This is a genomic window from Streptomyces sp. NBC_01537, from assembly GCF_045040445.1.
Lineage (GTDB): Bacteria > Actinomycetota > Actinomycetes > Streptomycetales > Streptomycetaceae > Actinacidiphila.
In genome coordinates this window covers 3,029,917-3,086,100 of record NZ_CP109392.1, presented here as the reverse complement: position 1 = coordinate 3,086,100, position 56,184 = coordinate 3,029,917, and the positions used below count along the sequence as shown (strand labels likewise).

The window sequence follows — 56,184 nt, the reverse complement described above, 5'->3', positions numbered from 1 at the left end:
AAGTACGCCGAGGGCTACCCGGGCGCCCGCCACCACGCCGGCTGCGAGCTCGTCGACCTGGCCGAGCGGCTCGCCATTGAGCGGGCCACACGCCTCTTCGGAGCCGCGCACGCGAATCTTCAGCCGTACTCCGGTTCCTCGGCCGTCCTGGCGGCCTACGCGGCCCTTCTCGTGCCCGGTGACACGGTCCTGGCGATGGCGCTGGCCCACGGCGGGCACCTCACGCACGGCTCGGAGTCGAATTTCTCCGGCCGGTGGTTCCACATCGTCGGATACGGGGTGTCGCGCGAGACCGACCTGATCGACTACGACGCCGTCCGCAGGCTCGCCCACGAGCACCGCCCGAAAGCGATCGTGTGCGGCTCGATCGCGTACCCCCGGCACATCGACTACGCCGTCTTCCGCGAGATCGCCGACGACGTCGGCGCGTACCTCATCGTCGACGCCGCCCACACCCTCGGCCTGGTGGCCGGCGGGGCGGCGCCGAACCCGGTGCCGTACGCGGACGTGGTGTGCGCGACGACGCACAAGACGCTGCGCGGGCCGCGCGGGGGGCTGATCCTGTGCGGGGCGGACCTCGCGCAGCGCATCGACCGCGCGGTGTTCCCGTTCTCGCAGGGCGGCCCGCACATGCATGCCATCGCGGCCAAGGCGGCGGCCCTCGGGGAGGCGGCGAGCCCCGATTTCGCGGCGTATGCGCACCAGGTGACCTCGAATGCCGCCACGCTGGCGGACGCGCTGGCCGCGCAGGGCATGCGGATCTCGACCGGCGGTACGGACACCCACCTGATCACCGCGGACGTGTCCCCGCTCGGCGCGACCGGCGCGCAGGCGAGGGGCCGCTGCGCGGCGTCGGGCATCGTGCTCGACAAGTACGCCCTTCCGTACGACACGCAGCCGTGCTCGGCCGGCTCCGGCATCCGCCTGGGCACGGCGGCGGTGACCACACAGGGCATGGGCGCGGGGGAGATGCCGCAGGTCGCGGAGCTGATCGCGCGGGCGGTACGGGAGGAGCGCGGCATCGCCCAGCGGGTGGCGGAGCTGGTCGAGGGATTCCCGCCGTACCCGTAGACATCCGTAAACATCCGTGGACAACGGCAGAAATCCGCAGGTCGTACAACCATGGGCACCCACCGGACGTCCAAACCTTTGCGGGCACAGCCCGCTGGGATAGGGTGCACGGTCTCGGACCGGAGGCCACTAGGGTGTGTCGCTGTGAGGATCTGCCCAACCCTGCAGCTGGAGGTACGGCGTGCGTGAGTACCTCCTGACCCTTTGCGTGGCCGCCGCCGTCACCTACCTGCTGACCGGACCGGTGCGGAAGTTCGCCATCGCGGCCGGCGCCATGCCGGAGATCCGCGAGCGCGACGTCCACCGCGAACCCACCCCCCGCCTCGGCGGTATCGCCATGTTCGGCGGCCTGTGCGCGGGACTGCTGGTGGCGTCGCATCTGGAGAACCTGCGGAGCGTCTTCGAGCTGTCCAACGAGCCGCGCGCGCTGCTGTCCGGCGCCGGGCTGATCTGGCTGCTCGGCGTACTGGACGACAAGTGGGGCGTGGACGCGCTGATCAAGCTCGGCGTGCAGATGGTCGCCGCCGGCGTGATGGTCTTTCAGGGCCTGACGATCCTCTACCTGCCGGTGCCCGGCGTCGGCACGGTCTCGCTGTCCCAGGCGCAGAGCACGCTGCTCACCGTCGCGCTGGTGGTGATCACCATCAACGCCGTCAACTTCGTTGACGGGCTGGACGGTCTGGCCTCCGGCATGGTCTGCATCGCGGCCATCGCGTTCTTCATGTACGCCTACCGCATGTGGTACGGCTACGGCATCGACCAGGCCGCCCCGGCCACCCTCTTCAGCGCCGTTCTCATCGGCATGTGCCTGGGCTTCCTGCCGCACAACATCCACCCCGCCCGGATCTTCATGGGTGACTCCGGCTCGATGCTGATCGGCCTGGTCCTGGCCTCGGCCGCGATCTCCATCACCGGCCAGGTCGACCCCGACGCCATCACCGACGTCACCGGATCGGCCCGGGCCACCACGCACTTCATGGTGCCGGTCTACATGCCGCTGCTGCTCCCGCTGAGCATCATCGCGATCCCGGCCGCCGACCTGGTGCTGGCGATCGTGCGCCGTACGTGGAACGGCCAGTCGCCCTTCTCCGCCGACCGCGGCCACCTGCACCACCGGCTGCTCGACATCGGCCACTCGCACAGCCGGGCCGTGCTCATCATGTACTTCTGGGCCGCCCTGATCTCCTTCGGCGCGGTCGCCTTCTCGGTCAACTCCTCCAGCCTGTGGATCGTCCTGGCCGTCATCGCGCTGAGCGCCGCCGGCCTGGTCGCCCTTCTCTTCCCCCGCTTCCGCCCCCGCGCCCCGCGCTGGGCCGAGTCCTTCGTGCCGCCCCGCTACCGCCGTGCCAGCCGTGAGGCGCAGGCCGCCGCGATCGCCCTGGTCGAGTCGGGCCAGGCACCGGGCGTCAACGGTGCGACCGCCGTCGGCGAGCGGGCGCTGCTGCCGGGGCGGGCGGCCGCGGATCGTCAACCGGCCGAGAGCCGGCGCTGACACTCTCATTAGCCCGCTCAGGTGAGCGGAGTACTCCTCTAGTGTGACGACTTGCACACGAACTGAGTAAAGACCTCATCAAATAGTTTGTGATACCGTTCACGAGAACCCGGAAACAAGCCGAAAGACCCAGTGCGACGGTCTTCCGGCGTGAGGCGCGCCCTCCGCCCCGGGCTACGCTCGTCCTTAAGACGACTGAACGTTTTCCCCAACACCTCGCCGGAGGAGCTGCCGCCATGCAGTCCAACGACGTCCGAATGCTCCTGCATTGCGCCGTACCCACAGCCGTAACGGGTGTGGTCGCGGCCGCTGTCAGTGCTGCCCTCGCGGGCGGCAAGGGTGTGCTCGGCGCTGCTTTCGGCGTGGTGATCGTGGTCGCGTTCATGGCGATCGGCCTGGTGGTTCTCCAGCGGACCGCCCGCCAGTTCCCGCATCTGTTCCAGGCCATGGGTCTGATGCTCTACACGACCCAGATCCTGCTGATCGCTGTCTTCCTCGCCGTCTTCAAGCACACCACGCTGTTCAACACGAAGGCCTTCGCGTTCACGCTGCTCGCCTCGACCCTCGTGTGGATCGCGGCGCAGGCCCGTGCTCATATGAAGGCGAAGATCCTGTATGTGGAGCCGGATTCGTCCAGGTCTCCGTCGTGAAGCCCGGGGCCGGTGTGAGCGGGCCTTCGCTCGTTTGCTATCGTCCCGTCTCAACTGCGGCAGAGCTGGCGCGGGCGGTAGTCATGCCTGCGCGGCCCCCCGGCCCAGCGCCCAGCCGCCGCCCCCATATCTGCAAGACCAGTCCAGTGCCGTTCCGTGGCTGCATGCCGCGCCGACACATCGAGGTTGCCGTACCTATGCGCCACGCTGAAGGAGCTCATGGTGAGTGATGTAACGACGCTCGCCCTTGAGACGAACTGTCACATCTTCGACGGGTGCGGCTTCCCGGGCCCCGGCCTGCACTCCTTCCTGTTCAAGCCGATCTTCGGAGACGCGGACAGCAACTTCTACTTCAACAAGACGATGCTGCTGGCCCTGCTCGGCACGCTCGTCATCGTCGGCTTCTTCTGGGCCGCGTTCGCGAAGCCGAAGGTCGTCCCGGGCAAGCTGCAGATGGTCGCCGAGGCGGGGTACGACTTCGTACGCCGCGGGATCGTCTACGAGACGCTGGGCAAGAAGGAGGGCGAGAAGTACGTCCCCCTGATGGTCTCGCTGTTCTTCTTCGTCTGGATGATGAACCTCTGGTCGATCATCCCGCTCGCCCAGTTCCCGGTGACGGCGATCATCAGCTACCCGGCCGCGCTCGCCGCGATCGTCTACGTCCTCTGGATGAGCCTGACGTTCAGGAAGCACGGCTTCGTGGGCGGCCTCAAGAACATCACCGGCTACGACAAGTCGCTTGGCGGGATCCTGCCGCTCGTGGTGCTGATCGAGTTCTTCTCGAACGTCCTCGTCCGCCCGTTCACGCACGCGGTCCGGCTCTTCGCCAACATGTTCGCGGGCCACACCCTCCTGCTGCTGTTCACCATCGCCAGCTGGTACCTGCTGAACGGCATCGGCATCGCCTACGCCGGCGTCTCGTTCGTGATGGTCATCGTCATGACCGCCTTCGAACTCTTCATCCAGGCCGTCCAGGCGTATGTCTTCGTCCTCCTGGCCTGCAGCTTCGTACAGGGTGCTCTCGCCGAGCACCACTGAGCACCCTCACCCAGACCCACAGACCCACAGACGCCCGGTGGCCAACCCCCACCGGTCCTTGAAAGAGAAGGAAGAACCGGCATGTCTCAGACCCTTGCCGCCGTCACCGGCTCCATCAGCTCCGTCGGTTACGGCCTCGCGGCCATCGGCCCCGGCGTCGGCGTCGGCATCATCTTCGGTAACGGCACCCAGGCGCTCGCCCGCCAGCCCGAAGCTGCCGGCCTGATCCGCGCCAACCAGATTCTGGGCTTCGCCTTCTGTGAGGCGCTCGCCCTCATCGGTCTGGTCATGCCGTTCGTCTACAGCTGACGAACAACGACGACCAGCCCCATAGACGAAAGGCACTGATGTGAACCCTCTGGTACAGATGGCGGCCGAGGAGGCGGAAAACCCCCTCATCCCGCCGATCCCAGAGCTCGTCATCGGCCTGATCGCCTTCGTTATCGTCTTCGGCTTCCTTGCCAAGAAGCTTCTCCCGAACATCAACAAGGTTCTGGAAGAGCGCCGCGAGGCCATCGAAGGCGGTATCGAGAAGGCCGAGGCCGTCCAGGCCGAGGCTGAGCGGACCCTTGCCGAGTACAAGGAACAGCTCTCCCAGGCCCGCCACGAGGCGAACCGTCTCCGTCAGGAGGCGCAGGAGCAGGGCGCCGCGCTCATCGCCGAGATGCGTGCGGAGGGCCAGCGCCAGCGCGAGGACATCGTCGCGGCCGGCCACGCCCAGATCGAGGCCGACCGCAAGGCCGCCGCGCAGTCGCTGCGTCAGGACGTGGGCCAGCTGGCCACCGACCTGGCGGGCAAGCTGGTCGGCGAGTCGCTGGACGACGTCGCCCGGCAGAGCCGTGTGATCGACCGTTTCCTCGATGAGCTTGAGGAGAAGGCCGAGGCGGCTCGATGAACGGCGCGAGCCGCGAGGCACTGGCCGCCGCGCGCGAGCGGCTGGACGCGCTGACGGACAACACGTCCGTCGACGCGGAGCAGCTCGCCGACGAGCTGGCCGCCGTCACGGGGCTGCTCGACCGCGAGGGTTCGCTGCGCCGCGCCCTGACCGACCCGGCGAAGTCCGGCGAGGCCAAGGCCGGCCTGGCCGCGCAGGTGCTGCGCGGCCAGATCGGCGGCGAGGCACTCGACCTGGTGTCGGGCACGGTCCGGTCCCGCTGGTCGCGCTCGCGTGACCTGGCGGACGCGCTGGAGGAGCTGTCCTACGGCGCGGACCTGATCGCGGCGCAGCGCGGCAACGCGCTGGACGAGGTCGAGGACGAGCTGTTCCGGTTCGGCCGGATCGTCACCGGCAGCAGTGAGCTGCGGGCGGCGCTGTCCGACAAGGCCGCGTCGCACGGGGCCAAGGCCTCTCTGCTGAGCGAGCTGCTGGGCGGCCGGGCCAACCCGGTCACCGAGCGGATCGTGGTCCGCCTGGTGACCAACCCGCGAGGCCGTAGCCTGGAGACAGGGATCGACGCCCTGTCCAGGCTGGCCGCGGCGCGCCGTAACCGGATGGTCGCGGTAGTGGTCTCGGCGGTTCCGCTGAGCGACCAGCAGAAGCAGCGCCTCGGCGCCTCGCTTGCCAAGCTGTACGGCCGGCAGGTGCACCTGAACCTCGACGTGGACCCGACCGTCCTCGGCGGGATCACCGTTCGGGTGGGCGACGAGGTCATCAACGGGACCATCCAGGACCGTCTCGACGAGGCGGCCCGGCGGATGGCCGGCTGAGCAGCCACCAACTCAAGCAGCCTCGTTTTTACATAGAGCACAGCCGCGGCCCGAGTTGGGCCGTAAGAAGAAGACTTCGGGCCCAACAAGGAGAGCAGGGAACCCAGATGGCGGAGCTTACGATCCGGCCGGAGGAGATCCGGGACGCGCTGGAGAACTTTGTCCAGTCGTACAAGCCGGACGCCGCCTCGCGCGAGGAGGTCGGCACGGTCAGCGAGGCCGGAGACGGCATCGCGAAGGTCGAGGGCCTTCCCTCGGCGATGGCGAACGAGCTGCTGAGGTTCGAGGACGGCACCCTCGGTCTCGCCCTCAACCTCGAAGAGCGCGAGATCGGTGCGATCGTCCTCGGCGAGTTCAACGGCATCGAAGAGGGCCAGTCGGTCACCCGTACCGGCGAGGTGCTGTCCGTCGCCGTCGGTGAGGGCTACCTCGGCCGTGTGGTCGACCCCCTCGGCACCCCGATCGACGGTCTCGGCGAGATCGAGACCGACGGCCGCCGCGCGCTGGAGCTCCAGGCTCCCGGCGTCATGGCCCGTAAGTCGGTGCACGAGCCGATGCAGACCGGCCTCAAGGCCGTCGACGCGATGACCCCGATCGGCCGTGGCCAGCGTCAGCTGATCATCGGCGACCGCCAGACCGGCAAGACCGCGCTGGCCGTCGACACGATCATCAACCAGCGCGACAACTGGCGTTCCGGCGACCCGAAGAAGCAGGTCCGCTGCATCTACGTCGCCATCGGCCAGAAGGGCTCCACCATCGCGTCCGTGCGTGGCGCCCTGGAGGAGGCCGGCGCCCTGGAGTACACGACGATCGTCGCGGCTCCGGCGTCCGACCCGGCCGGCTTCAAGTACCTCGCCCCGTACACCGGTTCGGCCATCGGCCAGCACTGGATGTACCAGGGCAAGCACGTCCTGATCGTCTTCGACGACCTGAGCAAGCAGGCCGACGCCTACCGCGCCGTGTCCCTGCTGCTGCGCCGCCCGCCGGGCCGTGAGGCCTACCCGGGTGACGTCTTCTACCTGCACTCCCGCCTCCTGGAGCGCTGCGCGAAGCTCTCCGACGAGCTGGGCGCGGGCTCGATGACCGGTCTGCCGATCGTCGAGACCAAGGCCAACGACGTCTCGGCGTTCATCCCGACCAACGTCATCTCCATCACCGACGGCCAGTGCTTCCTGGAGTCCGACCTGTTCAACGCGGGCCAGCGCCCGGCGCTGAACGTCGGTATCTCGGTCTCGCGTGTCGGTGGCTCCGCCCAGATCAAGGCCATGAAGGGCGTCTCCGGCCGCCTGCGCGTGGACCTCGCCCAGTACCGCGAGCTGGAGGCCTTCGCCGCCTTCGGTTCCGACCTGGACGCGGCCTCCAAGGCCCAGCTGGAGCGCGGCAAGCGCATGGTCGAGCTGCTCAAGCAGGGCCAGTACGCGCCGTTCGCCATCGAGGACCAGGTCGTCTCGATCTGGGCCGGCACCACCGGCAAGCTCGACGACGTACCGGTCGTGGACATCCGCCGCTTCGAGCGCGAGCTGCTGGACTACCTGCACCGCGAGCAGAAGGGCCTGCTCACCGCCATCGTCGAGACCGGCAAGCTGCCGGACGAGACGGTCGACGCCCTCACCGAGGCCGTCGCGGAGTTCAAGAAGCAGTTCGAGACCTCGGACGGCAAGCTGCTGGGTGAGGGCTGAGCATGGGCAGCCAGCTGCGGGTATACAAGCGCCGCATCAAGTCCATCTCCGCCACGAAGAAGATCACCAAGGCGATGGAAATGATCGCCGCCTCGCGCATCGTCAAGGCGCAGCGTCAGGTGCAGGCGTCGACCCCGTACGCCAACGAGCTCACCCGCGCGGTGACCGCGGTGGCCACCGGGTCCAACACCAAGCACCCGCTCACCACCGAGGCCGAGAACCCGACCCGCGCCGCGGTCCTGCTCATCACGAGCGACCGCGGCCTGGCCGGCGGCTACTCCTCCAACGCCATCAAGGCCGCGGACCTGCTCATCGGGCGCCTGCGCTCGGAGGGCAAGGAGGTCGATTCGTACATCATCGGCCGCAAGGGTGTCGCCTACTACAACTTCCGCGAGCGCACGGTCGTGGAGTCGTGGACCGGGTTCACCGACAAGCCGTCCTACTCGGACGCCAAGAAGGTGGCGGGCCCGCTGATCGAGGCGGTCCAGAAGGACACGGCCGAGGGCGGCGTGGACGAGCTGCACATCGTCTTCACGGAGTTCGTGTCGATGATGACGCAGGCGCCGGTCGCCAACCGGCTGCTGCCGCTGTCGCTCGACAAGGCCGTTGAGGAGTCGAAGGCGAAGGACGAGATCCTTCCGCTCTACGACTTCGAGCCGTCGGCGGAAGGCGTCCTCGACGCCCTGCTGCCGCGCTACGTCGAGAGCCGCATCTACAACGCACTGCTGCAGGCCGCCGCTTCCGAGCACGCCGCCCGCCGCCGTGCGATGAAGTCGGCGACCGACAACGCCGGGGACCTCGTCAAGAGCCTGTCCCGGCTTGCCAACGCGGCCCGCCAGGCCGAAATCACCCAGGAAATCAGCGAGATCGTCGGTGGCGCCAGCGCCCTGGCCGACGCGACCGCGGGGAGTGACTGACCACAATGACCACGACTGTTGAAACCGCTACGGCCGCCGGCCGCGTCGCGCGCATCATCGGCCCGGTCGTCGACGTGGAATTCCCCGTCGACGCGATGCCGGAGATCTACAACGCCCTCCACGTCCAGGTCGCCGACCCGGCCGAGGACGGCAAGCTCAAGACGCTGACCCTCGAAGTCGCCCAGCACCTGGGTGACGGCGTGGTCCGCACCATCTCCATGCAGCCCACCGACGGCCTGGTCCGCCAGGCCCCGGTGACCGACACGGGCGCGGGCATCTCCGTCCCGGTCGGTGACATCACCAAGGGCAAGGTGTTCAACACCCTCGGTCAGATCCTGAACGAGCCGGAGGCCGAGTCGCAGGTCACCGAGCGCTGGCCGATCCACCGCAAGGCCCCGGCCTTCGACCAGCTCGAGTCCAAGACCGAGATGTTCGAGACCGGCCTGAAGGTCGTCGACCTGCTGACCCCGTACGTCAAGGGCGGCAAGATCGGTCTGTTCGGTGGTGCGGGCGTCGGCAAGACCGTCCTCATCCAGGAAATGATCATGCGTGTGGCCAAGCTGCACGAGGGCGTTTCCGTGTTCGCCGGTGTCGGCGAGCGCACCCGTGAGGGCAACGACCTGATCGCGGAAATGGAGGAGTCCGGCGTTCTCGACAAGACCGCGCTGGTCTTCGGCCAGATGGACGAGCCCCCGGGCACCCGTCTCCGCGTCGCGCTGGCCGGTCTGACCATGGCGGAGTACTTCCGCGATGTGCAGAAGCAGGACGTGCTGTTCTTCATCGACAACATCTTCCGCTTCACCCAGGCCGGTTCCGAGGTCTCCACGCTGCTCGGCCGCATGCCGTCCGCGGTGGGCTACCAGCCCAACCTCGCGGACGAGATGGGCCAGCTCCAGGAGCGCATCACCTCGACCCGTGGTCACTCGATCACCTCGATGCAGGCGATCTACGTCCCCGCGGACGACCTGACCGACCCGGCCCCGGCCACCACCTTCGCCCACCTCGACGCGACGACGGTCCTTTCCCGTCCGATCTCCGAGAAGGGCATCTACCCGGCCGTGGACCCGCTGGACTCCACGTCCCGGATCCTGGACCCGCGCTACATCGCGCAGGACCACTACGACTGCGCCATGCGCGTCAAGGGCATCCTGCAGAAGTACAAGGACCTCCAGGACATCATCGCGATCCTCGGTATGGACGAGCTGGGCGAGGAAGACAAGCTCACCGTCTTCCGTGCCCGCCGCATCGAGCGCTTCCTGTCGCAGAACACCCACGCGGCGAAGCAGTTCACCGGTGTCGACGGCTCGGACGTCTCCCTCGAGGAGTCCATCCACGCGTTCAACGCCATCGCCGACGGGAAGTACGACCACTTCCCCGAGCAGGCGTTCTTCATGTGCGGTGGCATCGAGGACCTGGAGCGCAACGCGAAGGAACTGGGCGTCGGCTGAGCCGGCGCGGGCGGGGGCGGGCTGTGGCCCGCCCCCGCCGCCCAAGGGGCCGGATCGTTTTGCACTCCGGCCCACCCCTATCATTGATTCAGCGCCCGCCATACGCGGTGGGTGCCGACCCGAGGAGCCATCTTGGCTGAGCTGCACGTCGAGCTGGTCGCCGCGGACCGCAGTGTCTGGTCCGGCGAGGCCACCCTGGTCGTCGCACGCACCGAGTCGGGCGACATCGGCGTCATGCCGGGCCACCAGCCGCTGCTCGGTGTGCTGCAGTCCGGCCCGGTGACCATCCGTACGAGTGACGGCGGCACCGTGGTCGCCGCTGTGCACGGCGGTTTCATCTCCTTCGCCGACAACAAGCTGTCGGTGCTGGCGGAGATCGCCGAGCTCGCCGACGAGATCGATGTCGCGCGTGCGGAGCGGGCGCTGGAGCGCGCCAAATCCGACGCCGACGCCGCCAGTGAGCGCCGGGCCGAGGTACGCCTCCTGGCCGTCACGGGCGCACACTGACACAAGACCCGGCCGAAGCCGCGGGAAGCCTTTGGAGGCCTCCCGCGGCTGCGGCACATCCGGCACAGCCGGAAGTTTCCATCCGTAACGCAGAACGTTGAGCGAGGAGGTCGGTAAGCGTGATCCTCGCTTTTCAGGTGTGCGGAGCGATTGTGGCTGCGGCGCTGCTGGGACTGTTTGTCTTCGGGCTTCGCCGGCGGCTGATCCAGCGTTCCGGCGGCACCTTCGACTGCAGCCTCCGGCTGGCCGACGTCAAGGAAGAGCTGCCGTCCGGCAAGGGCTGGATCTACGGCGTCGCCCGCTACAGCGGCGACAGCATCGAGTGGTTCCGCGTCTTCTCCTACGCCCCCCGACCCCGCCGGTCCCTGCAGCGCTCCGCGATCGAGGTCCTGCACCGCCGCGAGCCCCAGGGCGAGGAAGAGCTGGCCCTGCTGTCGGACTCCGTCGTCCTGGTCTGCGAGCACCGCGGCCTGCGGCTCGAGCTCGCGATGAGCGACGATGCCCTGACCGGCTTCCTGGCGTGGCTCGAAGCGGCGCCCCCCGGCCAGCGCGTCAACGTCGCGTGAGCGCTGTCGCGTAATCGCTGCTCAGCGGTTCTCGCCGGGCACCCACAGCACGTCGCCGACCTCCTTGTTCGCGATCCGCGCCAGGATGAACAGCAGGTCGGACAGCCGGTTCAGATAGGTCGCCGTCAGCGCGTTCATCGTCTCGCCGTGCTCCTCCAGCGCCGCCCACGTGGACCGCTCCGCCCGGCGCACCACCGTGCAGGCGGAGTGCAGCAGGGCCGCGCCCGGGGTGCCACCCGGGAGGATGAAACTGCGGAGCTTCTCCAGCTCCTCCAGGAAGCGGTCGCAGTCTGCTTCGAGTTTGTCGACGTAACCCTGCTCGACCCGCAGCGGCGGATATTTCGGATCCGGGACGACCGGGGTGGCCAGGTCGGCGCCGACGTCGAAGAGGTCGTTCTGGACGCGGGTGAGGACGGCGCCGACCTCGGGCGGCAGGCCGCCGAGCGCGATGGCCACGCCGATGGCTGCGTTGGCCTCGTTGGCGTCGGCGTAGGCGGCGATCCGCGAGTCGGTCTTGGCGGTGCGGCTCATGTCACCGAGGGCGGTGGTGCCGTCGTCGCCGGTACGGGTGTAGATGCGCGTCAGGTTGACCATGACCAAGAGCCTAGGGCCTGTCCGGGGGATCTCCGTGGGGAAGGAGCGGGGTCTGGCGCGGGGTCGGGATCCTCAACTGTGCGACGAAGGACACACCGTGACCCGGCTCTCTTAGTGCTGCGCTCGACTGTGAACCAACGTTAAGGTCCCCGCAACAAGCGTCTCAGCGTCGAGAAGAGGGTGTGGGCCGTGGCGAAGAAGCTCGCCGTCATCGGAGCCGGTCTGATGGGCTCCGGCATCGCACAGGTATCGGCCCAGGCGGGTTATGACGTGGTCCTGCGCGATGTCACGGACGAGGCGCTGGCGCGCGGTCTGGGCGGGATCGCGGCGTCCTACGAGAAGTTCGTCGCGAAGGGGAGGCTGACGGCGGCCGACGCCGAGGCGGCGCTCGCCAGGATCGCGACGACGACGGACCTGGACGCGGTGGGGGAGGCGGACATCGTCGTCGAGGCGGTGTTCGAGAAGATCGAGGTCAAGCAGGAGATCTTCCGGGCGCTGGACAAGATCGCCAAGCAGGACGCGGTGCTCGCCTCCAACACCTCCGCGATCCCGATCACCAAGATCGCGGCTGTGACGGAGCGTCCGGAGCGGGTGGTCGGCACGCACTTCTTCTCGCCCGTCCCGATGATGCAGTTGTGCGAGCTCGTACGCGGCTACAAGACCAGCGACGAGACCCTGGCCCGCGCCAAGGCCTTCGCCGAGGAGATCGGCAAGACGACGATCACCGTCAACCGGGACGTGGCGGGCTTTGTCACCACCCGGCTGATCTCGGCGCTGGTCGTCGAGGCGGCGAAGCTCTACGAGTCCGGGGTCGCCACCGCCGAGGACATCGACATCGCCTGCAAGCTGGGCTTCGGCCACGCGATGGGGCCGCTGGCCACCACCGACCTCACCGGCGTCGACATCCTGGTGCACGCGACCGGCAACATCTACACCGAGACGCAGGACGAGAAGTTCGCGCCGCCGGAGATCATGCGGCGCATGGTCGACGCGGGGGCGCTGGGCCGGAAGACCGGCGAGGGCTTCTACACGTACTAACGGTATTCACTCGGAGGAGTGAATTGGGTATCGGTTCGCTCACAGACGGCAACCTCTCCCTACGACGGACCGTCAGTTACGTAGTACTACGGCACACTTCCACCGGACAGGAGAGCGGAGCGGATATGCACATCAAGGGCGACCACGCCGAGCTGGTCGTCGGGGGCCGCCTCGACGTCCGCAGCGCGGCGGACGCCCGTACGGTCCTGCACGACGCCGTCGACTCCGGTCACGGCGACCTCGTGCTCGACCTGACCGAGCTGGACTCGTGGGACGCCACGGGACTCGGAGTCATCATGGGGGCGCACCGCAGGGCCGGCCGGGCCGACCGGCGGCTCGTACTGCGCGGCGTACCGCCGCAGATGCAGCGGCTGCTGGTCGCCACACGGCTGCACCGCATTCTGTTCATCGAGGGGGGCATCGTGGTGGGATCGGCACAAGGCTGAGCAAGGCAGGCCAAAATCGGACGCAAGGGCGGCGTGGCGCCCCTGGCGTTCGCTCATACTGTGTGAAGGTTTAGGGTTCGGTTTCGGGCGTGCCACCCCGTACGCCGAGGAGGGGAACCGGGCCCGGTCCAACGGCGGACGCGTGGTGGCCCTCGACAAGGCCCCGCTGCGACGCATAGGTGGGGGCGGAGAAGCATGGACCTCAACGATCCGCGTAACGGCGTACCCGGGCTGCCGGACGAGCCCGCCGACAGCGTGCCGCTCGACGGCGACGGCAGCACGATGCCGCTGCCGCGCGTGCAGCGCCAGCCGCTGGTGCCCGAGGGCACCGGCACCGCCAAGGCGGCCCGCGTCGTACAGCTCGTCGCGGGCGAGTACCTGGTGACCCTCAACCCGGTGGACGGCAGCGAGATCACCACCTGCCCGCCGGAGAGCCGGCCCGTGCCGGTCCGGCGTACCCCGCAGGACCGCGCCACCGTCCGCGAGGCCGCCCGGCCCCCCGCCCCGGCCGGGCCACGCGGCCCGGAACTGCCGCTCCTGGAGCGCGAGGAGGAGCGCGAACGGCTGGCCCGGCTGCTCTCCCGGGGCCGCTCGGTGCGCGTCACCGGGCCGAGCGGGGCGGGCCGCAGCGTGCTGCTCGACGCCGTCGCCGAGGCCTGCGCCGGCCTCGCGCCGGACGGCGTCATCCGGCTGTCCGGCTACCGCCGCACGCCCAGCGACCTCCTCCAGGAGCTCTACGCGGCCGTCTACGAGACCGCCGAGCCGGGACCGGGGTACCGGCCCGACCGGCCGCATCTGCTCGACCTGCTGCGCGACGTGGGCGCCGTGGTGGTCGTGGACGACCTGGAATTCGGCGGCGCGGGGCTGGAGGACCTGCTCGCGGCGGCGCCCGAGTGCGCCTTCCTGATGTCGGCGACGCCCGATGTCACGGCCCCCGCCGCGGATTCCCCGGTCGAGGAGATCTTCCTGCCCGGGCTCACCCGGATCGCCTGCCTGGAGCTCCTGGAGCGGGCCGTCGAACGGCCCCTGGAGGACGAGGAGGCGGCCTGGGCCGCCGACCTGTGGTTCGAGTCCGAGGGGCTGCCGCTGCGCTTCGTACAGGCCGGCGCGCTGCTGCGACGGCGCGACGTCCAGGGCATCGAGGCGCTGCAGGGCGACGAGCCGGTCTGGGACCGGCCGGAGGCGATTCTCGACGACGCCGGCGACCTTCCGGCCGAAGCCCCGGACGACGAGGTAGCGGCCGTTCCCGCCGGGCACATCCCCCTCCCCCCACTGGCCGAGAGCGCCGCCCCGGCCGTGCTCCTCGCCTCGTCGATGGGGGAGTCCGCCCGGGAGTCCCTGCGGTTCGCGGTCGCGCTGGACGGGGAGATCCCGCACCAGGCGCACCTCCCCGCCCTCGTCGGCGACACCCACGGCGACGCCGCGCTCGGCACGCTGGTCAACGCCGGGCTGGCGGTGCCGGTCGCCGAGCACTACCGCCTCGCGGCGGGCGTACGCCAGCAGCTCGTTGCGTACGAGGAGTCGGCCGACGCGAAGGCTCACGCCGCGGCCCAGCACTACGCCTGGTGGGCCGGGCACCCCTCCGTCACCCCGGACCGCGTCGCCGCCGAGGCCGAGGCCATCCTGGCGGCGCTCGCCGCCTGCCGGGACGGCGGCCACGCGAGCGCGGCCGTGCTCCTGGCCCGTACCGCCGCCCCGGTCTTCGCGGCCGCCCTGCACTGGAGCGCGTGGGAGCGCACGCTGCGGATCGGCCAGGAGGCCGCCCGGCTGGCCGGCGAGGTCGCCGAAGAGGCCTATTTCCACCACGAGTTGGGCGTCCTCGCGCTCTGCACGGGCAGCCTCGACCGGGCCCGTACGGAGCTTGAGGCCTCCATAGCCCTGCGCGGCGCCCTGGCGGACCGCCAGGGCACGACGGTGGGCAGGAGGACCCTCGCCCTCGTCGTCGACCGTTCCGGCGGCCCTGCCCCCCTCACCACCCCCGCCGGCGTCGAGACCCCCGGCGCCGGCACGGATGCCTCCCGGCTCCCCGGCGAGCCCTACGGGGACGGCCCCGCCACCGTCATCAGCAAGCGCCTCACCCTCACCGGCCCCGGCTCCGTCCTCGCCGGCCCCCGCCGCCTCGCCCTCACCGCCTCCCGCCGCAACCTCATCGCCGCCGGCGCGGGCGCCCTTCTGGCCGCCGTCCTCGGCACCATCGTCACCCTCGGCACCACCGCCAACGACGGCGACACCAACACCCCCATGAACATCAAGCCCGTCGAATCCGCCCAGCAGAACGAGGCCGACAACAACCTCCCCGCCGCCTCCGACACCGCCGGTTCCACCCAGCGCCCCAGCCCCGCCGACAGCGGCACCACCCCCGGCGCCACGACGGGCCCCGGCGTCCCGGGCGGCATGGGCGGGACGACCACGGACCCGGGAACGAGCACTGGCGCGGTCGGTACGAGTACGGGCTCCACGACGACGCGGCCGTCCCCCACGCGTTCCACGCCGCGGACATCGACGAGCCCGTCGAAGTCCGCGTCTCCCTCGGTCAGCGCGTCCACGTCGCCGTCGGCGTCGGCGTCCCCTTCATTGAGCGAGTCGCCCTCCACCTCCGACAGCGCGAGCGAGTCCGTGTCGAGCGGGCCGATCACGACCAGCGATCCGGCCGTGCCCAGCGAGTCCACGTCGGAGTCCGGCACGATCGCCTGACCCGCCGTTGCCGGGTGCACCGGGCTGTGCCCACCCGTTCCGCCCTGCGGAACGCCTGCCCACAACCCGGAAAGGGCCCGTCAGAAGAGGCGGAGCTTGTCGTCCTGGATGCCGCGCATGCCGTCGTAGTCGAGGACGACGCAGCCGATGCCACGGTCCGTGGCGAGGACGCGGGCCTGGGGTTTGATCTCTTGGGCGGCGAAGACGCCCTTGACGGGCGCGAGCAGGGGATCGCGGTTGAGAAGCTCCAGGTAGCGCGTGAGCTGCTCGACGCCGTCGATCTCGCCGCGCCGTTTGATCTCGATGGCGACCGTCGCGCCCTCCCCGTCACGGCAGAGGATGTCGACGGGCCCGATGGCGGTCGGGTACTCGCGCCGGATGAGGGTCCAGCCCTCGCCGAGGACCTCCATGCGGTCGGCCAGGAGCTCCTGGAGATGCGCTTCGACGCCGTCCTTGATGAGACCGGGATCCACGCCGAGCTCGTGCGAGGAGTCGTGGAGCACCTCTTCGATGGAGATGATGAGCTGCTCGCCGGCCTTGTTGGTGACGGTCCAGACGCGTCCCTCCTCGCTCTCCTTGAGGGAGCAGGGCGGGGACATCCAGTTGAGCGGCTTGTAGGCCCGGTCGTCCGCGTGGATGGAGACCGAGCCGTCGGCCTTGACCAGCAGGAGCCGGGTGGCTGACGGCAGATGGGCGGAGAGCCGGCCCGCGTAGTCGACGGAGCAGCGGGCAATGACGAGGCGCATGGTCGGCAACGCTACTCGAAGCGAGTCGTGGCACGCGATTCGCCTCCCGATTCCGCGGAGGTATCGGTGTCGGACAGCTTGTTGGAAAATGGCCGGTTGTGCGTTGCTCCTCCTGGTGCGGTCGGACCCTCTCCGCCTACGGTTGTGAGTGGAAGCCGTCGTGCGGGAGAACACAGGGCGGCTTTCTCCGTAGTCCGTCTGACTCCTCGGACAACGGGGGGTCACGAGAGGAGTACTCATGTCGCTCGACGTCTCACCGGCCCTCCTCGAACAGGCCGAGCGAGGCGAGGTCGATGAGCAGGAATTCGTCGACTGCGTCCGGAACTCCCTGCCCTACGCGTGGGAGATGATCAGCTCACTGGTGGCACAGCTGAAGGTGGACGGCGGTGCGTTCGCCGACAACCAGACGCCGCCGCCGGACGAGCAGGCGCGCGGGCAGCTGCTTCGCGCGCTGGCGAGTGACGCTATACGAGGGGCGCTGCAACGGCACTTCGGGGTGAGGCTGGCGTTCCAGAACTGCCACCGGGTGGCGGTCTTCCCGCTGGACCCGGCGGTGGACGGAAATTACGCCAAGTTCACCTCCGTACGCTCGCAACTGCTCAACCAGTCCCCGGAGTTCAGGGACTGCTGAGCGGAACCGGATCGTGAGGGGTGCTCCCGCCGTTGGCCGCCGGACCGTCAGGCCAGTAGCGGGAGCACTTCGGCGCCGAGCCGCGCCACGTTCTCCTCGGTGGTCGCCAGGTCCCCGGATCCCTCCACCAGCAGGGCGAAGCGGGTGATCCCGGTCCGCTCGGACGTGGCGGCGAGCCGGTCGGCGCACAGGGCGGGCGGGCCCACGGGGTGGAGGTCGCAGAGGAGTTCGGTGTAGGCGAGCGGGTCGCGCATCGTGCGGGGGCGGCCGTCGACGGTCACATGGGCGCCGAGACCGCGCCGGAGCCAGTCGGGCATCGCTTTGACGAGGGTCTCGACGGCGTGGGCGCGGCGGTCGGCGATCTGGACGACACCGGCCGATACATGCTCGGCCCCCCTGGACGCCACCATTTCGGGTGAAAGTCCCGCAGCGCGCGCCTCGGACTGCCACATTGCGACCATGTCGGCCTTCTCCGCGTCCCCGCAGTGCATACCGAGCAGCATGGGCAGCCCGCGCTGTGCCGCGAGCCGCACGCTGCCCGGCGATGTGCAGGCGACCACCACCGGTGGCCCGGCGGCCGGTTCGTCGAGTTCGTCGGCGCGCGGCACCACCGCCACCTCCCGGAAGCGGAAACGTGTCCCCGAGGCGCCGACGCGGCCCCCGCGCAGCCACCGCAGCAGCAGGTCGAGGGATTCCGGGAAGCCGGACTCGTACGCCTCCAGCCCCGCACCGAAGACCTCCAGGTCGACCCAGGGCCCGCCGCGCCCCACGCCGAGCGTGAAGCGGCCACCGGAGGTGAGGTGCAGCAGTGCCGCCTGCTCGCCGAGGGCGACCGGATGCGCGGTGGGCAGCACGCTGACCGCCGTGCCGACACCGATCCGGCGGGTGCGGCCGAGCAGCAGCGCGGCCAGGGTGACCGCCGATGGGCACACGCCGTACGGCACGAAATGGTGCTCGGCGAGCCACACCGAATCCAGCCCCGCAGCCTCGGCCGCTTCGGCCGAGCGCACCGCGCGGTGCAGCGCCTCGGCCTGGCCCTGGCCGGGGAATTGGGCCGCGAGAACGAACGTACCGACGCGCATCGTGCTTCTCACCCTTCACTTGCCGCTTCTGGCACTTGCTACTGGCATTAACGCGCGACACGTGACAAAGGCACGGTCCAGCACCGTGATTTCATGATTTTCTACGTGGATTCGGATGCGAGGGGTCAAATGGGCCTCTACCCGGCCCGTACCGCTGCATGCGCATGCTGTTTTACGCTGGAAGCGGCTCGTGCCCGTGTGTCGCCCCGCTCCTGTCCCCGACCGCCCGTGAGGTATGCCGTGTCCCCGCGCCGAAACCACCAGCAGCGAGGCGGTGGCAAGCCCGCGCCCGATGAGCGTCCGGAAGCCGGTTCGGGTCTCGGGATGCAACGCACCGAGACCTGGCAGGGCGAGGAGTGGTTCGTCCGGCCCATCGCGGGCAGCACCGCCGGCAAGCACTACCGCTGCCCCGGCTGCGACCAGGAAATCCCGCCCGGCGTCGGCCACTTGGTGGCCTGGCCCGAGTACGGCGGCGTGGACGACCGGCGCCACTGGCACCGCGCCTGCTGGAACGCGAAGGACCGCCGCACCACGAAGGTGCAGCGGTCCCGTAACGCCCCGCGCCACTGAGCTGCGGGGCCGCTGAGCTACGGAGCGGTCACACGTCCCGCTTCGCCAGCACCGCGTACGCGCCGGCCAGCGCCAGCGCCGTCACCACGGCGAGCGTGACGAGCTGCGGCAGACCGTTGACCTGGTCGTCGAAATCACCGGCCATCCGGACCCGGTACAGCGCGGCCAGCCCGACCGGTGTCGAGTACTCGACCAGCTTCTCCTGGACCTTGTAGAGGCCGGGTGCCTGCATGAAGATCGCGGCGATCAGCGGCAGCAGCACGATGCCCATCATCGCGGTGATCGCCCCCGCCGAATGCCTCAGCAGCGTGCCGACGGCGAGCGCCAGCAGGCCCAGGAGCGCGACATACAGGCCCACCCCGACCGTCGCGCCGAGCCACTCGTATCCGGTGGTGGCGGTGACGCCGTCCTTGAAGGTGACCCCGCCGGAGACCTCGCAGCACTCCGTGGCGGTGTTCCTTCCGCCGAGCGCCGCCCAGTTGATCAGCGCCGTCACGGTGCAGGCGAGGGTGGTGACCGTGAAGGTCAGCCCGAAGAAGATGATCGCCTTGGCCGTCAGCACCCGCGTCCGCTGCGGGCACGCGGTGAACGTCGTACGGATCATCCCGGTGCCGTACTCGGAGGTGATCACCAGCACCCCGAGCGTGATCACCGCCAGCTGCCCCAGCATCAGCCCGTACAGGCCGGGGCTGAGCACCGGGTCGCTGAAGTAGTCGCTGCCGTCGGCCAGGATGGCCCACAGCATCAGCAGATTGATACCGAGGACCAGCACGAGCATGATCCCCAGCGTCCACATCGTGGAGCGCACCGTCCGGATCTTGGTCCACTCCGAGCGCAGCGCATGCGTCAGATTGGTCGCCTCCACCGGGACCGGAGACGCGGTCTCAACGGGCGAGATCATCGGACAACCTCCGTCATGGCCGCCAGCCCTGCCCGCTGGTCCTGCGTGGAGCGGTAGTCCACCGCGTTGTTCGTCATGCGCATGTACGCCTCCTCCAGGGAGGCCTGGTGCGGCGACAGCTCCCACAGCCGCACATCCGCCTCATGCGCAAGCTCGCTGATCCGCCGCAGCTCCAGCCCCGACACCCGCAGCCTGCCGTCCGGCTCCGCCTGTGCATGCCCGCCCGCCGCGGTGAGCGCGGCGGTCAGCTTCTCGCTCTGCGCGGGGTCGTCCGGGGTGCGCACGAGCGCGTAGCCCGCCGAATTGTGCGCGATGAAGTCCTTCACGCTCATGTCCGCGAGGAGCTGCCCGCGGCCGATCACGATCAAGTGGTCGGCCGTCAGGGCCATTTCGCTCATCAGGTGGCTCGACACGAAGACCGTACGGCCTTCCGAGGCCAGCCTCCGCATCAGATTCCGCACCCAGTGAATGCCCTCCGGGTCCAGCCCGTTCACCGGCTCGTCGAACAGCAGCACCTCCGGATCGCCCAGCAGGGCCCCCGCGATGCCGAGCCGCTGCCCCATCCCCAGCGAGAACCCCTTCGACCGGCGGTGAGCCACATCCTGCAGCCCCACCACACCCAGCACCTCGTCCACCCGCCGCGCCGGAATGCCCGACAGCTGCGCCACGCACAGCAGATGCTGTCGCGCACTGCGGCCGCCGTGCACCGCCTTCGCGTCCAGCAGCGCCCCCACCCTGCGCGGCGCGTTCGGCAGCTCCCGGTACGGCAGCCCCCCGATCGTCGCCCGGCCCTCGCTGGGGGCGTCCAGGCCCAGGATCATCCGCATCGTCGTCGACTTCCCCGACCCGTTCGGCCCCAGGAAGCCCGTCACCGCCCCCGGCCGCACCTGGAACGACAGGTTGTACACAGCTGTCTTCGCGCCGTAGCGCTTGGTGAGGCCTGCTGCCTCGATCATCCCCGGTCCCTCCCCGCATACATTTACGGATAGGAGGCCCCGGGCGTCTGTTCGGTTCCCTGCTACGCGTCCCGGCGCTTCAGCACCACGTATCCGCCGATCAGCGCGGCCGCGACCCACACCACCATGATGAGCAGCCCGGCCCACGGCCCGTACGGGCGCTCGTCGTTCACGGAGACGACCTGCATGATCTTGGATCCGGCCTGGTCGGGGAAGTAGCGGGCGACCTTCTTCGCGCCGGGGACGTTGGCGAGGATGGTGGAGATGAGGAAGAAGAAGGGCATGAGGATGCCGAGGGAGAGCATGGGGCTGCGCAGGATCATGGCGATGCCGGCGGAGAAGAGCACCATCAGCGTCATGTAGAGGCCGCCGCCGAAGACGGCTCGCAGGACGCCGGGGTCGGAGATGGAGGTGCTGTGGGAGCCGAGGATGGCCTGGCCGACGAAGAAGGTGATGAAGCTCGTGGCCATGCCGACGACAAGGGCGAGGACGCCGGTGACGGCGATTTTGGAGGCGTAGAAGGTGCCGCGCTGGGGGACGGCGGCGAGCGAGGTGCGGATCATGCCGGTGCTGTACTCGCTGGAGATGACGAGGACACCGAAGACGATGAGGGCGAGCTGACCGAGCCAGAGGCCGGAGAAGCTGGTGGAGGTGGGGTCGAACTGGAGGCGGTCGTTGGAGTCGAGGTTCTTCCACTGGGTGGCGGTGAGCAGGCAGATGAGGCCGCTGATGACGATGGTCACGAGCAGGGCGGAGACAAGGGTCCAGACGGTGGAGCGTACGGACTTGACCTTGGTCCACTCGGACTGGAGGACTGCACTCGGTGCCGCCATGTCAGGACTTCCCCTTCTTCTGCTTCTTCTCTTTCTGCTGCTGCCAGTCGGCGCCCCAGGCCGGTGCCGAGGGTCCCTCCGGCTGCCCCGCCACTGACGGCACTCCCGCGTGGTACTCGACGGACTCGGCGGTCAGCCGCATGAAGGCCTCTTCCAGCGAGGCGCGTTGCGGGCTCAGCTCGTGCAGGACCAGGTGACTGGCGGCCGCCAGCTCGCCGATCTTGGCGGGGTCGGCGTCCTGGAGCTCCAGTGACCCGTCGTCGACCTCCACGGGGGTCAGGCCGGCCACCGCGAGGGCGTCCTTGAGCTGCTCGGGCTGGGGGGTGCGGACGCGGACGTAGGAGCGGGAGTTCTGCTCGATGAAGTCGGCCATGGAGGTGTCGGCCAGGAGCTGGCCGCGGCCGATGACGATGAGGTGCTCGGCGGTCAGGGCCATTTCGCTCATCAGGTGCGAGGAGACGAAGACGGTGCGGCCCTGGGCGGCGAGGCCCTTCATCAGATTACGGATCCAGTGGATGCCCTCGGGGTCGAGGCCGTTGACGGGCTCGTCGAACATCAGGATCTTGGGGTCGCCGAGGAGGGCGCCAGCGATGCCCAGGCGCTGGCCCATGCCCAGGGAAAAGCCCTTGCTGCGCTGCTTCGCCACCGCGGTCAGGCCGACGGTCTCCAGGACCTCGTCGACGCGGCTGCGGGGGATGCGGTTGGCCTGGGCGAGGCAGAGAAGGTGGTTGTAGGCGGTGCGGCCGCCGTGCATGGCCTTGGCGTCGAGAAGGGCGCCGATGTAGGTGAAGGGATCGCTGAGCTGGGCGTAGTGCTTGCCGTCGATGGTGACATCGCCGGAGGTGGGGTTGTCCAGGCCGAGGATCATCCGCATGGTCGTGGACTTGCCGGCGCCGTTGGGGCCGAGGAAGCCGGTGACGACACCCGGCCGGACAGAGAAGGAGAGATGGTCTACGGCGGTTTTGCTCCCGTACCGCTTGGTCAGCGCCTGAAGCTCGATCATTCGGACACGGTATTCGGCGCGAGGGCCGGTTGCACCCGGAAGGTGGGATTCCGGACATGGCGGTGCCCCCGGCCGGGAGGGGGAGGCCGGGGGCACCGGTGAAGCGTTACCGCAGAAGCGGCATGGCGTCAGTGCTGGGTGTCAGCGTATGGCCTCAGCGCTGGGCCGGGACACCGCGGGTGACGGGCTCGTCGTCCGGCACGGTGGCGGCGGCGACGGCCGCACCGGTGAGGGTGGCGAGCATTTCGCGGACGTTGGTGAGCTGGGCGTTGATGCTGTCGCGGCGGTTGGTGAGAGCCGCCAGCTCGCGCTCGGACTCGCTGCGGATGCGGTCGGCCTTGGCGTTCGCGTCGGCGACGATGTCCTCGGACTGGCGCTGGGCGGTCTCGACCGTCTGGCGGGCGCGGCGCTCGGCGTCGGTGCGGAGCTTCTCGGCCTCCAGGCGGAGCTGCTCGGCGCGGTGCTCGATCTCGGCGAGACGCTTCTCGGCCTTGGCCTGACGCGACGCCAGGTCGCGCTCGGACTGCTCGCGGCGCTTGGCCAGGTTGGTCTCGAAGTCCGCGGCGGCCTGGGCGGCCTTGGCGCGGGTCTCCTCGAAGAGGGCGTCGGCCTCCTCGCGCTTGGTCTGGGCGTCCTTCTGCGCGTCGTTGCGCAGCTGGGAGGCGTCGCCCTTGGCCTTCTCTACGATCCGGACGCCCTCGTCCTCGGCCTTGGCCTTGCGCTCGGAGGCGAAGGCCTCGGCGTCGTTGCGGACCTGGTTGGCGGCGGACTCGGCCAGCTCGCGGTGCTGCTCGGCGGCGCGGCGGGCCTCCTCGCGCAGGTCCTTGGCCTCCTCCTCGGCGAGGCGGAGGATCTTCTCGACGCGGGCACCGAGGCCCGCGTACGACGGCTCCGCGTCGTTGACCTGGGCCTGGGCGTTCTGGGTTTCGAGGTGCAGCTCCTCGATGCGCTTCTCCAGCGCATTGATCCGGGCCAGAGCGCTGTCACGGTCGGCGACCAGCTTCGTGATGCGGTCGTCCACCTGGCCGCGGTCGTACCCGCGCCTTACGAGCTCGAACCCGAAGGGGGAGGAAGTGTCGCTCATGGGGTTCCTGTCAATTCAGACCGGTGGTGGGGTGTTAGGGGGAATCCTAGGGGCCACAAGGGCGTGGCATCGAGTCAATGTCCATTAGCTGTGCAGAATGTGCGCTCAATCGAGTGGAGCCTCGTCGGAGCGCTTGCCACTCGAACGGGTGGAGCCGGCGCCGGCACCGGCCGGCACCGTGGTCTTGGCGGACTTGCCGCTGTCGCCGGCGGGTGCCTGGAATGACTCCAAAGCCTCCAGTACGTCCTGGACGCGTGAAATCTCCGCGTTGATGTCCTGGCGGCGCCGCACCAGCACCTCCAGCTCGCGTTTTCCCTCGTTGACGATGCGTTCGGCCTCGCGCTTGGCCTCGTCCCTGACCCGGTCCGCCTCGCGCTCGGCGTCGGCCTTGCGCTGCGCGGCGCCCTTGAGCAGCTCCTCGGCCTTCTTCACGGCCGCGATCCGGACCTTGCTCGCCTCGGTGCCGGCGTTGGTCAGGGTCTCCTCGGCCTTCGCCTGGGCCTCGGTGAGCTGCTCGGTGGCGGCCGCGACCAGCTTGTCGACCCGCTCGCCGGCCGACTTCATCTGGGCGGAGGACTCGGCGCGGGCCCGCTCGTGCAGCTCCTCGACCTCGGTCTCGACGCGGGTGCGCAGCTCCTCCGTACGCTCCCTTATGGCCGTGGAGTCCTGGCGGGCCTCGCGCAGCAGGGTGTCGGCGTCGGTACGCGCCCGCTCGACCATGCCGTTGCCCTCGGCGGTGGCCTCGCCGACGATCCGGTCGGCCTCCTTGCGGGCGGCGCCCACCATGGCGTCGGACTGCTCCTCGGCGGCGGTGGCGATGCGCACGGCCTCGTCCTGGGCCTTGGAGATCAGGTCGTCGGCCTGCTGGGCGGCCTCGCTGCGGCGGCGGTTGCCCTCCTCGCGGGCCTCGTCGCGCATGCGGTCGGACTCGGCGCGGGCGGCGTCGGCGTCGCGCTCGGCGCTGTCCAGGGCGTCCTTGGCGAGGATACCGAGGCGCTCGGCCTCGGCGCGGGCCTTGGTGATGAGCTGGTCGGCCTGCTGGGCGGCGTCGCTGCGGCGGCGGTTCCCCTCCTCGCGGGCCTCGTCGCGCAGCCGCTGGGCCTCCTGCTGGGCGGCGTGCAGCGCCTCCTCGGCGGCGGCCCGCCGCTGCTCGGCGTCGCGCTCGGCGCTTTCGAGGGCGTCCTTGGCCAGGATGCCGAGGCGCTCGGCGTCGCGGTGCGCCTTGGCGACGATCTCCTCGCCCTGGGCGGCGGCCTCGGAGCGCAGCCGGCCGGACTCGTCGATGGCCTCGTTGACGGTGTGCTCGGCCAGGGCCCGGGCGGCCTCGGACTCCTCGTGCGCCTCGCGGCGGATGCGCATGGCGTCGTCGGTGGCGCGCTCGCGCTCGGAGTTGGCGTCGGCGTGCAGGCGGTCGGCGGCCTCCTGGGCCTCGGTGCGCATGCGGTCCGCGGCGTGCTCGGCCGCGTTGCGCAGGCCGGCGATGTCCTGCTCGGCCTGGTCGTGCAGCCCGGCGACGGAGTCGCGTACCTGCTGGGCGGTCTGCTCGGCGGCGTTCACCAGTTCGGCGGCACGGCGGTCGGCCTCGGCGACCAGGTGCTCGGCCTCGGCCTGGGCCTCCTCGACCCGCTTGCGCGCGGCGGCGAGCAGCTCCTCGCTCTGCTGGCGGGCCTGGGCGCGCTCCTGCTCGGCCTCGGCCCTGGCCGACCCGAGCAGGTCCTCGGCCTCGCGGCGGCGGCGTAGGGCCTCCTCCTGGGCGGCGGCCAGGGCCTCTGCGGCCTCGGCGCCGATCCGCTCGGCGGCGGTGGCGGCCTCGGCGCGCACGCGGCCGGCGCTCTCCTGGGCCTCGGCGCGCAGCTGCTCGGCCTCGGCGGCCGCGTCGCTGGTGAGGCGTACGGCCTGCTGTTCGGCCTCGGCGCGGGTCTGGGAGGCGTCGGCGGCGGCCTCGTCGCGCAGCCGCAGGGTCTCCTGCTCGGCCTGCTCCTGGAGGGCCCGGAGCCGCTCGGCGGCCTCGGCGCGCAGCTGGCCGGCCTCGTCGGCGGCCTCGCCACGCAGCCGCTCGGCCTCGGTGCGCGCGTCGCGCAGGGCCTCCTCGGCGGCGGCGATGCGCAGGTCGGCCTCGGTGCGCTGGCGGTTGAGGTCGGCGGCGGCCTCGTCGCGCAGGCGCTGGGCGGCCTCGACGGCCTCCTCGCGCAGCTGCAGGCCCGCGTACTCGGCGTCCTCCTTGGTCTGGATCGCCTGCTGCTCGGCCTCGGCGGTCAGCGTTTCGGCCTCTGCGCGTGCGCGTTGCAGCGCCTCGTCGGCCTGCTTGCGCAGGTTGGCCGCGCGCTCGATGGCCTCGGTGCGCACGCGCTCGGACTCGGCGGTGGCGCTCTGGCGCTGCTCGTCGGCGTCGGCCTTGGCCTTGGTCAGCAGCTCCTCGGCGCTGCTGGCCGCCTCCTCGATCTGCTGGATCGCCTCGCGCCGGGCCTCACCGCGGATCCGCTCGCCCTCGGCGACCGCCTCGGCGCGCAGCTGCTCGGCCTCGCCGCGCAGCCGGCGCGCCTCCTCCTGCAGCTCGACGGTCTTGGCCCGGTACTCCTTGGTGTCGTCCTGGGCGGCCCCGCGCAGCTGCTCGGCGGACTCCTCCGCCTGGCCGCGCAGCCGCTCCGCCTCGGCCTCGGCCTCGCCCTTGATCCGCTCGGCCTCCTCGCTGGCCGAGCGGATGGTGGACTGGGCGTCCTCGGTGGCCTTGTTGAGGACCTCCTCGGCCTGCCGGGCGGCCTTGGCCAGCGCGGCCGCGGCGTCCTCGGCGAAGGCCGCCTTGGCGGTCTCGGCGGCCTCGGACAGCATCTGCTTGGCCTTGGCGGCGGCGTCGGACTTGACCTGCTCGGCCTCGGCCTTGGCGGCCTCGGACTCCTTGGTGGCCTCGGTGACCAGGCGGGCGATCTCGGCGCGCGCGGTGCGGGTGCGCTGCTCGTTGTCGGCGTCCACGGTCGCCAGCTGCTTGGCCGCGCTCGCGGCGGCCTCCTCGCGCAGCCGGTCGGCTTCCGCCCTGGCGGCGCGCAGCGCCTCGTCGGCCTCCCGGGTGCGCTCCTCGGCGGTCCGGGACAGCTCGGCGGCCAGCCTGCGGGCCTCGTCGGCCTCGCCCTGGGTGGACGTGCGCAGCTGCTCGGCCTGGCTGGTGGCCTCCGTGGCCTGGTTCCCGGCGGCGGTCAGCAGCCGCTCGGCGTCCTGGCGGGCCCTGCGCAGCAGCTGCTCGGCCTCGGCGCGGGCGGTCGCCGTGTCCGACTCCAGCCGCTCCCTGGCGCCCTCCGCGATCCGCGCCGCCTCGGCCCGGGCGGCGGCCAGCGCGGCCTCGGCCTCGGCGCGGGACTCGTCCATGAGGCGGCGGGCCTGCGACTCGCTGCGGGCGCGCAGCTGCTCGGCCCACGCCACGTTCTCGTTGACATGCTGCTCTACGTTGACCCGGCGCTCGGCCAGCTCCTCGTCCAGACGGCGGCGGCGGGCGGTTGCCTCGGCGTGCCACTGCGCTTCTATCTGGGACTGCCGCTCGGCCTGCTCCTGCAGCAGGCGCTGGGTGGCCGCGCGGGCCTCGCGCACCTCGCGCTCGGCGTCGGCGCGCAGCTGATTCGCCTGGATCTCGGCGTTGCGCAGCAGCTGGTCGGCCTGGTGGCCGAGGTTGTCGTAGGCAGGACGGGACGCGAGGTTACGGCGCGCCTCGTGCAGCTTGGCGCGCAGCACCTCGACCTGGTAGCCGAGGTCGTCGGCGTGTTGCAGCACCTTGTCCCGCTCGGTCCGCAGCCGTTCCATCTCGGCCTCGAACTGCGAGAGGGAGTCGCCGTCAGCCTCGTAGCGGTCGTTGCCCCGCACTCCGCGGTCCCATCCGTCCGTCCTGGTGTACCCACCCGCCAACCGAGTGAGATTCCCCGGGGCCCTGTTTCACGGCAGGGCCTTACGGAGAATTGTGTCTGATCCACGCCGAAGCGCGGGCCGGTACCCCACCCAGCCCACCCCGGTCGGCTCGGGCCACTCTACCGGGGTGAATGGGCCTTGGTCAGTGGTCCTTGACGGCAGTCACGAGCTCTGTGAGTACCCCATGACAGTCCTTGGGGTGCAGGAACGTGATGCGGGAGCCCATCGAACCCCTGCGCGGCTCGTCATAGAGGACCCGTACACCCTTGTCCTTGATGTCTGCGGCCTCCGCGTCCACATCCGCCGTGCCGAAGGCGATGTGATGCACCCCCTCACCGTTCTTGGCCAGCCACTTCGCCACGGTGGAGTCCTCACGGGTCGGTTCCAGCAGCTGCAGATAGGAGGCCCCGCCGTCGTCGGTTTCGTTGATCTTCAGCATGGCCTCGCGCACCCCCTGCTCCTCGTTGACCTCGGAGTGGAACACCTCGAAGCCGTACGTGGCACGGTAGAACTCGACGGTTTTGTCGAGGTCGAAACAGGCGATACCGATGTGGTCGATTCGAGTCAGCATGGGTCCAGTGCACCGCTCGCATGTGTGGTCACGCAACGTGCGCGCCATCACACCGTCCGCCGGGTGACCGCCGGTCTACCGCTCAGTACATTGGCTGCACCCTCGTAAAACCATCGTTAACTTTCCCTCTGTGCAAAGGGGCCAGCTCCATGACCAGCCAGTTGACCGGCCAGGACAGCCAGGCAGCACGAACCTCAGTGATCGTCGCAGGAGCCCGTACGCCGATGGGGCGACTCCTCGGGTCCTTGCGCGGCTTCAGCGGCGCCGAACTGGGTGGCATCGCCATCAAAGCCGCCCTCGACCGGGCCGGCATCGCCGGCGAGCAGGTCCAGTACGTGATCATGGGCCAGGTCCTGCAGGCCGGCGCCGGGCAGATGCCGGCCCGCCAGGCCGCCGTCAAGGCCGGCATCCCGATGAACGTCCCCTCGCTCACCATCAACAAGGTGTGCCTGTCCGGGCTCGACGCCATCGCGCTGGCCGCCCAGCTGATCCGCGCCGGTGAGTTCGACGTCGTCGTGGCCGGCGGCCAGGAGTCCATGACCAACGCCCCGCACCTGCTGCCCAAGTCCCGCGAGGGCTACAAGTACGGCGCCATCGAAATGCTCGACGCGATGGCCTACGACGGCCTCACCGACGCCTTCGACAACATCCCGATGGGCGAGTCCACCGACAAGCACAACACCCGCCTCGGCCTCGGCCGCGCCGAGCAGGACGAGGTCGCTGCCCTCTCCCACCAGCGCGCCGCCGCCGCCCAGAAGAACGGCCTCTTCGAGGCCGAGATCACCCCCGTCGAGATCCCGCAGCGCAAGGGCGAGCCGGTCGTCTTCAGCCAGGACGAGGGCATCCGCGCCGAGACGACCGTGGAGTCCCTGGGCAAGCTCCGCCCCGCCTTCACCAAGGACGGCACGATCACCGCCGGCACCTCCTCGCAGATCAGCGACGGCGCCGCCGCGGTCGTGGTGATGAGCAAGGCCAAGGCCGAGGAGCTCGGCCTGGAGTGGATCGCCGAGATCGGCGCCCACGGCAACGTCGCCGGCCCGGACAACTCGCTGCAGTCCCAGCCGTCCAACGCCATCGCCCACGCCCTGAAGAAGGACGGCCTGTCCGTCTCCGATCTGGACCTCATCGAGATCAACGAGGCCTTCGCCGCGGTTGCCGTCCAGTCCATGAAGGACCTCGGCGTGACCCCCGAAAAGGTGAATGTGAACGGCGGTGCGATCGCCCTCGGTCACCCGATCGGAATGTCCGGCGCCCGAGTCGTCCTCCACCTCGCCCTCGAACTCAAGCGGCGCGGCGGCGGCGTCGGTGCGGCTGCCTTGTGCGGCGGCGGCGGTCAGGGCGATGCTCTGATCATCCGCGTGCCCGGCACCGTCGCCGGCAAGTAAGGAGCCTCAGCCGATGCTGGACGTCCCCACCCTGGTCGAGCAGGCACGGCAGGGCCGCCCCCGTGCCGTCGCCCGCCTGATCTCCCTCGTGGAGGGGGCGTCCCCGCAGCTCCGTGACGTCATGGCCGCGCTCGCGCCGCTCACCGGCGGCGCGTACGTGGTCGGCCTCACGGGCTCCCCGGGCGTCGGCAAGTCCACGTCGACCTCGGCCCTCGTCTCGGCGTACCGCCGGGCCGGCAAGCGCGTGGGCGTCCTCGCCGTCGACCCCTCCTCCCCCTTCTCCGGGGGAGCCCTGCTCGGCGACCGCGTCCGCATGTCCGACCACGCCTCCGACCCTGGCGTCTTCATCCGCTCCATGGCCACCCGCGGCCACCTCGGCGGCCTCGCCTGGGCCGCCCCCCAGGCCATCCGCGTCCTCGACGCCGCCGGCTGCGACATCGTCCTCGTCGAGACCGTCGGCGTCGGCCAGTCCGAAGTCGAGATCGCCGCCCAGGCCGACACCTGCGTCGTCCTCCTCGCCCCCGGCATGGGCGACGGCATCCAGGCCGCCAAGGCCGGCATCCTCGAGATCGGCGACCTCTACGTCGTCAACAAAGCCGACCGCGACGGTGCCGACTCCACCGCCCGCGAGCTCAACCACATGCTCGCCCTCGGCGAATCCCGCGCCCCCGGCGACTGGCGACCCCCCATCGTCAAGACCGTCGCCTCCCGCGGCGAGGGCATCGACGAGGTCGTCGCCTCCCTCGAAAAGCACCGCGCCTGGATGGAAGAGCACGGCATCCTCGCCGACCGCCGGCGCCGCCGCGCCGCCCTCGAAGTCGAGCACATCGCCGTCACCGCATTGCGCGAGCGCATCGGCGACCTGCACGGCGACCGCCGCCTGGACGCCCTGGCCGACCGGATCATGGGCGGCGAACTGGACCCGTACGCGGCGGCGGACGAGCTGATCGCGAGCCTGACGGCGCGCTGAACCCGTCAGCGACCCCTGCGGGTGTTCAGCCGGGCGGCCTGGCGGGTCAGGTGGTCGCGCTCGGCGAGGTTGGGTGCCTTTTGGGCCGCCTCGGCGTACAGCCGTGCAGCCGTCGCCAGGTCGCCGTCGCGCTCGTGGAGGTAGGCCGCGACCGCGGTGTGGCGGGGCAGTGAGTCGTCCAGCGCCGCGAGCGCTGCCAGGCCGGCTCGCGGTCCGTCGGCCTGGCCGACGGCCACCGCGCGGTTGAGCCGGACGATGGGGCTGTCGGTCAGGCGCGCGAGCTCGTCGTACCACTCGACGATCTGCACCCAGTCGGTCTGCTCGGCGGTGGGCGCGTCGGCGTGGAGGGCGGCGATGGCGGCCTGGGCCTGGAACTCGCCGAGGCGGTCGCGGGCGAGGGCCGCCTGCAGGATCTCGACGCCTTCGGCGATCGACCCGGTGTCCCACCGACCGCGGTCCTGCTCGGCGAGCGGCACCAGGCTGCCGTCGGGCGCGGTCCGGGCGGCGCGCCGGGCGTGGTGGAGCAGCATGAGGGCGAGCAGCCCCGCCACCTCGGGGTGGTCGATCGCGGCCGCGAGCTGCCGGGTGAGGCGGATGGCCTCGGCGGCGAGGTCGATGTCGCCGGAGTAGCCCTCGTTGAAGACCAGGTAGAGGACGCGCAGCACGGTGGCGACGTCGCCGGGCTGGTCGAACCGCACGCCGGAGACGGTGCGCTTGGCCCGGCTGATGCGCTGCGCCATGGTCGCCTCGGGCACCAGGTAGGCCTGGGCGATCTGGCGCGTGGTCAGCCCGCCGACGGCGCGCAGCGTGAGCGCGACCGCGGACGACGGCGTGAGCGACGGGTGGGCGCACAGGAAGTAGAGCTGGAGTGTGTCGTCCACCGCGGGCGCCGGCCCGGGCGCCGGCTCCTCGTCGAGGCGGTCCTCACGCCGGCGGCGGGCGGTGTCCGCCCGGGCCTGGTCGAGGAACCGGCGCCAGGCCACGGTGACCAGCCAGCCCTTCGCATCCCGCGGCGGGTCGGCCGGCCAGACGCGGACCGCCTCGACCAGCGCGTCCTGCACGGCGTCCTCGGCCGCCGCGAAGTCGGCTCCGCGGCGGACGAGGATTCCGAGCACGCTCGGCGTGAGGCTCCGGAGCAGGACCTCGTTCACCTCAGAGGTCACTGGTGTCACTCCGTGATGGTGGGCGACACGCCGTAGAACGGGCGCAGCTCGAGCCACTCGTGGATCGGCTTTCCGCCCGCCCCCGGGGCGGCCGACAGCTCCCCGGCCAGCTCGACGGCCCGCTCATAGCTGTCGACGTCGATCACCATCCAGCCCGCGATCAGGTCCTTGGTCTCGGCGAACGGGCCGTCGGTGACCGGCGGGCGGCCCTCGCCGTCGTACCGGACCCACGTCCCCTCGGGGGCGAGCGCCTGCCCGTCGACGAACTCCCCGGTCGTCTCCAGCCGGGCCGCGAAGTCGTTCATGTACTGGATGTGGTCCGAGATCTCCTCCGGCGTCCACTTGTCCATGGACACGTCGTTGACCGCGGCCGGGGCGCCCCGGTAGTGCTTGAGCAGCAAGTACTTGGCCATCGTGGTTCTCCTCGGTGCTGGTGCGACCCATTTTGGTCGCCTTCACTGCGGGGACGGAGCCAGCCACGGGTTCTCGACATCGCCGGCCGAATTTTTTTGCGGTCGTGGATCGCGAGCCTGACCAGCCGTGGGCGATGCCGATGTCGGGCTGAGGTGATGATCCGCGATATATGCAGTTTTCTGTACGGTTAAGCCATGGCCATTCCGCGCGACGCACACGAATTGACTGTCACCGAAGCGGCGCAGCGTGGCGTCGCCAAACTTGTCGCCGAAGCCGAACAGGGTTCCGACAGGGTCGTAACCCGCCGCCACAGGCCGGTGGCGGCGGTCGTGGGGATGGACCGCCTTGCCGCGATCGAGGAGGCTGCCGCCGACCTGCACGACCTTGCTCTCGTGCTCGCTCGCAGTGTGACCGATTCCGGTGAGCGAACCTCACTTGACGACGTACTGGCTGCCTTCGGACACACTCGCGACAGCATCGCGGCCCTGCCGGACGACGAGTAGGCGATGGCGGAGATCTTTTTCATCCCCGCCGCCATCGGCGAGCTCCGGTGCATCGGCCCGGAGGTGGTGCCGAAGGTCCTCAATGAGGTGCTGCTCCTTGAGGGCGAGCCCACGGCCGACTACCCACTGGGTGGCGAACTCGCGGGCTACCGCAAACTGATCGTCGACCGGAACACCTGGTGCATCGTTTACCGGATTACGGACGACAAGTCGGTCGAGAACTGTGAGGTCTGGGCAGTCGGGGAACGGGCTGACGCCGAGGTGTACGCGGAGGCTACCGCGCGTATCAAGGAAGCGGGCGCAGGTCGACCCGAGTTCGTTCAGCTTGCTGCGGTGATCGAGAGGCTGGGTCGCTTGGCCGGCCCTACTGGGTGGCCAATCGGCCGATCCATAACGCTTGTTCCAGGTCGAGGGAAGCTGTCGCGGCCCTTGACCTGGAACAAGCGGTCGACCTCTGGGCCGAATTCACGGCGAAGCCGCAGTCATAACTCCGCGCTCGGGGCTTACGCTCGCCCCCGCACCGCCCGCAGGTGTTCCGCGACCGGCGCCAGTGTCTGCCGCAGTGACTCAAGCCCATCCCCGGGCAGCAGGTCGATGAAGTGCTCGCGCACCGCGGCCACATGATGCGGGGCGACCTTCTCCATGGTGTCCCAGCCCTGGTCGGTGAGGACGGCGAAGAGGCCGCGGCGGTCGGACTCGCAGCTCTCGCGGCGGACGAGGCCGGCGACCTCCATGCGGGAGATCTGGTGGGAGAGGCGGGACTTGGACTGGAGGGTGACGCGGGCGAGGTCGGACATGCGGAGGCGGTGGTCGGGGGCTTCGGAGAGGTTGACGAGGATTTCGTAGTCGTTGTAGGTGAGGCCGAAGGGCTGGAGGTCGCGTTCGAGCTGGTGGGTGAGGAGTTTGCTGACCTCAAGGTGGGTGCGCCAGGCGCGCTGTTGGGCAGAGGTGAGCCAGATGCCGCCGGGGTCCGCCTTGGTGTCAGTTTCGGTCTCCATGGCTGTGAGTATACCAAGGAAGTTGAAAAGCGGACTATTGGGGGTTCGTTTGTGTGCCCGTGTCGTTACAGACCGAAGCGGCGCTGGAGGTCGCCGAGCTGGCCGGGCATGCGCGGGATGGCCTGCTGCTGGCCCTGGCCTCCGGGGTGGCCGCCGCCGGGGACGCCGGGCTCGTTGGGGACGACGCCGGTGGCCTGCTCGGCCATCAGGACTTCGCTGGACTGGAGGAGGACCTGGCCGGCGCCTACGAACTCGAATTGGTGCTCTTCCCCTGACGTGCCGCCGATGCCGGTGAGGGCGCGGATGCCGCCGAGGACGCCGCGCATGTAGCTGTGGTCGTAGTGGTGGCAGGGGGAGGGGCAGTCGGCCCAGCCGACGAGGGCCTGGGGGTCCACGCGGATGGGTGGTTCTACGAAATGGACCGCGCCGTTGGACGCGGCCACGAACTTGCCGGTGCCGATGAGGGTCAGGAAACCGGGGATGATCGACTGCTTGAGCGACAGGCCGGGCTGGAAGGCCAGGAGGTTGCCCGAGCGGATGGTGAGGTTGCCCTCCTCCAGGTCGTACGAGTTGACGTCGAAGGCGCGGTCGGCCAGCAGCAGCTTGCCCTGGCCTTCGGCTACGACCCAGTCGGAGGCGTGAAGCGGGGAGTGGAAGTTGCGGGCGACGAGGCCGTCGAGGGCGCCGTGGCCGATGCCGTTGAAGGTGATCTGGCCGTAGTAGGCGATCATCTTGCCCTTTTGGAGGAACCACTGGCCCTTGAGGTCCACCGAGAAGGCGTACGGGTTGACGTTGTCGTCGATGGGGAGGGTGTAGGGGTCGTGGACGACGGGTCCGCCTGCCTGGACGCTCACAGCTTCTCCTCGCTTGCTTGTACGTACACCGTGCCCTGGCCGGAGAGCTCCAGCTGGAAGGCCTCGCCGGAGCCGCGGCCGACCATGTCGCGCCAGCCCAGGGCGGTGGAGAGCTTGTTGCGGACGTCGCCGCGGTGGGCGACGTAGGCCTGGGGGTCGACGTGGACGGGCCGTTGGGGGGTGATCGGCAGTTCGATGACGCCGCCGTGGGCCATGACGGCCACCGCGCCCTGGCCGGCCAGGGTGGTGGTGAACAGGCCCTGGCCGGTGACCTGGCCGCGGATGACGCCCATGACGCCGCCCTGGGAGCCCATGAACATGGTGCTCTGCCGCAGGGTGCCCTCGAAGGCGAGGAGGCGGTCGGCCTCGACGTACAGGGTGTCGCCGTGGAGGTCGATGGTGTGGACGTGGTGGCCGCCGTGGCCGAACATCACGGAGCCGCGGCCTTCGACGGTCATCAGGGGGGTGGCCTCGTTGGCGACGCGGCGGCCGATCATGGAGCCGATGCCGCCCTGGCCGCCCTGCAGGTTGGGAGTGAAGGTGACGTCGCCCCGGTAGGCGAGCATGGCGCCGCGCTGGCTGAAGAGCCGCTGGCCGGGGAGGACCTGGGCCTCGACCATCTTGGAGTTGATACGGGTGAAGGCCATGGCTAGAACTGCCCCCCGATGGTGTTGCGCTCGCTGGGCTGGACGTAGACCAGGCCCTCGCCCTCGAAGCGGATCTGGAAGGACTCGCCACCGCTCTCACCGAGGAGGGAGCGCCAGCTGACGCCGGTCTGGAAGTCCTGGCGGAGGTTGCCGGTGTGGGCGATGTACGCGCCGGGGTCGACGTTCAGGGGGGTGCCGGAGGTGACGCGCAGCACGATGGCGGGGCCGTCGGAGGTGATGGCGGCCTGGCCGACGCCCTCGACGGTGGTGGTGAACAGGCCGTTGCCCTGGGAGGCGCCGCGCAGGCCGGTGAAGGTGGTGCCGGTGCGCAGGGCGGCCTCGGTGGCGAGGAGGTTGCTGGCCTCGACGTAGAGCTTCTCGCCGCTCAGCCGGACGAGGTTGATCTCGCTGGCACGGTCGGCGAAGTAGCAGGTGCCGTGGCCCTTGACCTCCATGACCTCCATGGACTCGCCGGTGAGCCGGCGGGTGACCATGCCGCGCAGGCCCTCGCCGCCGCCGGACATCTTCTTGAAGGCCATCTGGCCGTCGTAGGCGACCATCGCCCCGTTCTTCGCCTTCACGGCATCGCCGGTCATGTCCACGGCGAGCACTTTGCTGCCCTGCAGTCGGAATTGCGCCACGATCAGACCTTATTCGCTACGGGGGCCGGACGGGCCGGATCGGCCCCATGGGGCTTTTCGCCTGCGGCTTCCTCTACCTCCAGCAGCGAGGCGCCCCTGCGCTCCGCCTCGAAGGCCTCGACACCGCCGCGCAGCCCGAAGAGCCGCTTGGAGAGAAGGATGTAGAGGACGGCGAGGATGTTGAGGACGAGGGTGCCGATCTTGATGCCGCTGATCTTCTCCGTCAGCTCGTAGATCTCCAGCGGGAGGAACGCGGCGGTGGCGACGACGGTCAGGTATTCGGCCCAGCGCCTGGTCATCCACAGGCCGACACCCTCGACGATCTCGATCAGCGCGTACGCGAGCAGCGCGATGGCGACGATCAGCAGGGTGGAGTGCTTGTACTCGAAGGTCTTGCGGATGGTGTCGACGACGGGGGAGTGGTCGATGTCGTAGTGGAAGTGCTCCGCCACCGGCCGGAAGACGGTGAGGTTGTCCTCGAAGAGCCGGTGCACCGAGTCCTGCCGGTTGCTGAACCTCCACACCGCCCAGGCGGCCAGGACGATGAACAGCCCGCGCAGGATCCGCTCGACGGCCAGGAAGCGCAGGATGAACAGGTCGCGCAGGGCCCGGCCGCGCGGCACCTCCGGGGCGCGGTCGGCGGGGCCGGAGCCGTGCGGGGGGCCGAGGGCGAAGTCGCCGCAGCGCAGGCAGCGCCAGGCCTCACCGAGCGCGGTGGCGGCGTGCAGGCGGTCGCGCAGGTGGTCCTCGTCCGGGGCGTAGGTGACGTGTCCCTTACGGGAGCAGGTACGCCGGTCCCAGTCGAACTTCATCGCTGCCTTCCGATGTGGTGTGACGGTGTCGTGGAGGGGGACGCTATCGCGTCCGCCGCGGTTGCCGACCCCCGGTGCGGGGCGGCAGAGCGCAGGGCGATAATAGGACCCGCTTGTGAACGTACGCACAAGCTGCGTATGTATGGACAAGCTCGCGCCCCCGATCCCGAAGGTGAACCGTGGACATCAAGACCGCCTCCGCCCTGAACCGGCTCCGACTGGTCTCCGCCCCCGAAGCGGTGTCCTTCCTGCTGCTCCTGGTCTGCTCGGTGCTCAAGCGCACCACCGACTTCAACGCGGTCCCGGTCATGGGCATGGTCCACGGCATCCTCTTCATCCTCTACGTGCTCTTCTGGGCCGACGCCTGGAACCGTACGAAGTGGCCGTTCGGCCGGGCCGCGCTCTACTTCGTCCTGTCCGTCCTGCCGACCGGCGGCTTCTTCGCCGAGCGCAAGCTGCGCCGCGAGGCCGAGGCGAGCGTCGTGGCCTCCCGCGAGGCCGCCGAGGCCGCCGCAGCCGCCGAGGCGGTGGCGAAGGCGTGATCGTCTCCTTCTCCGTCACCCCGCTCGGCGTCGGCGAGGAGGTCGGCGAGTACGTCGCGGACGCGGTCCGGGTCGTGCGCGAGTCCGGGCTGCCGAACCGCACCGACGCGATGTTCACGTCCGTGGAGGGCGAGTGGGACGAGGTCATGGACGTCGTCAAGCGCGCCGTCGCGGCGGTCGAGGCGCGGGCGCCCCGGGTGTCGCTGGTGCTCAAGGCCGACATCCGGCCGGGCGTCACGGACGGGCTGACCGCCAAGGTCGAGACGATCGAGCGTCACCTGTCGGCGTAGCCGCCTGATCGGCGTAGGGTTTTCCCTCATTGAGCGATCGCTCAAATTCTCATAATCTCAGGCGTACATCGACCACCTGGCCGGCTGGGAAGGGGAGCCACAGCGGTTCAGGTATGGGGTCCGGGTTCTCCCGTGGCCGTCGCCTCTGGGGAGGGGTACGGCCGTTACGGGCGCCCGGACCCCGGCTCCACTCGAGGAGGGCCCGGTATGAGCGGCACCCGCGAGAAGCTGCTCGCCGGGGCGCTCAGGGCACTCGCCGAGCACGGCATCGCGGGGGTCTCCGCGCGTACGGTGGCCGCGGCGGCCGGGGTGAACCAGGCGCTGGTCTTCTATCACTTCGGCAGCGTCGACGAGCTGCTGGCGACCGCCTGCCGGTACGGCGCCGAGCACCGGGTCGCGCACTACCGCGACCGCCTCGCGCAGGTCCGTACGCTCTCCGAACTCCTGGCCCTGGCATGGGAACTGCACGCCGAGGAGAGCGCGGCGGGCCATGTCGCGGTGCTGGCCCAGCTGCTGGCGGGAGCGCAGACGCAGCCACGGCTGGTGCCCGACACGGCGACGGGGCTCGGGCTGTGGGTCGAGGAGATCGAGCACGTACTGCACCGGGTGCTCAGCGGGTCGCCGCTCGCCGAATTCGTGGACCTCACCGGGCTTGCCCGGGCGGTCGCGGCGGGCTTCGTCGGCCTGGAGCTGTACGAGGGCGTGGACCGGGAGGGGGCCGAGCGTGCGCTGGCCGCCCTTGACCAGCTGGCCGGGCTGGTGACCGCGCTGGACGAGCTCGGCCCGGTGGCACAGCGTGCGGTACGGGCGCGGCTGCGCCGGGGCGGGGTCTCCTAGGGCCTGTCCGGGCGATCACGAACGGCCCCTTCGCCGCCTGGCACGGCACCTCGCGGCGTTGCCGAAAAGCCCACAGACGAACCAGTCTGCGGGCATTCCGGCGCCTTGCGATGCACCGCACCAGACGACGCCTGGACCGCCCATGATCGCCCGGACAGGCCCTAGAGCCGGTCCGGTGGACAACCTGCGGACCGTGGTGGGCTGGTCGCGCAGTTCCCCGCGCCCCTTCAGGCTGAATTACGCCGCCAGCGCGATGCCCAGCGCCGTGCGCTCGTAGAGCACCTGGTGGCCGTGGCGGCGCGAGGTCAGCAGGCCCGCGTCGCGGAGCACGGACAGGTGGGCGGAGACGGAGGAGGGGGCGAGGCCGTGCCGGTCGGCGAGGGCGGTGGTGGAGGCGGGCTCGTCGAGGGCACAGAGGATGGCGGAACGGTGCCGGCCGAGCAGCCGGACGAGGGCGTCGGAGGGGGTCTGCGGGGTCTGCCAGAGGCCGCCGATGCCACGGGCGGGGTAGATGACCGTCGGCTGCCACGGCTCGGCGAATCCGCTCACCGCGTTCGGCCAGGCGAAGACGCTGGGCAGCAGCAGCACGCCCTGGCCGGAGAGCCGCTGCTCCTGGAAGAAGTCCCCGTGGCTGTGCAGCAGGGTGAGGGTGCCCTCGGCCCAGACCAGGTCCGGGTGCAGGTCGGCGAAGAGGGCGCGCAGCCCGCCGGTCGCCAACTTCCGTGAGCGGTACGCGATATCGGCCTCCAGCAGTGCGCGCAGCCGGGGCCAGTCCGGGGCCAGCAGGGCATGCCAGGCCCGCTCGGTGAGATCGGCCAGCCGCTGTACGGCCGCCGCCGGATCCGCCATCAGCTCCTGGCCCAGGGCCGATTCGGCGGCCCCCGGCGTACCCGCCAGCGACCTGGCCATCTCCTCGCGGGCCAGCGCCGGATCGGTGCCGCGCATCAGCGCCAGCTCGTCGGCGAAGGAGGGCGACGGTGTGGCCGGCGGCCGGCCCAGGAAGTCCGGGGTGTAGCCCGGCTGCGGCATGAACAGCCACAGCGGCCTCAGGTCGAGCCCGGCCGCAGCGTCCCGCCGGCGGCGCAGCCACGGCAGGTGGTAGCCGTGCCGCTCGCGGCGCCGCAGGGTGCGTACGGCCTCGTGCGTCTCGCACAGCGGGGACAGCGCGAAGCGGCAGCGCAGCAGGTCGCCGGTGCCGAAATACATGTGCAGCGGCATGGCACGCACCCCCCGGTGGCTCGCCCGGTGATTCGGCTGAGGCCGAAAGACTAGAGCCCGCGCGCCGGTGCCGCCAGGCTCGTAACCATGCCAACGCCCTCCGGGACGGGGAAGACCGGCCCCGCTCAAGCACGTCCTGACACCGGCCCCGCCGACCGCAGCGCCGGCTACCGGTCGGTGTTCGCGGTCCGCGAGTTCCGCTTTGTGTTCGCGGCGGACGTGACGTCGATGCTGGGCCGGATCGTCTGCGAACTCGCCCTGGCGGTACTGGTCTACCGGCTGACGGGGTCGCCGCTGCTGACTGCGCTGACCTGGGCGCTGGGGATGCTGCCGTACGTCGTCGGCGGGACGCTGCTGTCGTCGGTGGCCGACCGGTTTCCGCCGCGCAGGGTGCTGGTGGTGTGCGACCTGGTCTGCGCGGGTTCCGCGGCGGGGATGGTGGTGCCGGGGACGCCGGTCGCGGTGCTGCTGGCGCTGCGCTGTGCGACGGCGGTGGTGGGACCGGTGTTCGGCGGGACCAGGGCGGCGACGCTGAGCGACATCCTGGGCGACGGCGACCGGTTCGTGCTGGGCCGGTCGCTGCTGCGGCTGGTCGCGCAGAGCGCACAGCTGGTCGGGTTCGCCGCCGGGGGACTGCTGATCGCGGCCGTCTCGCCGCGCTCGGTGCTCGGGCTGACCGTCGTGGCCTTCCTCGGCTCCGGGCTGCTGCTGCTCACCGGTACGAAGGCCCGCCCGGCCCGGCAGGCCCCCGGTGGGGCACGGGTCGCGACGGGCGCCGGGCTCCGGCGGCTGCTCGCCGACCGGCGGATCCGGGCGCTGCTTCTGCTGTGCTGGATGCCGCCGATGTTCGTCGTCTGGTCCGAGGCGCTGATGACCCCGTACGCCGACTCCCTCGGGCTCGGACCGGCCGGCCTCGGCCTGCTCATGACCGGCATGCCCGTCGGGGCCGTCACCGGCGAACTCCTCGTCGGCTCCCTCCTCGGCCCGCGCGGCCGGGCCCGCCTGACCCTCCCCGTCGCCGTCCTGGCGATGCTCCCGCCGCTGGCGTACGCCTTCCACCCGGGTCTGGGCTGGGCGCTCCTCGTGCAGTTCGTGACCGGATGGGGGATCACGTACAGCCTCGGGCTCGACAAGTGGTTCATCGACGCGGTGCCGGAGGGGGTGCGCGGCCAGGCGATGACGCTGATGACGGCGGGGATGATGACGACTCAGGGGCTGGGGATGGCGCTGGCGGGTGTGGCGGCGGAGTTTCTGCCGGTGCACACGGTGGTCGCCGGGGCGGGGGTCGTCGGCCTGGTGTGCGTAACGGCAGTGGTGCGGTCCGTATGGATTACGGACCGCACCACCACCGTGGGGGTTCAGTGATGACCGGGGGTCAGCTGACGTTGACGCCGGTCCAGGCCGCGGCGACGGCCTTGTACTCGGTGGAGGTGGAGCCGTAGAGGTCCGTGGCCGCCTTGAGGGTGGCGGTGCGGGCCGCGGAGTAGTTGGTGGAGGACGTGAAGTAGACGGTCAGGGCGCGGTACCAGATGGCGGCGGCCTTGGCGCGGCCGATGCCGGTGACGGTGGTGCCGCTGTAGGTCGGGCTGGAGTAGGAGACGCCGTTGATGGTCTTGGCGCCGGAGCCCTCCGACAGCAGGTAGAAGAAGTGGTTGCCGACGCCCGAGGAGTAGTGGACGTCGAGGTTCTTCACCGTCGAGGACCAGTAGTTGGCGGATCCGCCGTCCTTGGAGGGCTTGTCCATGTAGCGCAGCGGGGTGCCGTCGCCGTTGATGTCGATCTTCTCGCCGATGAGGTAGTCGGGGGTGTCGGAGGCGAGGTTCTCGTAGAACTCGACCATGGTGCCGAAGATGTCCGAGTTGGCCTCGTTGATGCCGCCGGACTCACCGGAGTAGGTCAGGCCGGCGGTGGCGCTGGTGACGCCGTGGGATATCTCGTGGCCGGCCACGTCGAGCGAGGTGAGCGGGGAGGTGTTGCCGTCACCGTCGCCGTACGTCATGCAGAAGCAGTCGTCGTCCCAGAAGGCGTTGACGTAGCTGCTGCCGTAGTGGGTGCGGGACAGCGAGCCGACACCGTCGTTGGCGATGCCGCTGCGGCTGAAGGTGTTGAGGTAGTAGTCCCACGTGGCGGCGGCGCCGAACTGGGCGTCGACACCGGCGGACTGGGTGCTGCTGGTGGTGCCGGTGCCCCACTTGTTGTCGGCGTCGGTGAAGGTGGTGCCCTTCGAGGACGTCTCCTTGTTGCTCAGGTTGGTGGTGTAGATGCCACCGCGGCTGGCGTCCTTGAGCGAGTACGTGCTCGTGCCCTGGGTGGTGTTGAGGGTGACCGAGCCGACGCGGACGCCGTTGCCGGTGCCGGTGATGGTCTCGACGCCCTCGTACTTCTCGATGACCTTGCCGGTCTTCGCGTCGGTGACGACATTGAGCTTGCTGGGGGTGCCGTCGGCCTGCTCGCCGCTGACGACGGTGACGTACGCCAGGCGGGGGGTGCCGGAGACGGCCCAGATGACCTTCTGGGGGGTGCCGGCCTTGCCGACCTTGACCAGCGCCTCGGAGCCCTTGGCCAGCGGGGCCTTGAGCAGCGCCTTGACGGTGCCGGTGGCGGCCGCCTTGGTCGCGGCCACGGAGACGGCGGCGGTGATGGTGGCCGGCTTGATCGCCTTGGTGGTGGCGCGGGTGATCGCCTTGGTGGCACCGGCCTTGGTCTCGTGCACCACGAGGTCGCCGCCGAGCACCGGCAGACCCGCGTAGGTGCGGTCGTAGCGCAGGTGGCGGGTGCCGTCCTTGTCCACGACGACATCCTTGACCACGAGCTTCTCCTTGGCGCCGAGGCCGAGGGAGGCGGCGACGTCGGAGGCCTGGGCCGTGCCGTAGGCGAGCGCCTTGGCCTGGGAGTTGGCGATCGTGACGGCGCGGGGGGCGGCCGCCGCGGGGACGGCGGTCGCGGCGGCGGACTGAAGGCCCGCCGCGAGCAGGGCGGATGCTGCGGCGATGGTGCCGATGGCCAGCTTCTTGCGCAAAATCGTGCTCCTCGTCAGAGGTCTGTGGGGGGATGGCGGGGAGCCCGGTCCGGAACCCATGGGCCGGAATCCCCGCTGGCCAGGAGCTTGACATTGATCAAGAGGTAAATGACAGGTCCACTACAGGCAATGGCCGGTTCGACGCTATACGCGCGTAGATTTATCTCCGCCATACCAGGGGCAAAAGGGGCCCAACTGACCGTAGGTGTAGGGAAATCCCTCCCCTACAGGGGGTGCTTTCCGGTCAGAATCCGGACTTGGGGTGGCTGAAACATGCCCGCAATACTCACCGGTGGGCCCGGCCGTACGATCAGGGGTTGGCTCCGGTCCGCTCGGTGAGACATGGCTGACCATGATGTGACCGGCGGGTAGGCTCTCGCCCGTGCCGAAGCCGCTGAGCCTGCCTTTCGATCCCATCGCGCGCGCCGACGAGACCTGGACCCGGCGCTGGGGCCGGGCGCCCTCCATGGCCGCCATCACGTCGATCATGCGCGCCCAGCAGATCCTGCTCGGCCAGGTCGACGCCGTCGTCAAGCCGTACGGGCTCACCTTCGCGCGGTACGAGGCGCTGGTGCTGCTCACCTTCAGCAAGGCCGGCGAGCTCCCGATGTCCAAGATCGGCGAGCGGCTCATGGTGCACCCCACCTCCGTCACCAACACCGTCGACCGCCTCGTCACCTCCGGGCTTGTCGCCAAGCGGCCGAATCCCAACGACGGGCGCGGCACGCTCGCCTCCATCACGGACAAGGGCCGGGAGGTCTGCGAGGCCGCCACGCGGGACCTGGTGGCGATGGAATTCGGCCTCGGGACGTACGACGCCGAGGAGTGCGGCGAGATCTTCGCGCTGCTGCGGCCGCTGCGGATAGCGGCCGGGGACTTCGAGGAGTAGGCGGGTCCTCGTCCGCGGGCCAGTGGCCGGCCGGTCGCGTCCGGGGGCCCAGCCGAAAGCCGCAGGGCGCCCCCGCTTAAGCTCGGCGCATGAAGCAGAGTGTTCTGACCCGGTACCGGGCCCTCGCGTACACGACCGGTGTGCTGCTGATCCTCCTCACCATCGGCGTGATCGCCAAGTACATCCTGAAGGTCGACGGCGCCGAGGGCTTCACCCGGGTGGTCGCCATCGCACACGGCTGGCTGTACGTGGTCTACCTGGTCCTGGCCTTCGATCTGGGCTCCAAGGCGCGGTGGAAGTTCGGCAAGCTGGCGTGGGTGCTGCTGGCCGGGACCATCCCGACCGCCGCCTTCTTCGTCGAGCGCAAGGTGACCCGCGAGATCCAGCCGCTGATCACCGCGGCGGCTTCGGACGCCGATCCGGTCAAGGCCTGACCCGAAACCGCCCCTAGGGCCTGTCTTGGGCCCCTTCCGGCGGCGACACGGGCGGTTTGCCATCGACATTTACTAGGACGTCCTAGTAAATTCGAGGGTATGGACGCCGACGCGATCGAGGAAGCCCGCCTCCGCTGGCAGGCCCGTTATGACGCCTCCCGTAAGCGGGACGCCGACTTCAGCACGCTCTCCGGGGATCCCGTCGAGCCCGTGTACGGACCGCCGCCCGGCGCCGACGTGCCCGGCTTCGAGCGGATCGGCTGGCCGGGCGAGTATCCGTACACCCGGGGCCTGTACGCGACCGGCTACCGGGGCCGCACGTGGACCATCCGCCAGTTCGCCGGCTTCGGCAACGCCGAGCAGACCAACGAGCGCTACAAGATGATCCTGGAGGCGGGCGGCGGCGGCCTCTCCGTGGCCTTCGACATGCCGACGCTCATGGGCCGCGACTCCGACGAGCCGCACGCGCTGGGCGAGGTCGGCCACTGCGGGGTCGCCATCGACTCCGCCGCCGACATGGAGATCCTGTTCAAGGACATCCCGCTGGGCGAGGTCACGACCTCCATGACCATCTCCGGCCCCGCCGTCCCCGTCTTCTGCATGTACCTCGTCGCCGCCGAGCGTCAGGGCGTCGATCCGGCGGTCCTCAACGGCACCCTGCAGACCGACATCTTCAAGGAGTACATCGCCCAGAAGGAGTGGCTCTTCGCCCCTGAGCCCCACCTCCGGCTCATCGGCGACCTCATGGAGCACTGCGCCGCCGGCATCCCCGCGTACAAGCCGCTGTCCGTCTCCGGCTACCACATCCGCGAGGCCGGTTCCACGGCCGCGCAGGAGCTCGCCTACACGCTCGCCGACGGCTTCGGGTATGTCGAGCTGGGGCTCTCGCGCGGGCTCGACGTCGACACCTTCGCGCCGGGCCTGTCCTTCTTCTTCGACGCCCACCTGGACTTCTTCGAGGAGATCGCCAAGTTCCGGGCAGCCCGCCGGATCTGGGCGCGCTGGATGCGCGACGTGTACGGGGCGCGGAGCGAGAAGGCGCAGTGGCTGCGCTTCCACACCCAGACGGCCGGGGTCTCGCTGACCGCCCAGCAGCCGTACAACAACGTCGTGCGCACGGCCGTCGAGGCGCTCTCGGCGGTGCTGGGCGGCACGAACTCGCTGCACACCAACGCCCTCGACGAGACGCTGGCTCTGCCGAGCGCGCAGGCCGCGGAGATCGCCCTGCGCACGCAGCAGGTCCTGATGGAGGAGACCGGCGTCGCCAATGTCGCCGACCCGCTGGGTGGTTCCTGGTACGTAGAGGCCCTGACCGACCGCATCGAGGCGGACGCGGAGAAGGTCTTCGACAAGATCAGGGAACTCGGCGCCCGGGCCGTCCCCGACGGCCGTCCGCACCCCATCGGGCCGATGACCTCCGGCATTCTGCGGGGCATCGAGGACGGGTACTTCACGTCGGAGACCGCCGAGGCGGCCTTCCAGTACCAGCGGGCCCTGGAGAAGGGCGACAAGCGGGTCGTGGGCGTCAACGTCCACCACGGTTCCGTCACCGGCGACCTGGAGATCCTCCGCGTCAGCCACGAGGTCGAGCGCGAGCAGGTACGGGTCCTGGCGGACCGCCGTGCCGCGCGCGACGACGCGGCCGTCGCCGCGGCCCTGGACGCCATGCTGGGCGCCGCGCGGGACGGTACGAACATGATCGAGCCGATGCTCGCCGCCGCGCGGGCGGAAGCCACGCTGGGCGAGATCTGCGGCGCCCTGAGGGAGGAGTGGGGCAGCTACACGGAGCCGGCCCGTTTCTGACCTGCCGCGCCGGACGGGCCGAACGGGGCGGTCAGGCCGCCCAGTAGCACCGCGGTGAAGCGCTCCGCCCAGTCCGTGTCGACCGGTTCGCCCGTGACGAGGGTGCGGTGGACGACCGCGCCCGCGATGACGTCGAAGATGAGGTCGATCTGCGGGGCGGGGTCGGAGCCCGCCGGGTCGGGCGGGATCTCGCCGCGGCGCTGGGCGCGGGCGCGGCCGGCGACGACGAGCCGCTTCTGGCGGTTGACGATGGCCTCGCGGATACGCAGCCGAAGCGCCGCGTCGGTCGTGGACTCGGCGACGACGGCCATGAGGGCCGTCTTCGCCTCGGGCCGCTCCAGGAGGGCGGCGAACTGCAGGACGACGCCCTCGACGTCGGCACGCAGGCTCCCGCGGTCGGGGAGTTCGAGCTCGTCGAAGAGGACGGCGACGGCGTCGACGACGAGGTCGTGCTTGTTGGCCCAGCGCCGGTAGAGCGTGGTTTTGGCAACGCCCGCGCGGGCGGCGACGTCACTCATGGTCAGCTTTCCCCAGCCGAGGGCGACGAGTGCGGCGCGGGTCGCGTCGAGGATCGCCAGGTCGGCCTGCGCGCTGCGCGGGCGGCCGGTGGGTTTTCCGGTGGGGTGGGTAGACATCGGTCGGACCCTATCCCCGTTGCGCGGGAATCGGCCATGCAGTTACGCTACGGGTCGTAGCGTAAAGAAGCACAGGATTGAGGGCCGGACGTGGGTTAGGGGCCCATGTCCACGGGAACCGCGGTCAGGGGGGAGGATTGGTCTCATGCAGCCACGGAACATGTCCATGAGCGGCGTGGTCGACCTCGCCGCGGTGAAGGCGGCCAGCGAGGCCAAGGCGAAGGCCGAACAGGCCCGCGCGGATGCCGCTCGTAACGGCGGGGGAACGTCCGCCGCCTCAGCCTCTTCCCTCGTGATCGACGTCAGCGAGGAGACCTTCGAGAGCGATGTACTGCAGCGCTCCACCGAGGTCCCGGTCGTCGTCAACTTCTGGGCCGAGCAGGCCCCGGCGAGCGTGCAGCTCGGCGACACGCTGGCCGCCCTGGCCGGTGAGTACGCCGGTCGGTTCGTGGTCGCCCAGGTCGATGTCTACGCGAACCAGATGCTGTTCCAGCAGTTCGGGGTGCAGGGCATCCCGGCGGTGTTCGCGGTGCTGGCCGGGCAGGCCATGCCGCTCTTCCAGGGCTCGGCGCCCCAGGACCAGATCCGCGAGGTGCTGGACCAGCTGATCGCGGTGGCGGAGCAGCGGTTCGGCATCGTGGGCGCGCCCGTGGAGGCAGGGGCGGGCGCCCCGGCCCCCGCCGCGCAGCCCGAGCGGCCCGCGACCCCGCAGGAGATCGCGCTGTCGGCGGCGCACGACGCGCTGGACCACGGCGATCTGGGCGGTGCCATCCAGGCGTACAAGAACGTGCTGGCGGACGACCCGGGCAACACGGAGGCGAAGCTGGGTCTGGCGCAGGCCGAGCTGCTGAACCGGGTGCAGGACGCGGACCCGCAGGCGGTGCGCAAGGCGGCCGCGGACAACCCGGCCGACGTGCCGGCGCAGCTGGCGGCGGCGGACCTGGACCTGGCGGGCGGCCATGTGGAGGACGCCTTCGGGCGGTTGGTGGACGCGGTACGCAGAACGGCGGGGGAGGACCGCGACACGGCGCGGCTGCGACTGCTCGAGCTCTTCGAGGTCATCGGCTCGGACGACCCCCGGGTGACGGCGGCCAGGGCGGCGCTCGCGCGCGTGCTGTTCTGACCCCGGAAACCTCGGGGACGCAGTTTGGCCTGACTCGAATGCTCTTTCGGTGACGGCCGCGCTTTACCAAATCTTGATAAAGCGCGGCCGCTGTTACTTCCGGTAAGAGAGTGGTGCCGCTTCGTCCGGATTCATCGCTCTTTATCCGACTTTCACGGTCCCTCCCCAACTACCCAGCGTGAGCAGGTTGGTCCAGTCCAGCGGTACCGGGTTATGTGTCCGTTACCGGCTAGTAACGACGCCCCTTGTGCGACGGCCCCGAATGGACCACGATCGGCCAAGCTCGGTCCGTCACCGCAGCCCGGCAGCCGGTCGGGTCCAAGGGAAACGGATCCCCACCGAGCCGGGTTCGCGGTCATCGCCGCGTCCCGTGGACAGGGGGGTCTCTGCCGACCGGCGGGGCCTGTCCAGCAGGTTGCGCGAGAGCGTGGCCGAGTGGTTGTCGCTCGGGGGTGATCGCCGATGCTTCGGACACTGCCGTCCGCATTCCCGTGGGATGGCCGCCGAAAGTTGACGGCGCTCCCCTTCCCGAGGACGTAGCACTTCTCCCATCCCAGGCCCGGATCCCAATCTCGGCCGGAGATGTACGTCCGAGAAGGAGGAACTTTCATGGAGTCGCTCGTTCGTGGTGGTACCAGATGGAAGCGGTTCGCCGTTGTCATGGTGCCGTCCGTTGCGGCCACGGCGTGTATAGGTGTTGCCCTGAGCCAGGGTGCGCTTGCCGCGTCGTTCAGTGTGTCCGGGCAGCAGTTCAAGGTTTCGGCCGAGAAGCTGACCGGTCAGGGCTTCGTCCAGTACGGAGCGCTTGACACCCAGTACGGCGGCAAGAAGATCCCGGTCGCGGTCTCTGCGTTCAACAGCGCCGAGATCGAGGGCCTTTGCCAGTCCGTGGTCGTGCCGGTCCCGGTCTTCGGCGATGTGACGCTGAAGCTGGGCGCGGGTAACGGTGACACGCCGGTCTCGGCGAAGAACCTTTACATCGACCTTGACCAGCTCAACGCCGACGCCACGTTCACCAACATCAACATCGGTGTCGCGGTCAACAACAGCACCAAGGGCCCCGGCATCGGTTCCGGTGACGCGGTCCTCCCGGGCTCCTTCGCCCAGGAAGCCGACTCGGCCGTTCTTACCGACGTGAAGCAGACCGCCTGGGCGACCAGCGCGGGAACCTTCAAGCTCAGCGGGCTGAGCATGTCGGTCAAGAAGGGCTCCGGCGACGGCTACGAGTGCTACTGAGCACTTGAACGGACCTGACCGGGCGGGAGCCCGGCCGGGCAGGTCCTTGGGGGGTGAGGGGCGCGGGACGCCCCTCACCTTTCCCATCCACACCTCCTTTTGAAAGTCAGTCCCAGGGAGCTGTTTTCCATGAGCGCCGAGACACAGGGCCGGATCGGCAACTGGCGGTTCCGCTTCCGCGTATGGCGGTGGCAGCGGCCGTTCTGGGCGGGCCTGCTCACCATCCTCGCCGGGGGCCCCATCGCGTACTTCCCGTACGCCCATCTCAACCTCGGCGGGCTCACCCTCGCCATGGCCACCACGGCCGGAGCCGGTTCGCTGATCATCGGCGTACTGCTGGTGGTGCTCGGCCTGACCATGTGGTTCCAGGCGGTCGCACGGGTCTTCGCGGGTGTCGCGACGATCATGCTGTCGCTGGTGTCGCTGGTCGTCTCCAACATCGGCGGCTTCCTGATGGGCTTCCTGCTCGGCCTGATCGGCGGCGCCCTCGCCGTCGCTTGGGGTCCGGGCGCCCGGCCGGTGGAGGACCCCGAGCATCCGTCGTGGCTTCCCAAGCTGCCGGAGCCGTCCGCGGACGACGCGGGCAGCGAGCGGGACGGGCCGGCGCATGAGGAAGCGGCGCATGCCGCCGAGCACACCGCTGAAGCGAACGGGAGGAACAGTGCGGGGTGATGACGAGACCGGGGCCGCAGAAGGCCGTACGACCCGGGTCAGAACGGGGCCGCGGCATGCGGCCCCGAGGAAGTCGCTGCTGACCAAGATCCAGGTACCCGCGGGCAAGGCGATAGCCATTGCAGCCATGCCCACCGCGGTACTCATGGGCATGGGGCTCACACCGCGCCTGGCGTCCGCCGACGAGCTGCCGAAGAACCCGTTCACCGGTACGTCGTGCGCCGACACCACGGAAGAGGACTCCTCGGCGAGCGCGAGCCCGTCGTCCTCCACCTCGTCCGCCTCTTCCACGGCGACGTCGTCGGCCTCGGCGACCGCCACGCCGACTCCGTCCGCGAGTTCGTCCGCTGACGCCAAGTCCTCCTCGGCGTCGAAGAGTGAGTCCTCCAAGAGCAGTACGCCGACCGCGACCGCGAGCCCTTCGGCCTCGGCGTCCGCCTCGGCGAGCGAGACCACGAACGCGGCGGACCCGCTGGGCGTCGTCGACGCGCTCAAGAATCTGCTGGGCATCGACAGCACCGGCTCCTCCTCGAGCGCGGCCGCCGCCACCAGCGATTCCACCGCCACGGCCACCCCGACGGCCACGGCGACCCCGTCGGCCGGCGCGACCGAGGATTCCGCGTCCGACACGGTCGACAAGACCGCCAAGGACTCGGCCGTGAAGGCCGTCGAGGTCACCAAGGCGGCCGAGTCCGCCGCCGCGAGCGTCGCCATGGCCAAGGCCTCGGCCACCGCGTCGGCCTCCTCCAGCGGTACGCCGTTCCCCTGCGCCACGCACGACGCGGCGGCCCTGGCCGCCGCGGAGGCCGAGGACAACCTCCAGCTGCTGCCCGACACGCCGTGGACCCTCAAGACAGACCTGCTCACCCTCACGGGGCTGGACTACAAGGGCATCGTCGAGGTCAAGACGTACAACGGCACGGTCAAGAAGGTCCTCAAGTTCACCGCGACCGGTGTCGACATCAAGAACCTGCACCAGATCGTGGACGGCCCGGACGGCACGACCTCCCACGTGCAGGCCGCCAGCGGAAGCACCTCGACCATCAAGGACGGCACGGTGACCATGTACACCGAGTCGCTCAAGGGCAACCTCTTCGGTGTCCTGCCGGTCACGTTCACCCCCGACACCCCGCCGCCCATCAACGTCCCCGTGGCCTTCTTCACCAACGTCACGGTCGTTCAGGCGGGCCAGTTCGGCGGCACGCTCACCGTTCCCGGCATGCACCTGTACAACGAGAGCTAGGCCCGACAGACCGACAGACCTCCGGACCCGTCCGGGAGCCGCAAAGAAAGGCGGAGGGCGCGATCACCATCGCGCCCTCCGCCTTTGCGCTCCCCGTCCCGGGCCCCGGTCCTCAGAAGACCGACTCGGCCTCCTCCATCCGGTCCTCCGGCACCCGCTTCAGCGTCGTCACCGCGTCCGCGAGCGGCACCATGCCGATGGCCGTCCCCCGCAGCGCCGTCATGTGCCCGAACGAGCCCCGGTGGGCGGCCTCGACGGCGTGCCAGCCGAAGCGGGTCGCCAGGACCCTGTCGTACGCGGTCGGGACGCCACCGCGCTGTACGTGGCCCAGGATGACCGGCCGGGCCTCCTTGCCGAGGCGGTGTTCGAGCTCGGCGGCCAGGCGGGTGCCGATGCCGGTGAAGCGCTCGTGACCGTAGAGGTCGATCTCGCCCTTGCCGTAGGCCATGGTGCCGTCGGCCGGGTGGGCGCCCTCGGCGACGCAGACGACGGCGGACTTCTTGCCGCGGGCGAAGCGCTCCTCGACCATGGCGACCAGGTCGGCGGGGTCGAAGGGCCGCTCGGGCAGGCAGATGCCGTGGGCGCCGCCGGCCATGCCGGACTCCAGGGCGATCCAGCCGGCGTGCCGGCCCATCACCTCGACCACCATCACCCGCTGGTGGGACTCCGCGGTGGTCTTGAGCCGGTCGATGGCCTCGGTGGCGACCGTGACGGCGGTGTCGAAGCCGAAGGTGCGGTCGGTGGAGGAGATGTCGTTGTCGATGGTCTTCGGTACGCCCACCACCGGCACCCCGGCGTCCGCGAGCATCCGGGCGGCCGTCAGCGTGCCCTCGCCGCCGATCGGGATGAGGACGTCCAGGCCGTAGCCGCCGCACAGGGTCCGCCAGTGGTCGGCGGCCTCGTGCAGCCGGGCGCGCTCCAGCCGGGCCGAACCGAGGATGGTGCCGCCCCGGGCCAGGATTCCGCTCACCGAGTCCAGGTCGAGGGGACGGAAACGGCCTTCGAGCAGCCCCTTGAAGCCGTCCTCGAAGCCGATGACCTCGTCTGCGTGGACGGTCAGGGCACGGTGGACGACGGAGCGGATCACGGCGTTGAGGCCGGGGCAGTCGCCGCCCGCGGTGAGCACTCCGATGCGCATGGACAGCACTCTCGCGCCGTTCTGCCGCATGCGCATGTTGTGCGCCCGTTCACCCCCTGGACCTGTCGCGCGTCTTACGTACGGGGGACGGTAATGTCAAGGGATATCGGGATCGGGGATCCCGCGAGGCAGGGACGGAGATCGCGCGTGACGCGCAGCGTGTACGTGACCGGCATCGGCCGCGGCGACGGCCGGCAGGTCGTCGAGTTGGGGCTCATGGAGCTCCTGACCCGTCAGGTGGACCGCGTCGGCGTCTTCCGGCCGCTGCTGCACGACGTGCCCGACCGTATGTTCGACCTGTTGCGCAGCCGCTACCGGCTCACCCAGGAGCCCCGGACCGCGTACGGCATGTCCTACGAGGAAGCCGCCGCCCTCCAGGCCGAGCAGGGCCGTGACGCGCTGATATCCCACCTCGTCGACCGCTTCCACGAGGTCGCCCGCGACTACGAGGCGGTGCTCGTCCTCGGCTCGGACTTCGAGGAGACCAACCTCCCGGGCGAGCTCGGCATCAACGCCCGCCTCGCCAACGAGTTCGGCGCCTCCGTCCTCCCGGTGGTCGGCGGCCGCGACCAGACCCCCGAGACGATCGCCGACGAGGTCCGCAACGCCCACCTGTCCTACGCCGGCCTCGGCTGCGACGTGCTCGCCATGATCGCCAACCGGGTGCCGGGCGACGCGGTCGAGGACGCCGCCGCCCGGCTGCGCGGCCGCCTCCCCGTCCCCGCGTACGTCGTGCCCGAGGAGCCGGCGCTCTCCGCGCCCAGCGTCTCCCAGATCTCCGCCGCCCTCGGCGCCGAGGTGCTGCTCGGCGACCACTCCGGGCTCTCGCGCGACGTCATGGACTTCGTCTTCGGCGGCGCCATGCTGCCCACCTTCATCAAGGCCCTCACCCCCGCCTGCCTGGTCGTCACCCCCGGCGACCGAGCCGACCTCATCATCGGCTCCCTCGCCGCCCATTCCGCCGGTGCCCCGCCCATAGCCGGCCTCCTCCTCACCCTCGACGAGCGCCCCGGCCCCGAGATCCTGGCGCTGGCCGCCCGTCTCGCCCCCGGCACCCCCGTCCTCTCCGTCCCGGCCGGTTCCTTCCACACCGCCACCGAGCTCTCCGCCATGGAGGGCAAGCTCGGCGCCGCCACCCCGCGCAAGGTCGAGACCGCGCTCGGCCTCTTCGAGAACCACGTCGACACCGCCGATCTGCTGCAGCGGTTGTCCGTCGTGCGCAGCGAGCGCGTCACCCCCATGATGTTCGAGCACGAGCTCATCGAACGCGCCCGCTCCGCCCGCCAGCGCGTCGTCCTCCCCGAGGGCACCGAGGAACGCATCCTGCGCGCCGCGGAAGTCCTCCTGCGCAGGAACGTCTGCGACCTCATCCTTCTGGGTGACACGGACGCCGTGCGCAAGCGGGCCGCCGAACTCGGCATCAACCTCGACGTCGGCGCCTGCGAGGTCATCGACCCTCAGACGTCCCCCCTCCGGGAGAGCTTCGCCGAGCTCTACGCCAAGCTGCGGGCCCACCGGGGCGTTTCGTACGAACTCGCCTACGACGTCGTCGCGGATGTCTCCTACTTCGGCACCCTGATGGTCCAGCAGGGGCTCGCCGACGGCATGGTGTCCGGTGCCGTCCACTCGACCGCCGCGACGATCCGGCCCGCCTTCGAGATCATCAAGACGGCGCCGGGCGCCGCGATCGTCTCGTCCGTCTTCTTCATGTGCCTCGCGGACCGGGTCCTCGTCTACGGCGACTGCGCGGTCAATCCCGACCCCGACGCCGAGCAGTTGGCCGACATCGCCATCCAGTCCGCCGAGACCGCCGCCCAGTTCGGGGTCCGGCCGAGGGTCGCGATGCTCTCGTACTCCACCGGTACCTCCGGGAGCGGCGCCGATGTCGACAAGGTGCGCCGCGCCACGGAGCTGGTCCGCGAGCGGCGGCCCGAGCTGCTCGTCGAGGGGCCCATCCAGTACGACGCGGCTGTCGACGCGGCCGTCGCCGCCACGAAGCTGCCGGAATCGGAGGTCGCCGGCAAGGCGACCGTCCTGATCTTCCCGGACCTCAACACCGGCAACAACACCTACAAGGCCGTCCAGCGGTCGGCGGGGGCGGTCGCGGTGGGGCCCGTGCTGCAGGGGCTGCGCAAGCCGGTCAACGACCTCTCGCGCGGGGCGCTGGTCTCCGACATCGTCAACACAGTCGCCATCACCGCGATCCAGGCCGCGACCACCCACCCCAGAAAGCGCTGAGCCCGTGACCGCCACCCGCGTACTCGTCCTCAACTCCGGCTCGTCGTCGGTCAAGTACCAGCTCATCGACATGGCCGACGGCACCCGCCCCGCCGCCGGCCTCGTCGAGCGCATCGGCGAGCCCGGCGCGGCCGCGGACCACGGCGAGGCGCTGCGGCAGGTCGCTGCGGACCTGGGAGCCAAGGGCCTGGGCCTGGACAGCCCTCAGCTGGCGGCGGTGGGCCACCGGGTCGTGCACGGGGGCACCAGGTTCACGGAGCCGACGCTGATCACGGACGAGGTGATCGAGGAGATCGAGAAGCTCGTCCCGCTGGCGCCGCTGCACAACCCCGCCAACGTCACCGGCATCAGGGTCGCCAGAGCCCTGCGTCCGGACCTGCCGCAGGTCGCGGTCTTCGACACGGCGTTCCACTCCACGATGCCGGAGGCGGCGTACCGGTACGCGATCGACCGTCAGACGGCGGACGCGCACCAGATCCGGCGCTACGGCTTCCACGGGACCTCGCACGCCTACGTGTCGAGGGCCACGGCCGCCCTCCTCGACCGGGACCCGGCCGACACGAACGTGATCGTCCTGCACCTGGGCAACGGCGCCTCCGCCTCCGCCGTGAGCGGTGGGGTGTGCCTGGACACCTCGATGGGCCTGACTCCGCTCGAAGGCCTGGTCATGGGTACGCGTTCGGGGGACCTGGACCCGGCCGTGCTGCTGCATCTGCAGCGGTCGGCGGGGATGGGCCCGGACGAGGTCGACGACCTGCTCAACAAGAGAAGCGGGCTGCTCGGCCTGTGCGGGGACAACGACATGCGCGAGATCGGCCGAAGGATGGCCGAGGGCGACGAGCAGGCCCGGCTCGCGTTCGACATCTACATCCACCGCGTCCGCAAGTACGTCGGCGCCTACACGGCCGTCCTGGGCCGGGTGGACGCCATCGCGTTCACGGCCGGGGTGGGCGAGAATTCGGCCGCGGTGCGCGAGGCGGCACTGCGCGGACTCGCCCGGCTCGGCATCGAGGTGGACGCGGTGCGCAACGCGGAACGCGGCAGCGTGGCGCGGCTGATTTCGGCGGAATCCAGCCGGGTCGCGGTAGCCGTTGTACCGACCGACGAGGAACTCGAGATCGCACGGGAGGCGTACTCGCTGGTCACCGTCTAATCTGTGGCCGCCGCCACGCCCAGCCGTCCGCACCGACCGCCAGCACGCCCTCCGCACGGGATTATTCCGGAGCGGAACAAACCCGATAGGATCGTCTTCATGCGCCGAGCGAAAATCGTCTGCACCCTGGGTCCCGCCGTTGACTCCTATGACCAGCTCAAGACACTGGTCGAGGCCGGCATGAATGTGGCCCGATTCAACTTCAGCCACGGCAGCCACGCCGAGCACGAGGAGCGCTACCACCGGGTGCGCAAGGTCTCGGAGGAGACCGGGCGTGCGATCGGCGTGCTGGCCGACCTGCAGGGGCCGAAGATCCGACTGGAGAAGTTCGCGGACGGCCCGGTGGAGCTGGTCGCGGGTGACGAGTTCACGATCACCACCGAGGACGTCCCCGGCGACCGGACCATCTGCGGTACGACCTACAAGGGCCTGCCCGGCGATGTCAGCACCGGCGACCCGGTCCTGATCAACGACGGCAACGTGGCGCTGCGCGTCATCGAGGTCGACGGCGCGCGCGTGCGCTGTCTCGTCGTCGAGGGCGGTGTCATCTCCGACCACAAGGGCATCAACCTGCCCGGCGCGGCGGTGAACGTCCCCGCGCTGTCCGAGAAGGACATCGACGACCTGCGCTTCGCGCTCCGCATGGGTGTCGACATGGTCGCCCTGTCCTTCGTCCGCGACGCCAAGGACGTCCGCGATGTCCACAAGGTGATGGACGAGGAGGGCCGCCGGGTCCCCGTCATCGCCAAGGTGGAGAAGCCGCAGGCGGTCGAGAACATGGAGGACGTCGTCGCGGCCTTCGACGCGGTCATGGTCGCCCGTGGCGACCTCGCCGTCGAGTACCCGCTGGAGCAGGTGCCGGTCGTCCAGAAGCGGCTGATCGAGCTGTGCCGCCGCAACGCCAAGCCGGTGATCGTAGCGACCCAGATGATGGAGTCGATGATCACCAACTCGCGCCCCACCCGCGCCGAGGCCTCCGACGTCGCCAACGCCATCCTCGACGGCGCCGACGCGGTCATGCTCTCCGCCGAGTCCTCGGTCGGCAAGTACCCGATCGAGACCGTCAAGACGATGTCCCGCATCGTCGAGGCCGCCGAGGTCGAGCTCCTCAAGCAGGGCCTGTGGCCGCTTCAGGGCCGCAAGCCGCGCACCCAGTCCGGCGCCGTCGCCCGCGCCGCCGCCGAGCTGTGCGACTACCTGGACGGCAAGGCC

The 56,184-nt window shown here is 70.3% G+C and carries 54 protein-coding genes and 1 pseudogene (2 of these 55 cut by a window edge); 34 read left to right on the top strand and 21 right to left on the bottom strand.

The features are described from left to right. From glyA to OG607_RS14015, 12 genes are all read left to right on the top strand, one after another. On the top strand, positions 1-1,071 hold the 3' portion of the coding sequence (glyA, locus tag OG607_RS14070) for a serine hydroxymethyltransferase (protein WP_405736755.1). 198 nt of this gene lie to the left of the window's left edge; 1,071 of the gene's 1,269 nt are visible here — the last part of the coding sequence; its start codon lies off the left edge, out of view; the stop codon is at positions 1,069-1,071. 181 nt (positions 1,072-1,252) lie between these two features. Then, positions 1,253-2,563, top strand: coding sequence for an MraY family glycosyltransferase (locus tag OG607_RS14065; protein WP_405723126.1), 1,311 nt, complete (start codon positions 1,253-1,255; stop codon positions 2,561-2,563). Between the two features lie 236 nt (positions 2,564-2,799). Next, complete coding sequence (locus tag OG607_RS14060) at positions 2,800-3,213, top strand: hypothetical protein (RefSeq protein WP_405723124.1); 414 nt, start codon at positions 2,800-2,802, stop codon at positions 3,211-3,213. Positions 3,214-3,432: 219 nt separating this feature from the next. After that, positions 3,433-4,251 carry a F0F1 ATP synthase subunit A gene (gene atpB / locus OG607_RS14055; RefSeq protein WP_405723123.1) on the top strand — a complete coding sequence of 273 codons (819 nt, stop codon included), beginning with the start codon at positions 3,433-3,435 and terminating at the stop codon, positions 4,249-4,251. 81 nt (positions 4,252-4,332) lie between these two features. Continuing rightward, entirely contained in the window at positions 4,333-4,560 is a 228-nt protein-coding gene (atpE, locus tag OG607_RS14050) for an ATP synthase F0 subunit C (protein ID WP_405723121.1), read from the top strand. 58 nt (positions 4,561-4,618) lie between these two features. Next, positions 4,619-5,146: a F0F1 ATP synthase subunit B gene (locus tag OG607_RS14045; RefSeq protein ID WP_405723119.1), complete on the top strand. Its 528-nt coding sequence runs from the start codon at positions 4,619-4,621 to the stop codon at positions 5,144-5,146. Continuing rightward, positions 5,143-5,958 carry a F0F1 ATP synthase subunit delta gene (locus tag OG607_RS14040; RefSeq protein WP_405723117.1) on the top strand — a complete coding sequence of 272 codons (816 nt, stop codon included), beginning with the start codon at positions 5,143-5,145 and terminating at the stop codon, positions 5,956-5,958. The genes OG607_RS14045 and OG607_RS14040 overlap by 4 nt, the downstream gene beginning before the upstream one ends. Before the next feature lie 107 nt (positions 5,959-6,065). Beyond that, entirely contained in the window at positions 6,066-7,637 is a 1,572-nt protein-coding gene (gene atpA, locus OG607_RS14035; RefSeq protein WP_405723115.1) for a F0F1 ATP synthase subunit alpha, read from the top strand. A gap of 2 nt (positions 7,638-7,639) precedes the next feature. Beyond that, positions 7,640-8,554, top strand: a complete 915-nt coding sequence (locus OG607_RS14030; protein WP_405723113.1) for a F0F1 ATP synthase subunit gamma — start codon at positions 7,640-7,642, stop codon at positions 8,552-8,554. A gap of 5 nt (positions 8,555-8,559) precedes the next feature. Beyond that, positions 8,560-10,002: a F0F1 ATP synthase subunit beta gene (atpD, locus tag OG607_RS14025; RefSeq protein WP_405723111.1), complete on the top strand. Its 1,443-nt coding sequence runs from the start codon at positions 8,560-8,562 to the stop codon at positions 10,000-10,002. Between the two features lie 129 nt (positions 10,003-10,131). Beyond that, positions 10,132-10,509, top strand: coding sequence for a F0F1 ATP synthase subunit epsilon (locus OG607_RS14020; protein ID WP_405736753.1), 378 nt, complete (start codon positions 10,132-10,134; stop codon positions 10,507-10,509). 119 nt (positions 10,510-10,628) lie between these two features. Further along, positions 10,629-11,075: a DUF2550 domain-containing protein gene (locus OG607_RS14015; protein ID WP_405723109.1), complete on the top strand. Its 447-nt coding sequence runs from the start codon at positions 10,629-10,631 to the stop codon at positions 11,073-11,075. 21 nt (positions 11,076-11,096) lie between these two features. Here OG607_RS14015 and OG607_RS14010 read toward each other — a convergent pair whose 3' ends face one another. Beyond that, complete coding sequence (locus OG607_RS14010) at positions 11,097-11,669, bottom strand: cob(I)yrinic acid a,c-diamide adenosyltransferase (protein ID WP_405723107.1); 573 nt, start codon at positions 11,667-11,669, stop codon at positions 11,097-11,099. A 189-nt stretch (positions 11,670-11,858) separates the two neighbouring features. Between OG607_RS14010 and OG607_RS14005 the strand changes: the two genes are divergently transcribed. From OG607_RS14005 to OG607_RS13995, 3 genes are all read left to right on the top strand, one after another. Continuing rightward, positions 11,859-12,707 carry a 3-hydroxyacyl-CoA dehydrogenase family protein gene (locus OG607_RS14005; protein ID WP_405723106.1) on the top strand — a complete coding sequence of 283 codons (849 nt, stop codon included), beginning with the start codon at positions 11,859-11,861 and terminating at the stop codon, positions 12,705-12,707. A gap of 125 nt (positions 12,708-12,832) precedes the next feature. Next, on the top strand, positions 12,833-13,153 hold the full coding sequence (locus tag OG607_RS14000) for an STAS domain-containing protein (protein ID WP_405723104.1): 321 nt from the start codon (positions 12,833-12,835) through the stop codon (positions 13,151-13,153). A 195-nt stretch (positions 13,154-13,348) separates the two neighbouring features. Further along, positions 13,349-15,847 carry an ATP-binding protein gene (locus tag OG607_RS13995; RefSeq protein ID WP_405723102.1) on the top strand — a complete coding sequence of 833 codons (2,499 nt, stop codon included), beginning with the start codon at positions 13,349-13,351 and terminating at the stop codon, positions 15,845-15,847. A gap of 80 nt (positions 15,848-15,927) precedes the next feature. Here OG607_RS13995 and nucS read toward each other — a convergent pair whose 3' ends face one another. Continuing rightward, positions 15,928-16,593 (bottom strand): endonuclease NucS, encoded by a 666-nt coding sequence (gene nucS / locus OG607_RS13990; RefSeq protein WP_405723100.1) that lies wholly within the window; start codon positions 16,591-16,593, stop codon positions 15,928-15,930. A 238-nt stretch (positions 16,594-16,831) separates the two neighbouring features. Here nucS and OG607_RS13985 point away from each other — a divergent pair, with 238 nt between their 5' ends. Then, positions 16,832-17,224, top strand: coding sequence for an SCO5389 family protein (locus OG607_RS13985; protein ID WP_329312089.1), 393 nt, complete (start codon positions 16,832-16,834; stop codon positions 17,222-17,224). A gap of 47 nt (positions 17,225-17,271) precedes the next feature. On the opposite strand, the gene OG607_RS13980 is transcribed toward OG607_RS13985, so the two are convergent. Next, entirely contained in the window at positions 17,272-18,306 is a 1,035-nt protein-coding gene (locus OG607_RS13980) for an LLM class flavin-dependent oxidoreductase (RefSeq protein WP_405723097.1), read from the bottom strand. 240 nt (positions 18,307-18,546) lie between these two features. Between OG607_RS13980 and OG607_RS13975 the strand changes: the two genes are divergently transcribed. Then, positions 18,547-18,876, top strand: coding sequence for an ATP/GTP-binding protein (locus OG607_RS13975; RefSeq protein WP_405723096.1), 330 nt, complete (start codon positions 18,547-18,549; stop codon positions 18,874-18,876). Positions 18,877-18,904: 28 nt separating this feature from the next. Here OG607_RS13975 and OG607_RS13970 read toward each other — a convergent pair whose 3' ends face one another. From OG607_RS13970 to mce, 7 genes and pseudogenes are all read right to left on the bottom strand, one after another. Further along, complete coding sequence (locus tag OG607_RS13970; protein WP_405723095.1) at positions 18,905-19,777, bottom strand: ABC transporter permease; 873 nt, start codon at positions 19,775-19,777, stop codon at positions 18,905-18,907. Positions 19,778-19,800: 23 nt separating this feature from the next. After that, positions 19,801-20,733, bottom strand: a pseudogene (locus OG607_RS13965) (ABC transporter ATP-binding protein); the annotation flags it as partial. Between the two features lie 62 nt (positions 20,734-20,795). After that, a complete protein-coding gene (locus tag OG607_RS13960; protein ID WP_405723093.1) occupies positions 20,796-21,566 on the bottom strand; it encodes an ABC transporter permease in 771 nt (256 codons plus the stop codon). Position 21,567: 1 nt separating this feature from the next. Continuing rightward, complete coding sequence (locus OG607_RS13955; RefSeq protein ID WP_405723092.1) at positions 21,568-22,569, bottom strand: ABC transporter ATP-binding protein; 1,002 nt, start codon at positions 22,567-22,569, stop codon at positions 21,568-21,570. Between the two features lie 154 nt (positions 22,570-22,723). Beyond that, positions 22,724-23,653 (bottom strand): cellulose-binding protein, encoded by a 930-nt coding sequence (locus tag OG607_RS13950; RefSeq protein WP_405723090.1) that lies wholly within the window; start codon positions 23,651-23,653, stop codon positions 22,724-22,726. A gap of 105 nt (positions 23,654-23,758) precedes the next feature. Continuing rightward, positions 23,759-27,502, bottom strand: coding sequence for a polarized growth protein Scy (gene scy / locus OG607_RS13945; protein ID WP_405723088.1), 3,744 nt, complete (start codon positions 27,500-27,502; stop codon positions 23,759-23,761). Positions 27,503-27,686: 184 nt separating this feature from the next. Next, positions 27,687-28,115 carry a methylmalonyl-CoA epimerase gene (mce, locus tag OG607_RS13940; RefSeq protein ID WP_329312081.1) on the bottom strand — a complete coding sequence of 143 codons (429 nt, stop codon included), beginning with the start codon at positions 28,113-28,115 and terminating at the stop codon, positions 27,687-27,689. A 149-nt stretch (positions 28,116-28,264) separates the two neighbouring features. On the opposite strand from mce, the gene OG607_RS13935 reads away from it, so the two are divergent. After that, the gene (locus OG607_RS13935; RefSeq protein WP_405723085.1) at positions 28,265-29,500 is read left to right on the top strand and encodes an acetyl-CoA C-acetyltransferase; all 1,236 of its coding nucleotides are present in this window, start codon (positions 28,265-28,267) and stop codon (positions 29,498-29,500) included. 13 nt (positions 29,501-29,513) lie between these two features. Then, on the top strand, positions 29,514-30,470 hold the full coding sequence (meaB, locus tag OG607_RS13930; RefSeq protein ID WP_405723083.1) for a methylmalonyl Co-A mutase-associated GTPase MeaB: 957 nt from the start codon (positions 29,514-29,516) through the stop codon (positions 30,468-30,470). A 5-nt stretch (positions 30,471-30,475) separates the two neighbouring features. Here meaB and OG607_RS13925 read toward each other — a convergent pair whose 3' ends face one another. After that, positions 30,476-31,621 (bottom strand): RNA polymerase sigma factor, encoded by a 1,146-nt coding sequence (locus tag OG607_RS13925; RefSeq protein ID WP_405736750.1) that lies wholly within the window; start codon positions 31,619-31,621, stop codon positions 30,476-30,478. 17 nt (positions 31,622-31,638) lie between these two features. Then, complete coding sequence (locus tag OG607_RS13920; RefSeq protein WP_405723080.1) at positions 31,639-32,046, bottom strand: YciI family protein; 408 nt, start codon at positions 32,044-32,046, stop codon at positions 31,639-31,641. A gap of 195 nt (positions 32,047-32,241) precedes the next feature. On the opposite strand from OG607_RS13920, the gene OG607_RS13915 reads away from it, so the two are divergent. Next, on the top strand, positions 32,242-32,550 hold the full coding sequence (locus tag OG607_RS13915) for a prevent-host-death family protein (protein WP_405723078.1): 309 nt from the start codon (positions 32,242-32,244) through the stop codon (positions 32,548-32,550). A 503-nt stretch (positions 32,551-33,053) separates the two neighbouring features. Here OG607_RS13915 and OG607_RS13910 read toward each other — a convergent pair. From OG607_RS13910 to OG607_RS13890, 5 genes are all read right to left on the bottom strand, one after another. Next, positions 33,054-33,548, bottom strand: a complete 495-nt coding sequence (locus OG607_RS13910) for a MarR family winged helix-turn-helix transcriptional regulator (protein WP_405723075.1) — start codon at positions 33,546-33,548, stop codon at positions 33,054-33,056. A 65-nt stretch (positions 33,549-33,613) separates the two neighbouring features. Next, entirely contained in the window at positions 33,614-34,402 is a 789-nt protein-coding gene (locus OG607_RS13905) for an AIM24 family protein (RefSeq protein WP_405723073.1), read from the bottom strand. Further along, positions 34,399-35,049 (bottom strand): AIM24 family protein, encoded by a 651-nt coding sequence (locus OG607_RS13900; protein ID WP_405723071.1) that lies wholly within the window; start codon positions 35,047-35,049, stop codon positions 34,399-34,401. Before OG607_RS13900 ends, OG607_RS13905 begins: the two co-directional genes overlap by 4 nt. A gap of 2 nt (positions 35,050-35,051) precedes the next feature. After that, entirely contained in the window at positions 35,052-35,690 is a 639-nt protein-coding gene (locus OG607_RS13895; protein ID WP_405723069.1) for an AIM24 family protein, read from the bottom strand. A gap of 2 nt (positions 35,691-35,692) precedes the next feature. Beyond that, positions 35,693-36,502 carry a DUF2127 domain-containing protein gene (locus tag OG607_RS13890; protein ID WP_405723066.1) on the bottom strand — a complete coding sequence of 270 codons (810 nt, stop codon included), beginning with the start codon at positions 36,500-36,502 and terminating at the stop codon, positions 35,693-35,695. 179 nt (positions 36,503-36,681) lie between these two features. On the opposite strand from OG607_RS13890, the gene OG607_RS13885 reads away from it, so the two are divergent. From OG607_RS13885 to OG607_RS13875, 3 genes are all read left to right on the top strand, one after another. Next, a complete protein-coding gene (locus OG607_RS13885) occupies positions 36,682-37,044 on the top strand; it encodes a DUF3817 domain-containing protein (RefSeq protein WP_405723064.1) in 363 nt (120 codons plus the stop codon). Further along, complete coding sequence (locus OG607_RS13880; RefSeq protein WP_405723063.1) at positions 37,041-37,334, top strand: MTH1187 family thiamine-binding protein; 294 nt, start codon at positions 37,041-37,043, stop codon at positions 37,332-37,334. The genes OG607_RS13885 and OG607_RS13880 overlap by 4 nt, the downstream gene beginning before the upstream one ends. Positions 37,335-37,541: 207 nt before the next feature. Beyond that, a complete protein-coding gene (locus OG607_RS13875) occupies positions 37,542-38,171 on the top strand; it encodes a TetR/AcrR family transcriptional regulator (protein ID WP_405723061.1) in 630 nt (209 codons plus the stop codon). 237 nt (positions 38,172-38,408) lie between these two features. On the opposite strand, the gene OG607_RS13870 is transcribed toward OG607_RS13875, so the two are convergent. After that, positions 38,409-39,389 (bottom strand): DUF5937 family protein, encoded by a 981-nt coding sequence (locus OG607_RS13870; protein ID WP_405723058.1) that lies wholly within the window; start codon positions 39,387-39,389, stop codon positions 38,409-38,411. Between the two features lie 87 nt (positions 39,390-39,476). Between OG607_RS13870 and OG607_RS13865 the strand changes: the two genes are divergently transcribed. Continuing rightward, entirely contained in the window at positions 39,477-40,754 is a 1,278-nt protein-coding gene (locus OG607_RS13865; RefSeq protein WP_405723056.1) for an MFS transporter, read from the top strand. A 10-nt stretch (positions 40,755-40,764) separates the two neighbouring features. Here OG607_RS13865 and OG607_RS13860 read toward each other — a convergent pair whose 3' ends face one another. Beyond that, positions 40,765-42,468, bottom strand: coding sequence for a M4 family metallopeptidase (locus tag OG607_RS13860; RefSeq protein ID WP_405723054.1), 1,704 nt, complete (start codon positions 42,466-42,468; stop codon positions 40,765-40,767). 322 nt (positions 42,469-42,790) lie between these two features. On the opposite strand from OG607_RS13860, the gene OG607_RS13855 reads away from it, so the two are divergent. The 3 genes from OG607_RS13855 (at position 42,791) to OG607_RS13845 (ending at position 45,534) form a co-directional block, all read left to right on the top strand. Next, the gene (locus OG607_RS13855; RefSeq protein ID WP_405723051.1) at positions 42,791-43,297 is read left to right on the top strand and encodes a MarR family winged helix-turn-helix transcriptional regulator; all 507 of its coding nucleotides are present in this window, start codon (positions 42,791-42,793) and stop codon (positions 43,295-43,297) included. Between the two features lie 89 nt (positions 43,298-43,386). Further along, a complete protein-coding gene (locus OG607_RS13850; protein WP_405723050.1) occupies positions 43,387-43,731 on the top strand; it encodes a DUF3817 domain-containing protein in 345 nt (114 codons plus the stop codon). Positions 43,732-43,830: 99 nt separating this feature from the next. Next, positions 43,831-45,534, top strand: coding sequence for a methylmalonyl-CoA mutase (locus OG607_RS13845; RefSeq protein WP_405723048.1), 1,704 nt, complete (start codon positions 43,831-43,833; stop codon positions 45,532-45,534). Here the strand turns inward: OG607_RS13845 and OG607_RS13840 are convergent. Then, complete coding sequence (locus tag OG607_RS13840) at positions 45,510-46,169, bottom strand: TetR/AcrR family transcriptional regulator (protein WP_405723046.1); 660 nt, start codon at positions 46,167-46,169, stop codon at positions 45,510-45,512. The two genes, OG607_RS13845 and OG607_RS13840, sit on opposite strands and share 25 nt — an antisense overlap. 145 nt (positions 46,170-46,314) lie before the next feature. Between OG607_RS13840 and OG607_RS13835 the strand changes: the two genes are divergently transcribed. From OG607_RS13835 to OG607_RS13820, 4 genes are all read left to right on the top strand, one after another. Continuing rightward, positions 46,315-47,292, top strand: coding sequence for a tetratricopeptide repeat protein (locus OG607_RS13835; protein WP_405723043.1), 978 nt, complete (start codon positions 46,315-46,317; stop codon positions 47,290-47,292). A gap of 609 nt (positions 47,293-47,901) precedes the next feature. Then, positions 47,902-48,528: a DUF6230 family protein gene (locus tag OG607_RS13830; RefSeq protein WP_405723041.1), complete on the top strand. Its 627-nt coding sequence runs from the start codon at positions 47,902-47,904 to the stop codon at positions 48,526-48,528. Between the two features lie 129 nt (positions 48,529-48,657). Continuing rightward, positions 48,658-49,200, top strand: a complete 543-nt coding sequence (locus tag OG607_RS13825) for a DUF6114 domain-containing protein (protein WP_405723040.1) — start codon at positions 48,658-48,660, stop codon at positions 49,198-49,200. A 127-nt stretch (positions 49,201-49,327) separates the two neighbouring features. Then, positions 49,328-50,443, top strand: a complete 1,116-nt coding sequence (locus OG607_RS13820) for a hydrogenase expression protein HypF (protein WP_405723038.1) — start codon at positions 49,328-49,330, stop codon at positions 50,441-50,443. Between the two features lie 112 nt (positions 50,444-50,555). On the opposite strand, the gene OG607_RS13815 is transcribed toward OG607_RS13820, so the two are convergent. Next, positions 50,556-51,581, bottom strand: coding sequence for an ATP-dependent 6-phosphofructokinase (locus OG607_RS13815; RefSeq protein WP_405723037.1), 1,026 nt, complete (start codon positions 51,579-51,581; stop codon positions 50,556-50,558). Positions 51,582-51,728: 147 nt separating this feature from the next. Here OG607_RS13815 and pta point away from each other — a divergent pair, with 147 nt between their 5' ends. The 3 genes from pta to pyk form a co-directional block, all read left to right on the top strand. Next, on the top strand, positions 51,729-53,819 hold the full coding sequence (pta, locus tag OG607_RS13810) for a phosphate acetyltransferase (RefSeq protein ID WP_405723036.1): 2,091 nt from the start codon (positions 51,729-51,731) through the stop codon (positions 53,817-53,819). 4 nt (positions 53,820-53,823) lie between these two features. After that, positions 53,824-54,972, top strand: a complete 1,149-nt coding sequence (locus OG607_RS13805; RefSeq protein WP_405723033.1) for an acetate/propionate family kinase — start codon at positions 53,824-53,826, stop codon at positions 54,970-54,972. Between the two features lie 99 nt (positions 54,973-55,071). Further along, positions 55,072-56,184: the 5' portion of a pyruvate kinase gene (gene pyk, locus OG607_RS13800; protein WP_405723030.1), read on the top strand. It continues 309 nt past the right edge of the window; 1,113 of the gene's 1,422 nt are visible here — the first part of the coding sequence; the start codon lies at positions 55,072-55,074; its stop codon lies beyond the right edge, outside the window.

Coding starts and splice junctions, on each gene's coding strand:
- OG607_RS14060 (WP_405723124.1), top strand. CDS start 2,800: ATGCAGTCCAACGACGTCCGAATGCTCCTGCATTGCGCCGTACCCACA.
- atpB (WP_405723123.1), top strand. CDS start 3,433: ATGGTGAGTGATGTAACGACGCTCGCCCTTGAGACGAACTGTCACATC.
- atpE (WP_405723121.1), top strand. CDS start 4,333: ATGTCTCAGACCCTTGCCGCCGTCACCGGCTCCATCAGCTCCGTCGGT.
- OG607_RS14045 (WP_405723119.1), top strand. CDS start 4,619: ATGGCGGCCGAGGAGGCGGAAAACCCCCTCATCCCGCCGATCCCAGAG.
- OG607_RS14040 (WP_405723117.1), top strand. CDS start 5,143: ATGAACGGCGCGAGCCGCGAGGCACTGGCCGCCGCGCGCGAGCGGCTG.
- atpA (WP_405723115.1), top strand. CDS start 6,066: ATGGCGGAGCTTACGATCCGGCCGGAGGAGATCCGGGACGCGCTGGAG.
- OG607_RS14030 (WP_405723113.1), top strand. CDS start 7,640: ATGGGCAGCCAGCTGCGGGTATACAAGCGCCGCATCAAGTCCATCTCC.
- atpD (WP_405723111.1), top strand. CDS start 8,560: ATGACCACGACTGTTGAAACCGCTACGGCCGCCGGCCGCGTCGCGCGC.
- OG607_RS14010 (WP_405723107.1), bottom strand. CDS start 11,669: ATGGTCAACCTGACGCGCATCTACACCCGTACCGGCGACGACGGCACC.
- OG607_RS14000 (WP_405723104.1), top strand. CDS start 12,833: ATGCACATCAAGGGCGACCACGCCGAGCTGGTCGTCGGGGGCCGCCTC.
- OG607_RS13995 (WP_405723102.1), top strand. CDS start 13,349: ATGGACCTCAACGATCCGCGTAACGGCGTACCCGGGCTGCCGGACGAG.
- nucS (WP_405723100.1), bottom strand. CDS start 16,593: ATGCGCCTCGTCATTGCCCGCTGCTCCGTCGACTACGCGGGCCGGCTC.
- OG607_RS13985 (WP_329312089.1), top strand. CDS start 16,832: ATGTCGCTCGACGTCTCACCGGCCCTCCTCGAACAGGCCGAGCGAGGC.
- OG607_RS13980 (WP_405723097.1), bottom strand. CDS start 18,306: ATGCGCGTCGGTACGTTCGTTCTCGCGGCCCAATTCCCCGGCCAGGGC.
- OG607_RS13970 (WP_405723095.1), bottom strand. CDS start 19,777: ATGATCTCGCCCGTTGAGACCGCGTCTCCGGTCCCGGTGGAGGCGACC.
- OG607_RS13960 (WP_405723093.1), bottom strand. CDS start 21,566: ATGGCGGCACCGAGTGCAGTCCTCCAGTCCGAGTGGACCAAGGTCAAG.
- OG607_RS13955 (WP_405723092.1), bottom strand. CDS start 22,569: ATGATCGAGCTTCAGGCGCTGACCAAGCGGTACGGGAGCAAAACCGCC.
- OG607_RS13950 (WP_405723090.1), bottom strand. CDS start 23,653: ATGAGCGACACTTCCTCCCCCTTCGGGTTCGAGCTCGTAAGGCGCGGG.
- mce (WP_329312081.1), bottom strand. CDS start 28,115: ATGCTGACTCGAATCGACCACATCGGTATCGCCTGTTTCGACCTCGAC.
- OG607_RS13935 (WP_405723085.1), top strand. CDS start 28,265: ATGACCAGCCAGTTGACCGGCCAGGACAGCCAGGCAGCACGAACCTCA.
- meaB (WP_405723083.1), top strand. CDS start 29,514: ATGCTGGACGTCCCCACCCTGGTCGAGCAGGCACGGCAGGGCCGCCCC.
- OG607_RS13920 (WP_405723080.1), bottom strand. CDS start 32,046: ATGGCCAAGTACTTGCTGCTCAAGCACTACCGGGGCGCCCCGGCCGCG.
- OG607_RS13915 (WP_405723078.1), top strand. CDS start 32,242: ATGGCCATTCCGCGCGACGCACACGAATTGACTGTCACCGAAGCGGCG.
- OG607_RS13910 (WP_405723075.1), bottom strand. CDS start 33,548: ATGGAGACCGAAACTGACACCAAGGCGGACCCCGGCGGCATCTGGCTC.
- OG607_RS13900 (WP_405723071.1), bottom strand. CDS start 35,049: ATGGCCTTCACCCGTATCAACTCCAAGATGGTCGAGGCCCAGGTCCTC.
- OG607_RS13890 (WP_405723066.1), bottom strand. CDS start 36,502: ATGAAGTTCGACTGGGACCGGCGTACCTGCTCCCGTAAGGGACACGTC.
- OG607_RS13875 (WP_405723061.1), top strand. CDS start 37,542: ATGAGCGGCACCCGCGAGAAGCTGCTCGCCGGGGCGCTCAGGGCACTC.
- OG607_RS13870 (WP_405723058.1), bottom strand. CDS start 39,389: ATGCCGCTGCACATGTATTTCGGCACCGGCGACCTGCTGCGCTGCCGC.
- OG607_RS13865 (WP_405723056.1), top strand. CDS start 39,477: ATGCCAACGCCCTCCGGGACGGGGAAGACCGGCCCCGCTCAAGCACGT.
- OG607_RS13860 (WP_405723054.1), bottom strand. CDS start 42,468: ATGGGTTCCGGACCGGGCTCCCCGCCATCCCCCCACAGACCTCTGACG.
- OG607_RS13850 (WP_405723050.1), top strand. CDS start 43,387: ATGAAGCAGAGTGTTCTGACCCGGTACCGGGCCCTCGCGTACACGACC.
- OG607_RS13845 (WP_405723048.1), top strand. CDS start 43,831: ATGGACGCCGACGCGATCGAGGAAGCCCGCCTCCGCTGGCAGGCCCGT.
- OG607_RS13840 (WP_405723046.1), bottom strand. CDS start 46,169: ATGTCTACCCACCCCACCGGAAAACCCACCGGCCGCCCGCGCAGCGCG.
- OG607_RS13835 (WP_405723043.1), top strand. CDS start 46,315: ATGCAGCCACGGAACATGTCCATGAGCGGCGTGGTCGACCTCGCCGCG.
- OG607_RS13830 (WP_405723041.1), top strand. CDS start 47,902: ATGGAGTCGCTCGTTCGTGGTGGTACCAGATGGAAGCGGTTCGCCGTT.
- OG607_RS13825 (WP_405723040.1), top strand. CDS start 48,658: ATGAGCGCCGAGACACAGGGCCGGATCGGCAACTGGCGGTTCCGCTTC.
- OG607_RS13820 (WP_405723038.1), top strand. CDS start 49,328: ATGCCCACCGCGGTACTCATGGGCATGGGGCTCACACCGCGCCTGGCG.
- OG607_RS13815 (WP_405723037.1), bottom strand. CDS start 51,581: ATGCGCATCGGAGTGCTCACCGCGGGCGGCGACTGCCCCGGCCTCAAC.